Source organism: Acidipropionibacterium jensenii (genome assembly GCF_005890135.1).
Lineage (GTDB): Bacteria > Actinomycetota > Actinomycetes > Propionibacteriales > Propionibacteriaceae > Acidipropionibacterium > Acidipropionibacterium jensenii.
Genome location: NZ_CP040635.1, coordinates 1,837,538 through 1,893,579 on the forward strand (window position 1 = coordinate 1,837,538; position 56,042 = coordinate 1,893,579).

51 protein-coding genes and 1 pseudogene (2 of these 52 running past the window's edge) are annotated in these 56,042 nt (G+C 69.9%); 26 read left to right on the forward strand and 26 right to left on the reverse strand.

Annotation, left to right across the window (positions count from 1 at the left end):
• The 9 genes and pseudogenes from FEZ32_RS08150 to trmB all read right to left on the reverse strand — a co-directional run.
• Positions 1 to 352 carry the 5' portion of a glutamine amidotransferase gene (locus tag FEZ32_RS08150; RefSeq protein ID WP_138680380.1) on the reverse strand. 335 nt of this gene lie to the left of the window's left edge, so only the first 352 of its 687 coding nucleotides appear in the window; the start codon lies at positions 350 to 352; its stop codon lies off the left edge, out of view.
• A gap of 285 nt (positions 353 to 637) precedes the next feature.
• Positions 638 to 1,255, reverse strand: coding sequence for a superoxide dismutase (locus FEZ32_RS08155; protein WP_097798442.1), 618 nt, complete (start codon positions 1,253 to 1,255; stop codon positions 638 to 640).
• 96 nt (positions 1,256 to 1,351) lie between these two features.
• On the reverse strand, positions 1,352 to 2,269 hold the full coding sequence (locus FEZ32_RS08160; protein ID WP_138680895.1) for an ECF transporter S component: 918 nt from the start codon (positions 2,267 to 2,269) through the stop codon (positions 1,352 to 1,354).
• A gap of 146 nt (positions 2,270 to 2,415) precedes the next feature.
• Positions 2,416 to 4,059, reverse strand: a pseudogene (locus FEZ32_RS08165) (ABC transporter ATP-binding protein); the annotation flags it as partial.
• Positions 4,056 to 5,234, reverse strand: coding sequence for a CbiQ family ECF transporter T component (locus FEZ32_RS08170; protein WP_244937826.1), 1,179 nt, complete (start codon positions 5,232 to 5,234; stop codon positions 4,056 to 4,058). The gene FEZ32_RS08170 and the pseudogene FEZ32_RS08165, both read right to left, overlap by 4 nt.
• Before the next feature lie 4 nt (positions 5,235 to 5,238).
• Complete coding sequence (locus FEZ32_RS13950) at positions 5,239 to 5,952, reverse strand: hypothetical protein (protein WP_244937827.1); 714 nt, start codon at positions 5,950 to 5,952, stop codon at positions 5,239 to 5,241.
• A 446-nt stretch (positions 5,953 to 6,398) separates the two neighbouring features.
• Positions 6,399 to 6,989: a class I SAM-dependent methyltransferase gene (locus FEZ32_RS08175; protein ID WP_028702578.1), complete on the reverse strand. Its 591-nt coding sequence runs from the start codon at positions 6,987 to 6,989 to the stop codon at positions 6,399 to 6,401.
• Positions 6,989 to 7,912, reverse strand: coding sequence for a tRNA pseudouridine(38-40) synthase TruA (gene truA / locus FEZ32_RS08180; protein ID WP_138680383.1), 924 nt, complete (start codon positions 7,910 to 7,912; stop codon positions 6,989 to 6,991). Before truA ends, FEZ32_RS08175 begins: the two co-directional genes overlap by 1 nt.
• Positions 7,909 to 8,805: a tRNA (guanosine(46)-N7)-methyltransferase TrmB gene (trmB, locus tag FEZ32_RS08185; RefSeq protein WP_138680384.1), complete on the reverse strand. Its 897-nt coding sequence runs from the start codon at positions 8,803 to 8,805 to the stop codon at positions 7,909 to 7,911. Before trmB ends, truA begins: the two co-directional genes overlap by 4 nt.
• A 263-nt stretch (positions 8,806 to 9,068) precedes the next feature.
• On the opposite strand from trmB, the gene rplM reads away from it, so the two are divergent.
• The 4 genes from rplM (at position 9,069) to FEZ32_RS08205 (ending at position 12,551) form a co-directional block, all read left to right on the forward strand.
• Positions 9,069 to 9,521 (forward strand): 50S ribosomal protein L13, encoded by a 453-nt coding sequence (gene rplM / locus FEZ32_RS08190; protein WP_028702577.1) that lies wholly within the window; start codon positions 9,069 to 9,071, stop codon positions 9,519 to 9,521.
• A gap of 22 nt (positions 9,522 to 9,543) precedes the next feature.
• The gene (rpsI, locus tag FEZ32_RS08195) at positions 9,544 to 10,068 is read left to right on the forward strand and encodes a 30S ribosomal protein S9 (RefSeq protein WP_036981043.1); all 525 of its coding nucleotides are present in this window, start codon (positions 9,544 to 9,546) and stop codon (positions 10,066 to 10,068) included.
• A 210-nt stretch (positions 10,069 to 10,278) separates the two neighbouring features.
• Positions 10,279 to 11,631 carry a phosphoglucosamine mutase gene (gene glmM, locus FEZ32_RS08200; protein ID WP_028702575.1) on the forward strand — a complete coding sequence of 451 codons (1,353 nt, stop codon included), beginning with the start codon at positions 10,279 to 10,281 and terminating at the stop codon, positions 11,629 to 11,631.
• A gap of 95 nt (positions 11,632 to 11,726) precedes the next feature.
• Positions 11,727 to 12,551 (forward strand): hypothetical protein, encoded by an 825-nt coding sequence (locus FEZ32_RS08205; RefSeq protein WP_138680385.1) that lies wholly within the window; start codon positions 11,727 to 11,729, stop codon positions 12,549 to 12,551.
• A gap of 13 nt (positions 12,552 to 12,564) precedes the next feature.
• Here the strand turns inward: FEZ32_RS08205 and coaA are convergent, their stop codons facing one another.
• Both coaA and FEZ32_RS08215 read right to left on the reverse strand, forming a co-directional pair.
• The gene (gene coaA, locus FEZ32_RS08210; RefSeq protein WP_028702574.1) at positions 12,565 to 13,548 is read right to left on the reverse strand and encodes a type I pantothenate kinase; all 984 of its coding nucleotides are present in this window, start codon (positions 13,546 to 13,548) and stop codon (positions 12,565 to 12,567) included.
• Positions 13,549 to 13,746: 198 nt separating this feature from the next.
• Positions 13,747 to 14,571: a methyltransferase domain-containing protein gene (locus FEZ32_RS08215; RefSeq protein WP_138680386.1), complete on the reverse strand. Its 825-nt coding sequence runs from the start codon at positions 14,569 to 14,571 to the stop codon at positions 13,747 to 13,749.
• A 129-nt stretch (positions 14,572 to 14,700) separates the two neighbouring features.
• Here FEZ32_RS08215 and glmS point away from each other — a divergent pair, with 129 nt between their 5' ends.
• The 3 genes from glmS to FEZ32_RS08230 all read left to right on the forward strand — a co-directional run bounded on the left by glmS (position 14,701) and on the right by FEZ32_RS08230 (position 18,211).
• Positions 14,701 to 16,548 carry a glutamine--fructose-6-phosphate transaminase (isomerizing) gene (gene glmS / locus FEZ32_RS08220; RefSeq protein WP_028702572.1) on the forward strand — a complete coding sequence of 616 codons (1,848 nt, stop codon included), beginning with the start codon at positions 14,701 to 14,703 and terminating at the stop codon, positions 16,546 to 16,548.
• 150 nt (positions 16,549 to 16,698) lie between these two features.
• Positions 16,699 to 17,052 carry a holo-ACP synthase gene (locus FEZ32_RS08225; protein WP_138680387.1) on the forward strand — a complete coding sequence of 118 codons (354 nt, stop codon included), beginning with the start codon at positions 16,699 to 16,701 and terminating at the stop codon, positions 17,050 to 17,052.
• A 10-nt stretch (positions 17,053 to 17,062) separates the two neighbouring features.
• Entirely contained in the window at positions 17,063 to 18,211 is a 1,149-nt protein-coding gene (locus tag FEZ32_RS08230) for an ROK family protein (RefSeq protein WP_138680388.1), read from the forward strand.
• Positions 18,212 to 18,353: 142 nt separating this feature from the next.
• On the opposite strand, the gene FEZ32_RS08235 is transcribed toward FEZ32_RS08230, so the two are convergent.
• The 5 genes from FEZ32_RS08235 to FEZ32_RS08250 form a co-directional block, all read right to left on the reverse strand.
• On the reverse strand, positions 18,354 to 19,706 hold the full coding sequence (locus FEZ32_RS08235; RefSeq protein WP_138680389.1) for an ABC transporter substrate-binding protein: 1,353 nt from the start codon (positions 19,704 to 19,706) through the stop codon (positions 18,354 to 18,356).
• Positions 19,707 to 19,713: 7 nt separating this feature from the next.
• Positions 19,714 to 19,908, reverse strand: coding sequence for an ABC transporter permease family protein (locus tag FEZ32_RS13955; RefSeq protein ID WP_244937829.1), 195 nt, complete (start codon positions 19,906 to 19,908; stop codon positions 19,714 to 19,716).
• Entirely contained in the window at positions 19,908 to 20,660 is a 753-nt protein-coding gene (locus tag FEZ32_RS08240) for a carbohydrate ABC transporter permease (protein ID WP_244937830.1), read from the reverse strand. Before FEZ32_RS08240 ends, FEZ32_RS13955 begins: the two co-directional genes overlap by 1 nt.
• A gap of 10 nt (positions 20,661 to 20,670) precedes the next feature.
• Positions 20,671 to 21,510, reverse strand: a complete 840-nt coding sequence (locus FEZ32_RS08245; protein ID WP_232020922.1) for a carbohydrate ABC transporter permease — start codon at positions 21,508 to 21,510, stop codon at positions 20,671 to 20,673.
• Between the two features lie 124 nt (positions 21,511 to 21,634).
• Positions 21,635 to 23,800, reverse strand: coding sequence for an alpha-galactosidase (locus tag FEZ32_RS08250; protein ID WP_138680390.1), 2,166 nt, complete (start codon positions 23,798 to 23,800; stop codon positions 21,635 to 21,637).
• Positions 23,801 to 24,092: 292 nt separating this feature from the next.
• Between FEZ32_RS08250 and FEZ32_RS08255 the strand changes: the two genes are divergently transcribed.
• On the forward strand, positions 24,093 to 25,550 hold the full coding sequence (locus tag FEZ32_RS08255; protein ID WP_138680391.1) for a bifunctional ADP-dependent NAD(P)H-hydrate dehydratase/NAD(P)H-hydrate epimerase: 1,458 nt from the start codon (positions 24,093 to 24,095) through the stop codon (positions 25,548 to 25,550).
• Positions 25,551 to 25,584: 34 nt separating this feature from the next.
• Here FEZ32_RS08255 and FEZ32_RS08260 read toward each other — a convergent pair whose 3' ends face one another.
• Positions 25,585 to 26,736, reverse strand: a complete 1,152-nt coding sequence (locus FEZ32_RS08260; protein ID WP_138680392.1) for a glycosyltransferase family 4 protein — start codon at positions 26,734 to 26,736, stop codon at positions 25,585 to 25,587.
• A gap of 1,333 nt (positions 26,737 to 28,069) precedes the next feature.
• Here FEZ32_RS08260 and FEZ32_RS08265 point away from each other — a divergent pair.
• The 7 genes from FEZ32_RS08265 (at position 28,070) to FEZ32_RS08295 (ending at position 35,727) form a co-directional block, all read left to right on the forward strand.
• Positions 28,070 to 29,521, forward strand: a complete 1,452-nt coding sequence (locus FEZ32_RS08265; RefSeq protein ID WP_138680896.1) for a DEAD/DEAH box helicase — start codon at positions 28,070 to 28,072, stop codon at positions 29,519 to 29,521.
• 64 nt (positions 29,522 to 29,585) lie between these two features.
• The gene (tsaE, locus tag FEZ32_RS08270; protein ID WP_071161695.1) at positions 29,586 to 30,539 is read left to right on the forward strand and encodes a tRNA (adenosine(37)-N6)-threonylcarbamoyltransferase complex ATPase subunit type 1 TsaE; all 954 of its coding nucleotides are present in this window, start codon (positions 29,586 to 29,588) and stop codon (positions 30,537 to 30,539) included.
• Positions 30,539 to 31,270: a tRNA (adenosine(37)-N6)-threonylcarbamoyltransferase complex dimerization subunit type 1 TsaB gene (gene tsaB / locus FEZ32_RS08275; RefSeq protein WP_138680393.1), complete on the forward strand. Its 732-nt coding sequence runs from the start codon at positions 30,539 to 30,541 to the stop codon at positions 31,268 to 31,270. Before tsaE ends, tsaB begins: the two co-directional genes overlap by 1 nt.
• Positions 31,271 to 31,912 carry a GNAT family N-acetyltransferase gene (locus FEZ32_RS08280; RefSeq protein WP_138680394.1) on the forward strand — a complete coding sequence of 214 codons (642 nt, stop codon included), beginning with the start codon at positions 31,271 to 31,273 and terminating at the stop codon, positions 31,910 to 31,912.
• Positions 31,905 to 32,948, forward strand: coding sequence for a tRNA (adenosine(37)-N6)-threonylcarbamoyltransferase complex transferase subunit TsaD (gene tsaD / locus FEZ32_RS08285; protein WP_028702563.1), 1,044 nt, complete (start codon positions 31,905 to 31,907; stop codon positions 32,946 to 32,948). The genes FEZ32_RS08280 and tsaD overlap by 8 nt, the downstream gene beginning before the upstream one ends.
• A 206-nt stretch (positions 32,949 to 33,154) precedes the next feature.
• A complete protein-coding gene (locus FEZ32_RS08290; protein WP_138680395.1) occupies positions 33,155 to 34,273 on the forward strand; it encodes a hypothetical protein in 1,119 nt (372 codons plus the stop codon).
• A gap of 122 nt (positions 34,274 to 34,395) precedes the next feature.
• Positions 34,396 to 35,727, forward strand: a complete 1,332-nt coding sequence (locus tag FEZ32_RS08295) for a C1 family peptidase (protein WP_028702562.1) — start codon at positions 34,396 to 34,398, stop codon at positions 35,725 to 35,727.
• A gap of 521 nt (positions 35,728 to 36,248) precedes the next feature.
• On the opposite strand, the gene amrS is transcribed toward FEZ32_RS08295, so the two are convergent.
• From amrS to amrB, 3 genes are read right to left on the reverse strand one after another with little or no spacing between them, the layout of a single operon-like run.
• A complete protein-coding gene (gene amrS, locus FEZ32_RS08300) occupies positions 36,249 to 37,379 on the reverse strand; it encodes an AmmeMemoRadiSam system radical SAM enzyme (protein ID WP_138680396.1) in 1,131 nt (376 codons plus the stop codon).
• Positions 37,376 to 37,978, reverse strand: a complete 603-nt coding sequence (gene amrA / locus FEZ32_RS08305) for an AmmeMemoRadiSam system protein A (protein ID WP_028702850.1) — start codon at positions 37,976 to 37,978, stop codon at positions 37,376 to 37,378. The genes amrS and amrA overlap by 4 nt, the downstream gene beginning before the upstream one ends.
• Positions 37,975 to 38,817 (reverse strand): AmmeMemoRadiSam system protein B, encoded by an 843-nt coding sequence (gene amrB / locus FEZ32_RS08310; protein WP_097798463.1) that lies wholly within the window; start codon positions 38,815 to 38,817, stop codon positions 37,975 to 37,977. Before amrB ends, amrA begins: the two co-directional genes overlap by 4 nt.
• 335 nt (positions 38,818 to 39,152) lie before the next feature.
• On the opposite strand from amrB, the gene FEZ32_RS08315 reads away from it, so the two are divergent.
• Together FEZ32_RS08315 and FEZ32_RS08320 are read left to right on the forward strand one after the other, a co-directional pair.
• Positions 39,153 to 39,638: an NUDIX hydrolase gene (locus FEZ32_RS08315; RefSeq protein ID WP_097798464.1), complete on the forward strand. Its 486-nt coding sequence runs from the start codon at positions 39,153 to 39,155 to the stop codon at positions 39,636 to 39,638.
• Positions 39,639 to 39,660: 22 nt separating this feature from the next.
• Positions 39,661 to 40,860 (forward strand): THUMP-like domain-containing protein, encoded by a 1,200-nt coding sequence (locus tag FEZ32_RS08320; protein WP_028702853.1) that lies wholly within the window; start codon positions 39,661 to 39,663, stop codon positions 40,858 to 40,860.
• A 115-nt stretch (positions 40,861 to 40,975) separates the two neighbouring features.
• Here the strand turns inward: FEZ32_RS08320 and FEZ32_RS08325 are convergent, their stop codons facing one another.
• On the reverse strand, positions 40,976 to 41,626 hold the full coding sequence (locus FEZ32_RS08325; protein WP_028702854.1) for an SIMPL domain-containing protein: 651 nt from the start codon (positions 41,624 to 41,626) through the stop codon (positions 40,976 to 40,978).
• A gap of 264 nt (positions 41,627 to 41,890) precedes the next feature.
• Between FEZ32_RS08325 and groES the strand changes: the two genes are divergently transcribed.
• The 5 genes from groES (at position 41,891) to FEZ32_RS08350 (ending at position 48,225) form a co-directional block, all read left to right on the forward strand.
• Positions 41,891 to 42,187 carry a co-chaperone GroES gene (groES, locus tag FEZ32_RS08330; protein WP_028702855.1) on the forward strand — a complete coding sequence of 99 codons (297 nt, stop codon included), beginning with the start codon at positions 41,891 to 41,893 and terminating at the stop codon, positions 42,185 to 42,187.
• Between the two features lie 12 nt (positions 42,188 to 42,199).
• The gene (groL, locus tag FEZ32_RS08335) at positions 42,200 to 43,795 is read left to right on the forward strand and encodes a chaperonin GroEL (RefSeq protein ID WP_028702856.1); all 1,596 of its coding nucleotides are present in this window, start codon (positions 42,200 to 42,202) and stop codon (positions 43,793 to 43,795) included.
• 139 nt (positions 43,796 to 43,934) lie between these two features.
• Positions 43,935 to 45,449: a polyprenol phosphomannose-dependent alpha 1,6 mannosyltransferase MptB gene (mptB, locus tag FEZ32_RS08340; RefSeq protein ID WP_138680397.1), complete on the forward strand. Its 1,515-nt coding sequence runs from the start codon at positions 43,935 to 43,937 to the stop codon at positions 45,447 to 45,449.
• Between the two features lie 63 nt (positions 45,450 to 45,512).
• The gene (gene guaB / locus FEZ32_RS08345; protein WP_138680398.1) at positions 45,513 to 47,045 is read left to right on the forward strand and encodes an IMP dehydrogenase; all 1,533 of its coding nucleotides are present in this window, start codon (positions 45,513 to 45,515) and stop codon (positions 47,043 to 47,045) included.
• Between the two features lie 73 nt (positions 47,046 to 47,118).
• Positions 47,119 to 48,225, forward strand: coding sequence for a GuaB3 family IMP dehydrogenase-related protein (locus FEZ32_RS08350; protein WP_138680399.1), 1,107 nt, complete (start codon positions 47,119 to 47,121; stop codon positions 48,223 to 48,225).
• A gap of 143 nt (positions 48,226 to 48,368) precedes the next feature.
• Here the strand turns inward: FEZ32_RS08350 and FEZ32_RS08355 are convergent, their stop codons facing one another.
• Positions 48,369 to 49,385 carry a zinc-dependent alcohol dehydrogenase family protein gene (locus tag FEZ32_RS08355; protein ID WP_138680400.1) on the reverse strand — a complete coding sequence of 339 codons (1,017 nt, stop codon included), beginning with the start codon at positions 49,383 to 49,385 and terminating at the stop codon, positions 48,369 to 48,371.
• Between the two features lie 291 nt (positions 49,386 to 49,676).
• On the opposite strand from FEZ32_RS08355, the gene add reads away from it, so the two are divergent.
• Positions 49,677 to 50,711, forward strand: coding sequence for an adenosine deaminase (gene add, locus FEZ32_RS08360; protein WP_138680401.1), 1,035 nt, complete (start codon positions 49,677 to 49,679; stop codon positions 50,709 to 50,711).
• A 186-nt stretch (positions 50,712 to 50,897) separates the two neighbouring features.
• Positions 50,898 to 51,212 (forward strand): chorismate mutase, encoded by a 315-nt coding sequence (locus tag FEZ32_RS08365; RefSeq protein ID WP_028702861.1) that lies wholly within the window; start codon positions 50,898 to 50,900, stop codon positions 51,210 to 51,212.
• Positions 51,213 to 51,325: 113 nt separating this feature from the next.
• Here the strand turns inward: FEZ32_RS08365 and cysE are convergent, their stop codons facing one another.
• Positions 51,326 to 51,892 (reverse strand): serine O-acetyltransferase, encoded by a 567-nt coding sequence (gene cysE / locus FEZ32_RS08370; RefSeq protein ID WP_036981302.1) that lies wholly within the window; start codon positions 51,890 to 51,892, stop codon positions 51,326 to 51,328.
• A gap of 146 nt (positions 51,893 to 52,038) precedes the next feature.
• On the opposite strand from cysE, the gene guaA reads away from it, so the two are divergent.
• A complete protein-coding gene (gene guaA / locus FEZ32_RS08375) occupies positions 52,039 to 53,592 on the forward strand; it encodes a glutamine-hydrolyzing GMP synthase (protein WP_028702863.1) in 1,554 nt (517 codons plus the stop codon).
• Positions 53,593 to 53,721: 129 nt separating this feature from the next.
• Here guaA and FEZ32_RS08380 read toward each other — a convergent pair whose 3' ends face one another.
• The 3 genes from FEZ32_RS08380 to FEZ32_RS08390 are packed head-to-tail and all read right to left on the reverse strand — an operon-like array spanning position 53,722 to position 55,477.
• Positions 53,722 to 54,030, reverse strand: coding sequence for a PspC domain-containing protein (locus FEZ32_RS08380; protein WP_028702864.1), 309 nt, complete (start codon positions 54,028 to 54,030; stop codon positions 53,722 to 53,724).
• Complete coding sequence (locus FEZ32_RS08385; protein ID WP_028702865.1) at positions 54,027 to 54,257, reverse strand: hypothetical protein; 231 nt, start codon at positions 54,255 to 54,257, stop codon at positions 54,027 to 54,029. The genes FEZ32_RS08380 and FEZ32_RS08385 overlap by 4 nt, the downstream gene beginning before the upstream one ends.
• Complete coding sequence (locus FEZ32_RS08390) at positions 54,254 to 55,477, reverse strand: PspC domain-containing protein (RefSeq protein ID WP_028702866.1); 1,224 nt, start codon at positions 55,475 to 55,477, stop codon at positions 54,254 to 54,256. Before FEZ32_RS08390 ends, FEZ32_RS08385 begins: the two co-directional genes overlap by 4 nt.
• 115 nt (positions 55,478 to 55,592) lie before the next feature.
• On the opposite strand from FEZ32_RS08390, the gene FEZ32_RS08395 reads away from it, so the two are divergent.
• A protein-coding gene (locus tag FEZ32_RS08395; RefSeq protein WP_244937831.1) for an ATP-binding protein crosses the window boundary here: on the forward strand, positions 55,593 to 56,042 show its 5' portion. Its footprint extends 1,053 nt past the window's final position; the window shows 450 of its 1,503 coding nt (coding positions 1-450); its start codon is at positions 55,593 to 55,595; its stop codon lies off the right edge, out of view.

The following is a 56,042-nucleotide window of genomic DNA, read 5'->3' on the forward strand; positions in this document are numbered from 1 at the left end:
TGAGCTCGATCGGCGCGTAGCCGATCTCGGAGGCCTCCCCGCTGGTCAGAGCGCCTCCCGCGGCGACCGCCATCAGCTGCGCTCCCAGGCAGATTCCCAGGGTCGGCGCGTCGACCGCCAGCCGGTGACGCAGCAGCTCGCGCTCCTCGGCGAGCCAGGGATGGATGTCGTCGTCCAGGGCGCCGACCGGGGCTCCCAGCACGATGAGCAGGTCGGGGTCGAGGTCGGCGATCCGGCTGGGGTCGTCGGCCACGTCGAGGTACTCGACGCCGTAGCCCGCGGTGCCCAGCACCGGCTCGATGATCCCCAGATCCTCGAAGTGGACGTGACGCAGCGCAATGGCGGTGGGCATCTCAGCGGTCCCTGCTGGTGGTGTGCATGGAAGTCTCCTGATCGGGACACGGGGCCGATCGGCCCCCGCGGGAGGCCACGACATGGCACAGATCTGGCACGGTATGCCGCGGCATCCCCTCGACGCGCCACAGCTTAGCGGGCCCGCCGAGCGCCCCGGGGTGTCGCGCGGCAGGTGACAACGGACCGCTGAACGGGCTGGACAGACGGCGCGGCCCCCGTCGGGTGACGGGGGCCGCGGAGCGTCCTGGTCGATCGGCGGTTCAGGCGAACCTGAGCACGGGGATCAGATAAGGCCAGCGGTGCCCTTGGCACGGGCCAGCCGGGCCTCGACATCGGCCCAGTTGACGACATTCCACCACGCGGTGACGTAGTCGGCCTTCACGTTCTTGTACTGCAGGTAGTAGGCGTGCTCCCACATGTCCAGCTGCAGCACCGGGATCTGTCCGGTCGGCACATTGCCCTGCTGGTCGAACAGCTGCAGGACGTTGAGGCGCTGACCCAGGACGTCCCAGGCCAGGATCGCCCAGCCGGATCCCTGAAGACCCTTGGCGGTGTCGTTGAAGTGGTTCTGGAGGGCCTCGAAGGAGCCGAAGTACTCGTCGATCGCCGCCGCCAGGTCGTTGCCCTCGGGACGTCCGCCGCCATCGGGGGACATGTTCTTCCAGAACACCGAGTGGTTGATGTGGCCGCCCAGGTTGAAGGCCAGATCCTTCTCGAGCTTGTTGACGGCTCCGAGGTCGTTCTTCTCACGGGCCTCGGCCAGCTTCTCCAGAGCGGTGTTGGCTCCGGTGACGTAGGTCTGGTGGTGCTTGTCGTGGTGGAGCTGCATGATCTCGCCCGAGATGTACGGCTCAAGAGCGCCGTAGTCGTAGTCGAGGTCGGGAAGGGTGTAGACAGCCATGCTTCCTCCAGGTCGCGTTGTTGCGTCCCGCCGAGTGCTCTCCCGGCGGTTCCCATTGCGGGGCTTGCTCGCATTACAGCACATCGGCCACCGGGTTCATTCCCGATTCGGCAGGACTTCTCGCAGGGATGCCCGGGGCCCGTCGGCTCTCGGGATGCGGTGGGCGACACTGCGGTCGTGGTCCACGGAGGTCCCCGGCACCGGCTCGGGGACTGGCCCCGGCGTCGACCAGGAGGCTCTGCGGGCGGCCCTGCGCAGCACCCTCATCACCGGCTGGCCGACCAGCACGATGAGGACCACATTGGTGAGCGCCCGTCCGAGGTTCCAGGCCATCGAGGTGGCGAGGTTGTACAGCACGAAGTGCCACAGGTTCGTGCCGATCGAGGCGCTCGCCGAGTAGCTGATGGAGGTCGACAGACCCAGGGTGAAGGGCCAGAAGGCGAAGTCCATCAGCCATCCGTAGCCGAACGCGGTGAGAAACCCGTAGCCCGCCAGCATGGCGGTCTCGGCGAGGGCGCGACGGCGTTCGCCCAGTCGCGACAGCGAAGGCAGCAGGCCCGCTCCCAGCCCCACGAATCCGGCCGCCACCATCTGGTAGGGCAGCCAGGCGCCGAATCCGGCGGTGAGCAGGGCCGAGGTGAGGAAGGTGGTGGCTCCCAGCAGGAAGCCGAACCCGGCCCCGAACACCCGCCCACCCAGGATGATGAGCAGGAAGACGAACTCGATTCCCGCGGTTCCGGTCCCCAACGGGCGCAGTGCCGCCCCGCAGGCGGTGAGGACGCCGAGCATGGCCAGCGCCTTGGCGTCGATCCCGTTGGCCCCGAGCTGACTGACGACGATGGCGACGGCCAGCACCAGGATCCCCGCCAGCAGGAAGGGGGCGCGGGTCTCGTAGTCGGCCTGGGAGCCGGGACTGAGCAGCAGCGGCCAACCGAACGCCACCAGCCCGAGGACCGCCGTCAGCGCCAGGGTGATCCGGGCCGTCCGCGGGGTGGACACCGCGCTCTGCCTCATCGCCGTGAGCCCCTCGGCGCGGCTGACCATCCGCCGATCCCCTCATCGGGTACCGCCGGAACCGTGGCCGGGGCCGTCGGGGCCGTCAGGGCCGCCGGAGCTGTCGGGACCCCGGGCCGCTGCCTGCTGTCGGCCAGCGCCTCGGCGACCTCGGCGGGGGTGAGCAGGTCGGCGGGGTGGAAGACCTTCGCCATCTGCGGGGAGAAGGCCGGGGAGGAGGTGCAGACGGTGCGGGTGGTGCCGTCGGCGACGACCTGGCCGGCCGCCATCACGATGGTCCGCTGGGTGCAGGCGGCGGCGAACTCGACGTCGTGGGTGCTGATGAGCACCGCCGCGCCGCTGCCCGCCCCGTCCGGGTCGGCCAGCGCCGCGACGATCCCCGACAGCTTGGCCTTCATGGCGTAGTCGAGCCCCCGGGTGGGTTCGTCCAGGAGGATGACCCGGGGGCTGGCGGCGAGCTGGATGGCCAGCACCAGGGCGAGTCGCTGGCCCTCCGACAGGTCGTGGGGATCCCGGTCGGCCGGCAACTCGACGCCGAGCCGCGACAGGATGGCGACGGTGGTTCCGTCCGGCACCCTGGACTCGCGGTCGGCCTGGCGGCACTCGGCGCCGACGCTGGGCAGGTAGAGCAGATCGGCCGCCGACTGGGGCACCAGACAGACCAGTTCGCGGGCCCGGGAGGCGCTCACGGTGCGCGGGTCGGCCCAGGACTCGTCGCCGGGGCCCGACTCGCGCACCCGGACCTCACCGGAACTGCGGGTGGCTCCCTGGACGGCCCACATCAGCGAGGACTTGCCGGCCCCGTTGCGCCCCATCAGGGCGGTGACGGTGCCAGGCTGCAGTCCGAGGGTCACCGAGTCCACCGCTCGCAGGCCGCCGTAGCTCACCGTGAGGTCGGTGAGCCGCAGCACATCGGCGTCCGGGTCGTCGGGCCAGCTGATCGCCTCGGTCGGCTCGGCGGCGGTGCGGGTCGACAGCCGGATCCCGGCGTCCTGGACGCGGCGTCGGGCCTGGCGCACCGAGGTGGGCACGTCGGGCCAGCCCATCACCCGGGCCAGGTCGGCCAGCGGGGGAGTGACGTCGGAGACTCTGAGCACCTGGGAGGGTTCTCCCTGGACCGCCGAGCCGTCCCCGGGCAGCCAGATGACGGTGTCGGCGGCATGCATCACCCGTTCCAGCCGGTGCTCGGCGAGCACCACCGTCAGCCCGACGTCCTGAACCAGGGTGGTGATCGAGGCGAGGACGTCCTGGGCGGCATTGGGATCCAGCGCACTGGTCGGTTCGTCGAGGACCAGGATGCGCGGCTGGGCGGCCAGCACCGAGGCGATCGCGACCCGCTGCTGCTGGCCCCCGGACAGGTCCAGCAGGGCGCGCGAGCGCAGGTCGGCGATGTCGAGCAGGTCGAGGGTCTCCTCGACCCTCTTGCGCATGATCGACGGCGAGATCCCGAACTGCTCCATCCCGTAGGCGATCTCGTCCTCCACGGTATCGGTGACGAATCCGGCCAGCGGGTTCTGGCCGACCACCCCGATGACGTCGGCCAGGTCGCGGGGCCGGTTGTCACGGGTGTCTCGGCCGGCCACCGTGACGGTGCCGGTCAGCCGGCCGCCGGTGAAGTGGGGCACCAGACCGTTGAGGGTCCCCAGCAGGGTCGACTTGCCCGTGCCGGTCCGACCCACCACCAGCGCCAGATCACCCTCCTCGACGGTGAGGTCGAGGTGGTCCAGAACGGGGCCGGCGGCGTCCGGCAGGGTCACCGAGACGTCGTCGAGACGGATGGCGCAGGTCACGGCAGATCCTCCGGGGGAGTGTGGGTGGGTGCCGGAGCCTGACTGAGCAGGATCGGCGAGGCGACGATCACGGCCGCCAGCAGCATCAGCGGATCAAGTTGCGGCCAGGCCAGCGGGCTGGTCGGCGGGTTGAGCGCCAGCGGGGAGAGGCGTCCCAGCAGGGCCACCATCCCGGCCGCCAGCGGTCCGCAGGCGGCGACGGCCACCGATCGTCGGGTCCACCGGTCGGGTCGGTACCGGGTGACCCGCAGCCGGCGTCCGGCCGACCGCAGTCCGGCGACTCCACCGGCGATCCCGGCCAGCACCAGCAGGGCGCCGACCCCCTGGCCGTCGAGCCGGGGCAGGACGGTCCACTGCGGGTTGGACAGCACCAGGAAACAGCCGACGGTGAGCAGTCCCATCGAGACGATGAGCAGCGCTGTGGTGCCGGGGGGCACCCGGCGGTTGTCGCGGGTGCGGCCGAAGCCGCGCGACTCCATCGCCCGGGCCAGGCTCATCGATCCCTCGACGGCGTCCTCCAGTACCGGCACCGCGATGGTGCGCAGCGCGTGGCGACGTCCGGTGGTGTCTCCGCGCAGCCGCCGGGCGCGCCGGATCCGGGCCACCGATGCGATGAGCTGGGGGAACACCGACAGTGCAATGACCACCGCCACCGACATGTCGTGCAGGGCGGCGGGCACCGACTTGAGGGTCCGACGGGGATTGGCCAGGGTGTTCGCGGCGCCGAAGCAGCCCAGCATCACGGCCAGCCGCAGGGCGTCGTAGCCGGTGCCGACCAGCCCCTCGGCGGTCACCGGCCCGCCCACCGACACCCCGGCGGCCCAGGTCGGCAGCGGGAGGCGGGGCAGGGTGAACAGCACCGTCCCGGTGGAGTCGGATCCCAGCAGGATCTGGAAGACCATCCGGATGGCGATGACGCCGAGGCCCAGGGTGATGTACACCCGGGCGGAACGGGCCCACGGGTCGTCGGTGCGTCGGGCGGCCACCACCAGAACCAGGGCGGCCACCAGCAGGGTGACCAGCAGCGGGTTGGTGGTGATGCTGACCGCCGCCCCGGTGCCCAGCGCCCAGGCCCACCACGCCCACGGATGTGTCGGGACGCCCGGGGACGCGTCGGAGACGCCGTCGTCGGGTCCCACGACGGCGTCGACCGGGCGTTCCAGCAGACGTGCCACCGGGTCAGTGCCTGCGGCGACGGACCACGACGAAGGCGACCGCACCGATGACGATGATCGCGACGACGGCCACGATCTCCCACACGGTTCCGGTCCTGGCGCTCGACGAGGAGGCCGGTGCGGGGCTGGCGGCGGCGCTGTTCGCGGCGGCCGGGGTGCCGGCGGCGGAGGCCTCGGGCACATCAGCGGTCAGCGACAGGGTGGGCGGGGTGCAGGACTTCTCGGTCTTCTTGTTGTAGCACCAGGCCTCGATGGACCCCGGCTTCGGCTTGGAGGCGTTCGCGGCGGTCTGGTAGTAGCTGAACTTCTTGCCGTCGGTGGAGGAGTAGTAGTTCCAGTACTGACCGTTGAAGCTGGTGGGGCAGGGGCTGGGGTGCTCGTTCAGCGCGCAGATGAGCCCCTTGGAGTCCTTGTTGACCGCCACCCCGGCGGCCTTGAGCGCGGTCTCACCGGTGGCGTGCTCGGAGACGCACCGGTTGGCCAGCACCGAGCCGTCGGAGTAGGTGACGTAGACCCACACCTTCCCGGCGGACAGGCAGTCCTGAGGGGTGGCGGCGGGCAGCGCCCGGGCCGGCGAACCCTGCGGAACGGGGGCGGCGAGGGCGGCCGGGGCGATCCCCAGGACCCCCAGACCGGCGAGCAGCGCCACCAGGGCGGCGAGCAGACGATGACCGGTCCGGTGTCCCTGAGGGGTCCGGACGGTACGGGAATATGTCACGAGATGCCTTTCGTGATGGGCCGGGAACGGTCCGTCTCGTGTCGTGGACGCAGGGTCCGGGCACCTCACGGACCCATCCGCGACCTCGACGGAACTCGGTGACCGGACCGTCGACCGGATGTCCGATCTGCGGCGGGGCCCCGACGGGTCTTGTTCCACGGCCGCGGCGATGATGACGTCTGTCGACGCCTGTCACGCGGTGGCCGACGGGGGACACTCCGGCTCCGCCCGACTGGGCGTCACGGTTGCGGGTCAGCTCCGGATTCGCACCGGATTCCTCCCTCGGGAACGAGCAGCATCCTAGGCCTGTGACCGGCCCCGGCGGAAGTGTCGATGTCGGCCCCGGGTCCTCTCAAGGCTTCCGGGCCCGCCGCGGTGCGCCCGAGGGGAATCTGTCGACGGGCTCGTCGCTGCGCCCCGGATCCAGCTCGGGTGGGAGGTTCGGCTCAGCGGGTGACGTCGAGGACCCGGTAGCCCTTGGCCGAGGCGACCCTGGCGACCTGCCAGTGGTTGGCCTCCAGCCATCGGGCCAGTGAGTCCGCCCCCAGGTTCCTGCCCACCACCAGATGGGCGACGCCGTCCGGGCCGAGCCGGTCCAGCCAGTGCAGGAGCATCTCGTGGAGGATCTCCTTGCCGACCCGGATCGGTGGGTTCGACCAGATCTCGTCGAACCGGAGGTCGGCGGGAACCTGCTCGGGACGACAGGCCCGGACCCGATCGGCCACCCCCAGATCCAGGGCGTTGCGGGCGGTGAGGTCGACGGCCAGATCGTTGACGTCGACCCCGACGACCCGCGAGTCGGGGCAGGCCAGCGCCAGGGCGCAGCTGATCGGGCCGTAGCCGCAGCCCAGGTCAAGGAATGTCCCCGGGCCGGAGGGTGCAGGGACCGAGCGGAACAGCACCGAGGTGCCCAGGTCCAGCCGCGACCCGGAGAACACCCCGCCGGCGGTGGTGAAGGTGTGCTCGCGGCCCCAGATCCGCACGGTGATGCGGCGGGTGGAGACCGGGCCGGTCGGCGTCTCGAAGTAGTGGCTCATCAGCCCTCCTGGTCGCAACCGCAGTCGCCGGTGCCCCGGGGGTCGGGGTGGGGTCCGGCGGGATCCATGCTGCCAGAGCGCTCGGGAGGGGCGACCCGCACCGCCCTGGCCTGGCGGGCGCGGGCCGCGAGCTGATCGGCCGGCGGGTAGCCGACCTCCTCGAGGGTGAGGCCGGCGGCGGGCATCACGAGGACGCTGGAGGCCCGGCCGGTGGCAGCGGCGACCTCGTCGAGCCAGTCCTGATCCCTTCGCCCGGAGGCCACCGCGGTGAGCGCCCCGACCAGGGAGCGGACCATCGAGTGGCAGAAGGCGTCGGCGCGGACCGTCAGGCAGATCGTCGCGCAGTCGTCGTCGAGACGTCGGGCCCGGCAGTCGGTGAGGGTGCGGATCGTGGTGGCGCCCTCGCGGCGCTTGCAGAAGGGGGCGAAGTCGCGCAGCCCCAGCAGGGAGCTGCCGGCGGTGTTGAGACGGTCGAGGTCCAGGTGCTCACGGACCGCGACCACCTGCCGGCGGGCCAGCGGGTCGGGATCGGAGTCGGCGTCCCACAGCCGGTAGACGTAGCGGCGCCACAGGGCCGAGAAGCGGGCGTCGAAGGAGTCGGGCACCGGGGTGACCCGGTGCACCACAATGTCGGGATCCAGCACCCGGGAGAGTCGGCGCACCAGGTCGGGCCTCGGATCGAGGTCGGCCGGCAGGTCGATGTGGGCGACCTGCCCGCGGGCATGGACCCCGGCGTCGGTGCGTCCCGCCACGGTGAGCGGGATCGGGTCGGGGCTCCTCAGCACCCGGGGGAGCCAGCTCTCCAGCTCTCCCTGGACGGTGCGCCGGTCGGGCTGGCGGGCCCACCCGGAGAAGTCGGTCCCGTCATAGCCGAGGTCCAGGCGCCACCGGCGGGTCCGGCCGCGGGTGTGGGGACCGGTCATCGGTGCACGGCTTCCCCGGGAGTCTGCCGGGAGTCCTGCGCCGAGGCGCCGAGGCTGCGCCAGGTGAGATCGCGAACCGCCCGGCCGGCGGTCCTGCCCTTGCGCTCGTAGCGGGTGATCGGACGCTCGGACCACCGGGGGGAGAATCCGTCGAGGCCGGCGTCGACCGGTTCCAGCCCCGGCTCGGCGGCCAGCACGTCGAGCATCCACCAGGCGTAGTCGTCCCAGTCGGTGGCCAGTCTCCAGACCGCTCCCGGGCGCAGCCGGGAGGCGGCGAGCCGGGCCATGTCGGGATTGACGATCCGGCGCTTGTGGTGGCGCTTCTTGTGCCAGGGATCGGCGAAGAAGGTCCACAACTCGTCCAGTTCAGAAGGACCGATGAGATGCTCGAGGCCGGCGGCGGCATCGGCGACGATGATCCGGACGTTGTCGGCCCCGGCCCGCTCGAGGTTGGTGAGAGATGAGGCCACCGACGGCAGGTAGACCTCGAAACCGATGAAGTCGCGGTCGGGATGGGAGTGGGCGACCGCCGCCAGCACATCCCCCGATCCCGAGCCGATCTCCACCGTCAACGGTGCCCGGCGTCCGAAGATCGTCGTCAGGTCGAGATGGGATCCGGGTGCCACCGAGGTGGTCGTGGTGTCGTGGGGCACCTCGACCAGGTAGCGGTCGGAGAGCCGGGCCATCGCGTGCTCCTGGGAGGTGTTCATCCGGGGGGAGCGGCGCACGAAGGAGACCACCCCGCGACGGAACCGGTCGCCGCTGCGGTGGGCGCCGGCCGAACGGTCGGCCGCAGGGCCGGGCGTCGCATCGGCGGGTCCCGGTCGGTGGGAGGGTGTGGGCTGATCGGTCACGGTCGCCGATGGTAACCCGTCGGGCCCCGGACCCTCCATGTCCGGTTGGTCATCGGGGGCGGGCCCGGTGTATGGTGCCTTTGTTGCCCTCGAGCAAACGGAAGTGAGCCGCCGCGGCTCCTTCGCTGTCCGACACGTCGATGTCGCGATGCGGTGGCCGGATCTCCGGCGTCCACGTCCGACGCCGTCGAGGAAGCCAGGCCCGGGAGTCACTTTTGCACAAGATGCCTGCGCCATCCGGGCGTGGGTAGCGAGTTTGAGATCCCCCGAGCTGTTCGGGGGACTGAGTCGAGAAGGTACCTGTGACCACCTACAGCCCCAAGGCCGGCGAGGTCACGCGGAACTGGTACGTCATTGACGCCGAGGACATCGTCCTGGGTCGTCTGGCGACCACCACCGCGACCCTGCTGCGCGGAAAGCACAAGCCGCAGTACGCCCCCCACATCGACACCGGCGACTTCGTCGTCGTGGTCAACGCGTCCAAGATCGCCATCACCGGCAAGAAGGCGACCACCGAGCTGCGTCACGACCACTCCGGTCGCCCGGGTGGCCTGCGCACCACCACCATCGGCGAGCTGCTTGCCACCAACCCGCGTCGCGCCGTCGAGCGCGCCGTGTGGGGAATGATGCCGAAGAACAAGCTCTCGCGTCAGCAGATGAACAAGCTCAAGGTCTACGCAGGACCGGAGCACCCTCATGCTGCGCAGAAGCCGCAGCCGTACAAGATCACCAAGATCGCCCAGATCGCCCAGTGATCGTTAGCCAAGGATTCTGACAGTGACTGAAACCGCACATCACGAAGAGAACCTCGAGTCCGAGGTCACTCCGTTCACCGAGGGCGACCGCGAGATCGCCTTCCGTACCGACTCCAATCCGGCCGTCGCCGCCGGCGAGGCCGTCCGCCCCGCCGTCGTCGCCCCCGGACAGGCCACCGGCCGCCGCAAGGAGGCCATCGCCCGCGTCCGGATCTTCCCGGGGTCGGGCCAGTGGAAGATCAACGGCCGCACCCTTGAGGAGTACTTCCCCAACAAGGTGCACCAGCAGATCGTCACCGACCCCTTCACCACCGCCGGTGTCGAGGGCTCCTACGACGTCGTCGTGCGGATCACCGGTGGCGGGGTGACCGGCCAGGCCGGCGCGCTGCGCCTGGGGATCGCCCGCGCGCTCAACGCCGTGGACGCCGAGGCCTCCCGTGCCGCCCTCAAGAAGGCCGGCATGCTGACCCGCGACGCCCGAATCAAGGAGCGTAAGAAGGCCGGCCTCAAGAAGGCCCGCAAGGCTCCTCAGTACAGCAAGCGCTGATCCGGCAGGACAGCAGACGTCGACCCGGCTCGGCCGGGGTCGGCGGCCCTGCTGCTCCAGATCACTGGGGCGGTCTCCCTCGGGAGGCCGCCCCAGTGGCGTCATCGCCCGTTGTCGGACCCGCCCGGCAGCGGTCCGGGCGGATCCCGCGGGGTGTCGGATGTCACCGGAACGCTCATTTCCGGTGCTCATGACATAGAGTGTTCTCCCGTGGCAAGACTTTTCGGAACTGATGGTGTGCGCGGTGTGGCGAACAAGGACCTCACCGCCGAGTTGGCCCTCGACCTGTCTGTGGCGGCGGCCCATGTGCTGGGGGAGGCGGGCGCCTTCGGGCACCGCCAGCCCACTGCGCTGGTGGCCCGCGACCCCCGTGCCTCGGGAGAGTTTCTCGAGGCCGCGGTGTGCGCCGGTCTGGCCAGCGCGGGCGTCGACGTGATGCGGGTGGGCGTCATCCCCACCCCGGCCGCGGCCTATCTGGTCGGCGAGTTCCGCACCGATCTCGGCGTGATGCTGTCGGCCTCCCACAACCCGATGCCCGACAACGGCATCAAGTTCTTCCAGCGCGGCGGCGTCAAGCTCGCCGATGAGCTGGAGGACGCCATCGAGGCCCGGATGAAGGAGCCCTGGAGCCGTCCGATCGGCGAGCAGGTGGGGCGGATCCGCTACTCGGGCGATGCGGTGAACACCTACATCAACCACCTGGTGTCCAGCCTCCGTCAGGACAACACCCTGGCAGGGCTGAAGATCGTGCTGGACTGCGCCAACGGCGCCTCCTACAAGACCGGCCCGACCGCCTTCGCCGCCCAGGGCGCCGAGGTCACCGCGATCCATGCCTCTCCCGACGGCATCAACATCAATGACGGCTGCGGCTCGACCCACCCGGAGAAGCTGCAGGCCAAGGTGGTCGAGGTCGGCGCCGATCTGGGTCTGGCATTCGACGGTGACGCCGACCGCTGCCTGGCGGTCGACAACGAGGGCAACCTGATCGACGGGGACCACATCCTGGCGATCCTGGCCCTGGGGCTCCAGGAGGACCACCGGCTGGCCTCCAACACCGTGGTCGCCACGATCATGAGCAACCTGGGCCTCACCCTGGCGATGAAGGAGCACGACATCCACGTCGACCGCACCAAGGTCGGGGACCGGTACGTGCTGGAGTCGATGAACGCCAACGGGTTCTCGCTGGGCGGGGAGCAGTCCGGTCACGTCATCATGAGCGAGTTCGCCACCACCGGTGACGGCGTCCTCACCGGCCTGCACCTGGCCGCCAGGGTGGCCCGCACCGGCAAGTCCCTCAAGGAACTGGCCAGCGCGATGACCCGGCTGCCGCAGGCCCTCATCAACGTCAGCGGGGTCGACAAGCTGCGCGCCGGGATGGATCCGGAGGTGAGCCGCGCCGTCTCCGACGCCAACCACGAGCTCGGTGAGACCGGTCGCGTGGTGCTGCGCCCCTCGGGCACCGAGCCGCTGGTCCGCGTGATGGTCGAGGCCGCCACCCAGGAGCAGGCCGACAAGATCTGCAAGTCTCTGGCGGCGACCGTGAAGCAGCGGCTCGCCAAGTGACTCTGCGGGCGGTGACTCTGCGGGCGGTGACTCCGCGTGCGGCCTCCCGTTCGGGGGGCCGTCTTCAGGCTCACGCGGTCTGACAGGGTCGTCTGATGGCCCTGTTCAGACGCCGGCGTCCCGACCCCGACCTTCCCGAGCTGGACGCCGCCTCCGCCGACCGGATCCGCGCACTGGCCCGGCAGTCCCTTCAGGCTCTCGGGATCAGCGCGACCGTGGACGGCGCGCGGGTCGAGTCCACGCTGGGGGAGTTCACCCTGGAGCCGGTGGCTCGCGAGTGCGCCGATCAGGACCCGCGGAGCTGGCCCTTCCTGGTCGACGAGGTCGTCAAGCGGATGGTTCGCGCGCTGGCCGACGGCGCACGCCAGCTGTCGGACGCCACGATCGGCCGGCACGTCGTGTGGCGGCTGCTGCCCGACCGGGAACGGATGGGCCGCTCCTTCCGCCGCGCCCGGGCACTGTCCTCGGTGGTCCCCGACGGCGGCCGCACAGGGTCCGGCATGGCCGATGAGGGAGGGGCCGGGAAAACCGACGTCGTGGTGGCCCTGGCCTGGGACGGCGAGGAGTCACTGGACCTGCTCAATGACGCGGCCCTCTCTCAGGTCGTCGACCTGGATGCCGCCTTCGCGGCCGGACGGGCGAACCTGACCGCCGATCTGGCGGCGACTCCCGCCGAGGTCGCGCAGATCGCCGATGGCGTCGTGGAGGTGTCCTCCCCCTCCTGGTTGACCGCCTCCTGGGCGCTGCTGCCCGCCGAGCTCGCCACCCGGTTCGCACCGGGGACGACCGGGCAGATTCTGGTGGCCGCTCCCGACCACCGTCATCTGCTGGTCGGGCCGGTCGACGACCGGGCGAGGGCGACGGTCACGCACAGACTGCCCGAGGTCCCGGTGCTGGCGCCGACCGTCCTCCCGTTCTGAGGCTCCCGGGGCCTCAGACCTTGCGGATCCAGACGCTGCGCACCTCGTGGTCGCGGCCCTTGCGCAGGATCACGGTGGCCCTGCCGCGGGTCGGCAGCACATTGTGTCGCAGGTTCGGGCTGTTGACCTTCTTCCAGATCTCCAGGGCCACCTGGACGGCCTGCTGGTCGCTGAGATCGGCGAATGCCGTGAAGTAGGACTGGGGATCGGTGAAGGCCGTCTCGCGCAGCGCCAGGAAGCGGCTGGTGTACCAGTCGATGATGTCGGACTCGTCGGCGTCGACATAGATCGAGAAGTCGAAGAAGTCGCTCAGTGCCAGGCCCATCGTGCCGTTGGTGCGCGACCGCGGCGGCTGGAGCACGTTGAGACCCTCGACGATGAGGATGTCGGGGTGACGGACGACGATCTGCTCGTGGGGGAGGATGTCGTAGTTGATGTGGGAGTACATCGGGGCGCGCACCTCGGGCATCCCCGACTTCACGTCCACCACGAACTTGAGCAGCGCCTTGCGGTCGTAGGACTCCGGGAACCCCTTGCGGTCGAACAGTCCCAGCTCGGTGAGCTTCTCGTTGGGGTACAGGAATCCGTCGGTGGTGATGAGATCGACCTTGGGCCGGCGCGGGGAGCGGGCCAGCAGCTCCTTGAGCAGTCTGGCGACGGTGGACTTGCCGACCGCCGGGCTGCCGGCGATCCCGATGACGAAGGGGGTGCGCGTCATCTCGTGGTGGTCCAGTCTCAGGAAGGCGTTGGAGGCCTCGAAGAGGGCACCGGTGTGCATGCAGTACAGGTGGATCAACTGGGTGAGGGGCCGGTAGACCTCCACCACGTCGCGCTGGCTGGTGGGGTCCCCGAGGCCGCGGATGTCGACCAGTGTCTCGTCATCGATGTGGATGTCGGTCCGCTGCGCCAGGTCGGCGAAGGCCCGGCGGCTGAGTTCGATGAAGGGGCCGACCTCGGTGTTGTCGTCGTCGACGGGCGGTGTCGGGGTGAGATCCATGGGTACCTCGGGTGTGTCGTCGATCCGGCCGCGGTGAGGAGGACAGGGCGCGGCCGAATGCGCTGCGTCGTCCCGATCGTCCCCGCCGGTGCGACTCGTGCAGTGACACCGAGACGATACCCAATCCGGCCCCGGCTGTGCACCGGGGCGGCCGCGCAGTCGCAGTGACGACGGCCGGTCCGGCGAGGCGGCGCGGGATCAGACCCTGGCGAGCAGCTCGGTGTGCGTCATGGTGAAGTAGGCGTCCGGGCTGTCTCCCCAGTCGATCCAGGCCTGGACCATCTCCTCGACCTCGGCGGCGCTCCGGCCGGCCTCGATGGCCTCGCTGGTGAAGGCCTGGCCGTGCACCCGCTCGGCCTGGGAGTGCGACCACCAGTGCACCGAGTCCGGATCGGCGTAGCACCACGCGGAGACCGTGACGGTCGTATCGGCCAGCCCGGCGGCGTGCGCCCAGGCCTTGAGGTACCGCCCGGCGTCGGGCTCGGCATCATTGGCCCGGGCGATCTGGCGGTAGGCGTCCAGCCACATCTGGAGCCCCGGCAGATCCGGGAAGAAGCTCATGGTCCGGTACTCCACGTCGCGTACCGCCACCAGTGAGCCGGCCACTCGCGCCATCTCGCGCAGGGCCGCCACCGGGTCGGCCAGGTGCTGGAGCACCTGGTGGGCGTGCACGACGTCGAAGGACCCGTCGGCGCAGGGCAGCGAGTAGGCGTCGGCCTGCTCGAAGGAGGTGGTCGAGTCCCCGCGGCGCGCCGCCTCGGCCCGGGCGGCGGCCAGGGCCTGAGCGGAGGTGTCCACCCCGAGGACTCTGCCCGGGCGCAGTCTCTGCGCCAGATCCAGGGTGATGGATGCCGGGCCGCAGCCGACGTCGAGCAGACTCATTCCGGGGCGCAGGTGCGGCAACAGGTACCCGGCCGAGGTCTGTGCGGTGCGGGTGGCATGGGCGGCCAGCACCGGCCGCTCGTAGCCGTGGGTGTACCTGTCCGAGTGCTCGTGACTCGGGGTCTGAGACGCAGTTCTCACATCACAGGACGATAGTTGATGGAACCGGCCGCCCCGATCCGGGTAGCGTCGAGTGCGGTCGGTGTCGATGTGACCGTTCGGTGTGTCCCGGCTGGCCAGAACGCTCAGCTCTGCTGTACGTTTCTTGCCATGTGCGGAATTGTAGGTTATTGCGGCCCCAGACAGGCTCGCGACATCATCATTGAGGGGCTCACACGGCTTGAGTACCGCGGCTACGACTCCGCGGGCCTTGCGGTGGTCGCCGACAACACACTCTACTGGGACAAGAAGTCGGGCAAGTTGGCCAATCTCTGCGCTGACCTCGAGGCCCATCCCCTGCCCCCCTCCACCCAGGGCATCGGGCACACCCGGTGGGCCACCCACGGTGCACCCACCGACGCCAATGCTCACCCCCACGTCTCCTCCGACGGCAGGGTCGCCGTCGTCCACAACGGCATCATCGAGAACTTCGCCAGCCTGCGCGCCGAACTGATCGCCGAGGGTGTGACCTTCACCTCCGACACCGACACCGAGGTTGCGGCCCACCTGCTGGGCCAGGAGGTCGCCGCGGGTGCCAGCCTCGCCGTGGCGATGCAGCACGTCGCCTCCCGGCTGACCGGTGCGTTCACCCTGGTCGCGGTCAACGCCGGGGAGCCCGACGTGGTCGTCGCCGCCCGCCGCAACTCTCCGCTGGTGGTCGGCCTGGGCAAGGGGGAGAACTTCCTCGCCTCCGACGTCGCGGCCTTCATCGAGCACACCCGCGACGCCCTCGAGCTCGGTCAGGACCAGGTCGTCACCATCACCTCCGACTCGGTCACCATCACCGATTTCGACGGCAACCCCTCCGAGGGGCGCCCCTACCACGTCGACTGGGACCTCTCGGCAGCCGAGAAGCAGGGCTACGACTGGTTCATGCGCAAGGAGATCTTCGAGCAGCCCAAGGCCGTCGCCGACACCCTGCTGGGCCGGTGGACCGACCGCGGCGACCTCGTGCTGGACGAGGTGCGGATCTCCCCGGAGGAGCTGCGCAGGATCAACAAGATCGTCATCGTGGCCTGCGGTTCGGCCTTCTACGCCGGGATGGTCGCCAAGTACGCCATCGAGCACTGGACCAGGGTGGCCTGCGAGGTGGAGCTGGCCAGCGAGTTCCGCTACCGCGACCCGATCATCGACCCGATGACCCTGGTCATCACCATCTCCCAGTCCGGTGAGACCGCCGACACCCTGATGGCCATCCGGCACGCCCGCGAGCAGGGCGCCCGGGTCATCGCGATCTGCAACACCAACGGCGCCACCATTCCCCGCGAGTCCGACGCGGCCATCTACACCCACGCCGGCCCGGAGATCGGGGTGGCCTCCACCAAGGGATTCCTCACCCAGGTGGTCGCCTGCTACCTGCTGGGCCTCTACCTGGCCCAGGTGCGGGGGATGAAGTACGGCGACGAGATCCGGTCCCTGCTCGACGAGTTGGAAACCATGCCCGACAAGATCCAGAAGGTGCTGGACGGAATCGAGCCGGTCTACGAGCTGGCTCGCGAGATGGCCAAGGACGAGGACGCGGTGTTCTTCCTCGGCCGCCACGTCGGCTACCCGGTGGCCCTCGAGGGGGCGCTGAAGCTCAAGGAGATCGCCTACCTGCATGCCGAGGGATTCGCCGCCGGCGAGCTCAAGCACGGGGCGATCGCCGTCATCGAGGAGGGCACCCCGGTCTTCGTCGTGGTGCCCCCGCAGGGCCGCGACCAGCTGCACGACAAGGTGGTCTCCAACATCGAGGAGATCAGGGCGCGCGGTGCCCGCACCATCGTGCTGGCCGAGGAGGGGGACACCGCCGTCGAGGCCTTCGCCGACACCCTCTTCACCCTGCCGAGGTGCTCGACCCTGCTCCAGCCGTTGGTGGCCGCCGTGCCGCTCCAAGCCTTCGCCTGCGAGCTGGCCACCGCCAAGGGCCACGATGTCGACCAGCCCCGCAACCTGGCGAAGTCCGTCACCGTGGAGTGACCCCGGGCCGGGGGCAGGACGGAGCATCCTGCCCTGCCCCCGGTGCTCTCCGGCCCTTGTTGCGTTCCTTTCCCGGTTCAGCCCCGCCCTGGTCCACCTGCCCCGCCCGGGTGACAGAGTCCCTCCCACTGACCGCGTAGATTTGGAACCGTGATTCTCGGCATCGGGGTGGACGTCTGCGAGGTGTCCAGGTGGCAGGCTGCCCTGGCTCGTCATCCCGGGCTGGCCCGACGCGTCCTGAGCGCCCAGGAGGCCGGCCGTCCGGCGCAGTCCCAGGCCGCTCGTTTCGCCGCCAAGGAGGCCCTCCACAAGGCTCTCGGTGGGCCGCGGGGACTCAGCTGGGCCGATGCCGAGGTGACGGTTGGCCAGACCGGTGCACCCTCCTTCGCGCTGCGCGGCCGGGTCGCCGAGGTGGCTCGTGAGCGTGGCATCGCGGCGGTGCACCTGTCGCTCAGCCACGACGCAGGTCTGGCCGTCGCCCTCGTGGTGTGCGAGGGGCGCTGACCGCAGACCCATGTTCATCGATCCACGCTCCCCGGACTCTCCCTGGCACCGAGTTCTCGGGACCCAGGGGAACGTCGCCCGGCGGGTGCTCGACGTTCTGCTCACCGACGGTCCGACCGCGCGCACCAGGCTGGCCGACCGACTGGGGGTGACCACCAGTTCGGTGACCAAGGCGGTGCGCACCCTGACCACCGAGGGGCTGGCCGAGATCGGGCCGGCCGTCGTCTCGGGGACGGTGGGAAGGCCCCTCCAGCCGGTCTCCGCGCGGGCCGACGAGCTCAATGTCATCGGCTGCAAGGTGGTTCCAGGCTGGGTGCTGGGCTGCCGGGCGAATCTGATGGGCGATGTGCTCGCCCGTGGCGAGACCCGGATCCCGGCGACCACCGCTCAGTGGATTGCCACCGGCTGCCTGGAGATGGCGCGGCGTCTGGACGCCGACCGGCCGGTCGTCGGTCTGGGGCTGGGTGTCGGTGGGACGATCGCCCGCGACCGCCGGACCTTGGTCCTCTCATCGGCTCTGGAGGCCACCCCGGGCCAGGATCTGGTTGCCGACATAGAGCGGGAGCTCGGCATCCCGGTGCACGTCGAGAACGACCTTCGCAGCTTGGTCGAGATGGAGCGACGCATCGGGGTAGGCCGTCATGTCGGATCCTTCATCATGGTCACACTGGGGGAGGGGGTCGGGGCGTGCATTGTCGACCACGGTCATGCGGTGACCGGGGCCACCGGCGAGGCCGGGCTGAGCCAGTGGATGACGACCCTGGACGAGGACGGCCGTCTCCAGCCGGGGGGCAGGCTTCTCAACACTCTGGCGATCCTCGAGCAGTGCGCGGCCCGCGATCTGCCCGCCGATCTGGACGCCTTGATCCGGTCGGCCGAGTCGGGGGACCCTCAGGCCCTGGAGGTGGCCGACTGGGTGGTCGCCCGACTGGTGCCGCTGTTGGCCTCCCTGGTGAGTTTCACCGACCCGCAGCTGATTCTGCTGGGAGGGGAGCTCAGCCCCCTGCTCACCCCGGTGACCGATCACCTAGCGGCCCGGATGGCGGGCCTGGTCGCCCCCCTGCAGCGCACCATCCCGATCCACATCGCCGACTGGGAGCTGGGCGACTGGGCCCGAGGAGCCGCGGTCATCGCGGTGGAGGAACTGCTGCGGGTCTGAGGGCAGCCGAGCTCTCGGTGCCGCAGCAGATCCGCTGCACACAGGTGCTACGGGATCTGCGGGGCCGGTGGTCTCCCAGCACCGGCCCCGCAGGAGTGTCCTCCGGGGCCGTGCTTGTGGGGCGTGCTTCCATGCCGAGACGCTACTTCCCGGCCAGGATCGCGTTGACCTTCGTGTTCACCCCGGTGAGGGCGGAGACCGGCGTGCTGCCGATCCACACCGAGTCCAGGGTCGGCTGCATCAGCGAGGAGATCTCCGAACCGTGGTACACGAGTGGGTACAGGGCCGTCTGACCCTTCTTCACCCGGTCGGTGAAGGGGGTGACGTCCAGGCCCTTCTGCCGGTAGGTCTCGATGGCCTTTGCGGTGCCGGCGGGTCGGGCCGGGAACACCACCGCGTCGGTCCCGACGATGTTCTGGCAGTCGTCCGAGCCCAGGAAGGCGACCAGTTTCGCGGCCTCCGTCTTGTGCTTGGAGAACTTCGAGATCGAGTCGCCCAGGCCGTTGTACAGCGAGACCGGGTGCCCAACGGGGCCGCTGGGCAGCGGCGAGATGCCGAGCTTGACGGTCGTGAGGTTGGCGTAGATGCGCAGCATCCAGGAGCCGTTGAGTGACAGCGCCACCTGCCCGGAGGCCAACTGCTGGTCTGTCGTCACGCTCTGGCCGAACTGTCCGTACCTGGGCATGTAGCCCTTCTTGGACAGTCCCACGTACCAGCCCAGGGAGTTCTGGAACTGCTGGTTGTCGTAGTTGAACTCCGTTCCCCAGGTCGGCTTGTTGGTGTAGTACCAGCCGGTCGACAGAGCGAAGGGGGACCAGTTCGTCTGGCCGGTGTAGTCGAAGTTCTTGTCGACACCCAGCCCGTACTGTTTGACGTTGGTCTTGTCAAACCCCTTCTGGTCGCCGCGCTTGCCGTTCTTGTCGACGGTGAGCTTGGCGAGGATCTTCTCGAAGGAGCCACCGTCAGTGGGGTTCCAGGTGGCACTGGCGAGCTCGGCGTCGGTGATCCCGGCCGCCTGCAGCTTGGTCTTGTCGTACATGATCGAGACGGTGTCGTAGTCCTTCGGGACGCCGTAGCGGTGTCCGTCCGAACCCGTCCACAGCTTCGCCAGCCCCGGCTCGTAGTCGGTGTCCTTGATCGACTTGAGCTCCGGCAGCTCGTCGAGGGGCTGCAGGACGCCGAGCTTCACCAGCTCGGGGTAGCGCCCGAGGTGGTTGGTGAAGACGTCGGGGGCGGAGTCGGCGACGAAGCTGGCGGTGAGCTTGGTCCAGTAGTCGCTCCATCCGAGCTGGTTGATCCGGACATTGATGTCGGGGTTCTTGTCCTCGAACTTGGCGATGCACTTGGCGTAGCTCGGCAGCTGGTTGGCGTCCCACAGCCAGTAGTCGATGGAGGTCTTGCCGCCCGCCTGGGAGGAGCAGCCGGTGACTCCGATCATGCAGGCGGCCAGGGTCGCGGTGAGAGCGCGTCGGATCGATGGTCTTCTCAGAGACATGGCAACCTCACTTGATCCCGGTGAAACCGATGGAGTTGACGATTCGCTTGGCGAAGCAGGCGAACAGGATGAGCATCGGCAGGGCCGACACCAGGGTCGCCGCCATCAGACCCGACCAGTCGACGCCCGACTGGGGGGACTGGGCACGGAACACGCCCAGGGCGACGTTGAGCACCCTCGAGGAGTCCGTGTAGGAGACCATCAACGGCCAGAAGTAGTCGTTCCAGGCGGTGATGTAGGTAGCAGCCCCAGGGTGAACATCGGTGCGCTGGCCATCGGCAGGATGAGCTTCCAGAACACCACGGTCTTGGAGGCGCCGTCGATGAGGGCGGCCTCCTCCACCTCGCGGGAGATGTTCATGAAGAACTGCCGCAGGAAGAACACCGCGAAGGGGGAGATCAGCATGGTGGGGAGCATGATGCCCAGCAGGGTGTCGATGAGGTGGAGCTGCTTCATCAGGATGAAGTTCGGCAGGAAGGTGAAGATGCTCGGGATCATCATCGCCGCCAGGAAGATGCTGAAGACGAGGTTGCGACCCTTCCAGCGCAGCCGTGCGAAGGCGTAGGAGGCCATCGCGCAGCTCAGCGTCTGGACCAGGGTGATGACCGTCGCCACGATCAGGGAGTTGATCAGGTAGCGCCAGAAGTTGATGCTGGCACCCGACCCTCCCTGGGAGACGGCGGTGGCGACGTCCTGGGCGCCGAAGACGCGGGCGAAGCCGCCCATATTGGTGCCCACCGGCCCGAAGAAGCCGGGGCGGGTGGCCAGCAGGGCATTGCTGGACAGGGCGGTGCGCAGGATCCAGTAGAAGGGGAACAGGGTGATGAACAGGATGATCACCATGAACACCCAGCCGACCACCTTGCCGGGGGTCACGGTCCGCTTGTGATGGACCTTCTGGGTGATGGGGGCGGTGGTGGCGCTCGCAGCGCCGGTCAGAGAGACGGTAGCCATGGTGATCTCCTCAGTCCAGGTCGGTCTCGCCGGCGCGAGTGACCTTGTACTGGATGGCGGTGATGATGACGAGAATGATCATGAGGGCCACCGACAGCGCGGAGGCGTAGCCGAAGTCGAACTCCCCGAAGGCCTTCTGGTAGATGTACATCTGCAGCACGTTCGAGGCGTCCGCGGGACCTCCGGAGGTGGCCACCGCCACCGTGTCGAAGACCTGGAAGGAGCCGATGATCGTCATGATGAGCACCAGAGCCAGGATCGGCCGCAGCAGCGGCAGGGTGATCCGGAAAAACATCTGAGACTCGGTGGCCCCATCGGTGCGGCCCGCCTCGTAGAGGTTCTCCGGGATGCCCTGGAGACCGGCGAAGATCAGCAGGGCGGTGTATCCCATGTTCCGCCACACGTTGACCAGGGCGACGGTGGGGATCACGGTAGACTCGGTGGTCCAGAATCCGACCGCACTTCCACCCAGTGAGGTGATGACGTGGTTGACGATGCCGAGCTGGGTGTCGAGCATCCACAGGAACACCAGGGCGGTGACGACATTGGAGACCAGGTAGGGGGTCAGCACGAAGGAGCGCACCCAGGTGGACTTCGTGAGCCGGTGCATCAGGGCCGCGATGAGCACGGCCAGGATGGTCTGGGCCCCGATGTTGATGATGACGTACTCGACGGTGACGCTCAGGGAGTTCCAGAACCGGTCATCGGCGAACAGCTCCGCGTAGTTCTTCAGGCCGGCCCAGTGTGGCGGGGTGAGGACGTTGAAGTTGGTGAAGCTGTAGTAGATGCCCATGATGAGCGGACGGATGAGGAAGACGATCAGTCCGACCGCGGCGGGCGCGATGAACACCAGCGCCAGCGGCAGGTCGGACGTGGATGTGAGGTGCGGTCTGTGACCCGGCCGCACCTTTGAAGCCGTTGTCGACATCATTGCTCTTTCTGTCGTGGATGGATGGGATGCCAGCAGGTGACGATCAGTCGATCGCGGTGAGCTGGAGTACGACGGCCTGCTCGGGGTACAGGCAGGGGCTGTGCAGACCCGACGCCATCAGGGCCGAACCGGGCAGCTCGATCCCGCGGTCCTGGTCGCCGAACCACGGGGGCCGGATCAGTCCGCCGGGCTCCTCCCCGATGATCACCGGGACGACCCGGTAGGTCCGGTCGGCGTCCAGTCCGGACAGTCGCACCATGCCCCGCGGGGAGAGTGGGGAGCGGCGCATCGAGACGATGCTGAACAGCGCCTCGGAGCGGTCTTTGGCGACCACACCGCAGATCTGCAGGCTGTCCTCGGCGCGGTCGACGCTGGTCAGGTCTCCGCTGAACAGCAGGTCCCGGTGCTTCTTGTAGAAGTCGATCCAGCCGGCCAGCTCGCGGCGCTCCTCCTCGGTGGTCTCGGTGATGTCCCACTCGATGCCCAGGTGGCCGAACACGGCGGTGGCCGCGCGGAAGCCGAGGCTGTGACGACGTCCGGTGGTCTGGGAGGGGCTGGAGGCGATGTGGCTGCCGAGGAACTCCAGGGGGAGCAGCTGGGCCGTCCAGCGCATCATCGTCTGGCGCTCCAGGGAGTCGATGCAGTCCGAGACCCAGATCCGCGAGCAGCGCTTGATGACCCCCAGGTCCACCCGGCCGCCGCCCGAGGAGCAGGACTCGATCTCCACATCGGGGAACCGCTCATTGAGGACGTCGAACATCCGGTAGACGGCGAGGGTCTGGGCATGGGTGGCGGCGGCGCCGTTGGCCCGGGTGGCGGACTCGATGAGGTCGCGGTTGTGGTCCCACTTGATGTAGTCGAGGTGGTACTCCGCGATGACCTTGGAGATGGCCTCGAGGGTGTGCTCCCAGGCCTCGGGGATCGACAGGTTGAGCACCTGCTGGTTGCGCCAGGTGAGCGGCATCCGCTTGCCGGGGGCCATGATCCAGTCGGGATGGGCGCGGGCCAGGTCGGAGTCCTCGTTGATCATCTCGGGCTCGAACCACAGACCGAACTGCATCCCCAGGGAGCGCACCCGGTCGACCAGCGGGTCGAGGCCCTGGGGCCAGGCGTCGGGGGAGACCGTCCAGTCCCCGAGTCCCGAGGTGTCGTCGCGCCGGGAGCCGAACCAGCCGTCGTCCAGGACGTACCGCTCGACGCCGATCGAGGCGGCGATCTCGGCCAGCTCCAGGAGCTTGCCGATCCGGTGGTCGAACTCGACGGCCTCCCAGACGTTGATGGTGACCGGTCGGTCGGTCGACAGCGGATGCAGGTCCTCGCGGACGAAGTGGTGGAACCGGTGGGCGATGCCGTCCAGGCCGTGCGCGTGGTTCGCGTAGAGGTCGGGGCTGGTGTAGGACTCGCCGGGGGCGATGCGGGCCTCACCGGGCAGCAGCAGTTCCCCGGCGCCGATCACGCCGAACCCGTTGGCCTGCCGTTCCACGTAGTGGCGGTGGTTGCCGGACCAGGCCAGGTGGGCGGCCCAGACCTCTCCCTGCTGGAAGGAGAATCCGGGGGTGCCGGCCTGCATGACATAGGCGGAGTCGGATCCGGTGCGGCCACGGCGGTTCTCCCGCAGGTGGGTGCCGGTGCCGATCGGGGTGCGTTGGGGGAATCTCTCCAGGCCCCAGTGACCCGCGAAGTCCAGCATCTCGTCGGCGTCGACGGGGATCGGCAGGCAGTGCTGAAGGCCTTCCAGGACAAATGCCTCGGAGCCGGTGTTGGTGAGGGTGGTGGCGATCCGCACCAGCCCCTGGGCGGTCATCTCGATGGTCGTCTCGGTGCGCAGCCCGGCCTCGGTGTCCTCGGCGAGGGCCACGACGGTGGCCGCCCCGGCCTCGTGGAAGCCGCTCACCGCGGAGTCGTCGAGGCTCATCCCGGTGGTGCGGAAGCGGGGGGTGAAGTCCGATCCGTCGGGGCGGGATCCCTCGATGCCCGGACGTCCCAGCCAGCCGTCGGCCAGCTGGGGGAGCAGGGCACGGTGGATCGGCACGTCCACGGCATTGCCGCCGAGCGGCTCGACGACGCTGGTGGCCACTGCCGCCGCGCCATCCGCGGTGAGCGGGCCCAGATCGGTGCCCCAGTGGACGATGCCCACGGCCTGGTCGGCCGGGGTGCTCAGGAGAAGGGATACCCCCGCCGCGCGGAGGTGGATGAGTGCATCGGTCATTGCTGATCCTTGGGGGCGTTCCGGTGGCCCGGGTCGGCTGGCGACATGCGGGTCAGAAGGTGAGGAACCGGGACCGCGTTGCCCCGGATCCGCAATTCTCTTCCATAGAAGAAAATTACGGATCAAGATTAACCCAGATCCGTGGTCCTGGGAACCCTTTGGCTCCGATTGCCACCCGCGGTCCCCCGACGCGGGGACACACGGGCCTCCGGCGCGCCCGAGTGGGCCGGAGAGACCGCGGAACGGGGCCGGGAAATTAGGCTGGGGGAGCCCGCCCCGGAGAGGAAGCCCGATGACCACCGTGTGCACCGCCGAACAGATGCGAACCGCCGAACGCGCCTTTTTCGACGCCCATCCGGGAGCCGACCTGATGGCGGTGGCCGCCCACGCCGTGGCGACCACCGCGGTCACGATGCTGCTGGGGGACGAGCCCCTCGAGGAGTCCGCCGAGTGGATCGCCCAGCAGCGGGTGCTGGTGATGGCGGGGACGGGCAACAACGGCGCCGACGGCCTCTTCGCGGCCGCCGAGCTGTGCCGCGACGGCTGGGTGGTCGACGTCTGCCCGGTCCTCGGATCCCTCCACGAGGCGGGGGCGGCCGCCGCCCAGGAGGCCGGATGCGGGGAGGTGAGCCCCGTCGATGCCCTGGACCGGCACTACGACCTGGCCATCGACGCGGTCCTGGGGATCGGGGGGCGGCCCTCGATACCGGACTGCCTGGCCCGGCTGGACGAGGCCCTGGCCGGGGCCGACACCCCGGTGCTGGCGGTCGATCTGCCCTCGGGCCTGTCCGCCGACTCGGGAGAGGTGGTGCGCTGCGTGCACGCCCGCACCACCGTCACCTTCGCATCCCGGAAGTGGTGCCATCTGGCCCGGCCGGCGGCCGCCTGCTGCGGACGGGTGATCCTCGCCGACATCGGCGTCACCGTCCCCGACGCCGACCAGATCACCTCGGTGACCGACCTCGCCGACCTGTGGCCGGTTCCGGGTCCGGCCAATGACAAGTACTCGCGGGGGGTCGTCGGGTGCGACACCGGGTCGGCGCAGTACCCGGGGGCCGGGGTCCTCGGCGTGCTGGGGGCACTGCGCTCCGGAGCCGGAATGGTGCGCTGCGTCGGCCCCGACGCCGTCCGACAGCACGTGATGGACCGGACGCCCAGCGTGGTGTGCGCGGCCGGACGGGTCCAGGCCTGGGTGGTCGGGTCGGGATGGGGGGACGACGCCGGCAATGCCGCGCGGCTGGACCGGCGGCTGGCCGACGGCGTCCCGGTCGTGGTGGACGCCGACGCCCTGGCCGTGCTGCCGCGTCGGATCCCGGAGGGATGTCTGCTCACCCCGCACGCCGGCGAGTTGGCGAGGATGCTCGGGATCGACAGGGCCGAGGTGGAGGCCGACCGGCGTGGTTCCTGTCTGGCGGGGGCCCGGATGTTCGGGGCGACCGTCCTGCTCAAGGGTGCGATCCAGTGGGTGGCCACCCCCGATCAGCAGATCAGCGCTGCCCTGCCCGGACCGGCATGGACCGCCCAGGCCGGTTCGGGGGACACCCTTGCCGGGATCTGCGGCACCCTGCTGGCCGCCGGGCTGTCGGCCAGGGATGCCGGTCTGGCCGGTGCCGGGCTGCAGGCCCTGGCCGCGATCCTCAGTCCCGGGCCGTGGTCCCCCGATCAGCTCGCCGACCGGTTCCCCGAGGTGATCGGCCGGCTGGGCGCACCGGGGCCCGTCGGGGCGGTGGAGCGGAGCTTCTCGGCCTGATCCGGCGCGGGCGGATCAGCCGCTACGGGCAGGATCAGGCGTTGCTTCGGTCGTCGCTGCGCGCGGCGGCGAGGCTGCCCAGCCGGATCGCCTCGCGGTAGTGGTCCATCAGCTCGGCGCACAGGTGGTCCCAGGTGCGGTCCTCGATCGAGGCCCGGGCGGCGCGCCCCATCGCCTCCCGCTTGAAGGGGTCGCCGACCAGATCGGTCACCCGCTCCCGGAACTCGGTCATGTTCCCCGGCTCGTACAGCCAGCCGGTCCGCGAGGGGTCGATGAGATCGATCGGGCCGCCGCGGCGCGGGCTCACCACCGGCAGACCGCTGGCCTTGGCCTCCTGGACCGCCTGGCAGAAGGTCTCCAGCTCGCCGGTGGAGCAGAAGACGTCCATCGAGGCCAGCGCACGGGGCAGGTCCTCGCCGTAGAGCCCGCCGCAGAAGACGGCGTCGGGCATCTCCTTCTCCAGGGACTCGCGCTGCGGGCCGTGCCCGACGATGACGATCCTGGTGCCCGGGATGCCGACCAGATGGATCATGTCCTCGACCCGCTTCTCGGAGGCGAGCCGGCCCATGTAGCCGATCACCGTCTCCCCCCGGGGGGCCCACTGGTCGTGCAGCGCCCGGGACCGTTTCGCCGGGTTGAACCTCACCTTGTCCACCCCTCGGCCCCAGATGCCGACCCGCGGCACGCCGTGGGCGACGAGCTGGTCACGGGAGTAGGTCGAGGGGGCGTAGGTGGCGACCATCAGGGAGTGGATCTGGCGGACCCGGTACCAGCCGTAGAACTCGAGGTGCCCGATCCCGTACCGGGCCGCGTAGCTGGGGATGTCGGTCTGGTAGATCGCGATCGCCGGGATGCCCAGGGTGGCCGCGGCCAGCGCCCCCTTGTAGCCGATCATGAAGGGGCTGGCCAGGTGGACGACGTCGGGGGAGAACTCGTTGAGGTAGCGCTCCAGGGTCCACTGCGGGGTGGTCGAGACCCGGACGTCCTGGTACCCCGGCCAGGTCACCGATGACAGGGTGAGGACGGGGAACCCGGCGTACTCCTTGGGGGCCACCGCGGGGTCGCCCGGTGCCAGCACCACCGCCTGGTGGCCGTGGGCGCGCAGGTACTCCAGGACACGCAGAATGGAGTTCGTCACCCCATTGACCTGGGGGAGGAACGACTCACTGATGATCGCTACCCGCACACCCTGGATGGTAATGGGCCCTCGGTGGCGAATCGAGTACTGGCGGTGGCCGCCCGGGGCGACATCGGTGAACAGTGCGGGTCGGGGTGCGCGGGATTTGGTCCAAAGTGCCCGGTGCCGTATATTTGGGCGAGTTGACCACGGCTCGCCGTGTCGTCCGCACACCGATGCGGGCGCTGCGCACGACGAGCCCATGATGCGTTCAGTTGCTCGATGCGTCCCGAACCCGGGGCCTGGGCGGACGACACAGATCGTCCGCGACTCTCCCAATTACTGGCAGCTCTTCGCGATGGAGATCCACAGGGATCTCCATATGAGTCCGTGCCATCGCGGGATCTCGGGTCGACGTTATCGAATCGCACTGCTGCCGGGCTCGTCGCCCTGCGCTGTGCCGCGTCATGAGGTGACACACGTGAGTTCACAGAATCGCAAGCCGAAGTCCTACAAGGCCGACGGCACCCCCAAGAAGCGCTGGACATCGGCCGAGCGCGCCGCCAAGGGGCACAAGCCGCACACCCGCGGCGGGAAGTCGTACAACTCGGGCAAGTCCTACGGGAAGTCCCACGAGGGCGGCCACACCGACCGTGAGGGTCGCACCTTCCAGTCCTGGTCCCCGCGCTCCGATGACCAGCCCGATCACCGCGAGTCCCGGTTCGCAGACCGCGATGACCGTCAGGGTCGCAGCGGTGGCCGCTATGACCGCGACGGCCGGTCCGGCGGCCGTTCCTTCGACCGTCGCGGCGGGTCGCGGCGCTACGACTCCCGACGCGAGGACTCCTGGGACCGTGACGACAACGGTCGCGGCTCCGAGGATCGCCGCGGTGGTCGTCCCTACGACAGGGATCGTCGCGGTTCCGAGGGATATCGCAAGGGCGGCTTCCACACTGACCGTTACGGCCGGGACGGGTTCTCCAAGGGCGGTTACCGCAAGGGCGGATTCAACAAGGACCGTCGTGGCGGTTGGAACGACGACGACCGTGGCGGCGACCGCTCCTACGACCGTCGTGGCTCCAGGTCCTCGGGCCGTGACTCGTGGAACCGGGACGGCGATGACCGCCGGTCCGGCGGACGCGACTTCCGCGACGGAGGACGTCGCGACTACGGCGACCGCGGCCACGACCGGTACGGCGACCGTGACGAGCGTCGCGGCGGCTACCGCGGGGACCACGGCTCCCAGGAGCACGGCTTCAAGCGGAGCTTCGATGACCACGGATCGCGCGACCACGGTTTCAAGGAGCACGGCTACAACAAGGACCGCGGCTTCAGCAAGGACCGCGGCGGGTTCCGCGACCACGACGGCGCCGACCAGTCCGCTGCCGGCAATGAGGACCAGATGGAGTGGTCGGCCGCCGAGCTGACCGATCTGGACACCTCCACCATCGACCACGAGGGCGGCTTCTCCGCCCTCGGCGTCCCGGACCGGATCGTCGCCGCCCTCAAGGCCACCGGCATCGACGCCCCGTTCCGGATCCAGATCGCCGCCATCCCCGACGCCATCGCCGGGCGCGACCTGCTGGGCCGGGCCTCCACCGGCTCGGGCAAGACCCTGGCCTTCGGGGTGCCGGTGCTGACCCGCCTGGCCGCCGCCGAGCGTCCCGACAAGCGGCCGCGCGCCCTCATCCTCTCGCCCACCCGCGAGCTGGCCATGCAGATCGCCGACGTGCTGTCCCCGCTGGCCTCCGCGATGAACATGTCGACCATCCTGATCGCCGGTGGCATGGGCTACGGCCCGCAGACCCGCGCCTTCCGCAAGGGGGTCGACCTCGTCGTCGCCACCCCCGGCCGGCTGGTCGACCTGCTGGAGACCGGTGACGCCGATCTGTCCGGTGTCGAGGTCGTCGTCCTGGACGAGGCCGACCACATGGCCGATCTCGGCTTCATGCCGGCCGTCTCGGCCATCCTGGACGCGGTTCCCGGCGAGGCCCAGCACCTGCTGTTCTCGGCCACCCTCGATGAGGCGGTCGGCAAGCTCGTCAAGCGCTACCTGCACGACCCCGTGACCCACGAGATCGACCCGGAGAAGGGGGCGGTCTCGACGGCCGTCCACTACAGCCTCCAGGTCAAGCCCCATGAGAAGGTCTCGGTGATGTGCGAGATCGCCAACCGGCCCGGCCACACCATCGTCTTCGCCCGCACCCAGCGCGGCGCATCCCGGATGGCCGAGCAGATGCGCGACGCCGGCGTGATGGCCGGTGCGCTGCACGGCGGACTCACCCAGGGCGCCCGGGCCCGGGTGCTCAAGGCCTTCAAGGACGGCTCCCTGCCGGTCCTGGTGGCCACCGACGTGGCGGCCCGCGGGATCGACGTCGACGACGTCACCCTGGTCCTCCAGGTCGACCCGCCGATGAACTCCAAGGACTACCTGCACCGCTCCGGGCGGACCGCCCGGGCCGGCCACAAGGGCGTCGTCCTCTCGATGGTGCTGCCGCACCAGCGCAGGGCGATGTCGCGGCTGTTCCGCGGCGCCGGCGTCAAGCCGGTGGAGGCCGAGGTGAGGCTCGGTGGGGAGAATCTCGCCGAGATCGCCGACTGCCAGCCGGTCAGCGGCGAGCCGATCGCCCAGGAGGCCTTCGACGCGCTGGTGGCTCCTCGCCAGCAGCACTCCCGCAAGGGACGTCGCAAGGACTCCTACGGCGGTGGCCGTGGTGGCCGTGACCGCGGTGGCCGTGGGGACCGCGGTGGACGCGGCTCTTACGACGACCGTCGTGGACCGCGTCGCGACCGCAACGCGTCGCGCGACGACCGCGAGCGTCGCTACGGGCGCTCCGGCTCCGAGACCTGGTGAGACCGCTACCTCGAGGAGTCAACGGCCTGCAGGGCCGTGACCTGAAGGGTTAGGCTGGCAGATCGTGGAGACCACTGAGACCGAGTCACGACAGTTGCGGGTCGGGGACCCCTCCGACGCCCCCGCGCTGGCGCAGGCACTGGGCGAGCAGCAGCTCACCGACCAGGTGGCCCGCTGGCTCGACGAGGACCTCTGTGTCCTTGCCGAGGCCGGCGGCCGGCCCGTCGGGCTGCTGCGCCTGGTCGATGAGGGCGGTCGCGCCGCGGTGCACGCCATCCTGGTGGCACCCGGTGCGCAGCGCCTCGACGTCGAGCGCGACCTCCTCGAGGGGGCCGCCCAGCTGGCCACCGATCTCGGCTCGCACGATCTGCGGGTCAAGAGCTGGAGCGACCACCCGATGGACCGCGCCGCACTGCGCGCCGACCTGCTGGAGCACGGCTACCGCGCCGACGGGGCCGACCTGGTGCGCACCCTGCCGATCCGGCTGGAGGCCGCCACCACCGAGGAGATGCGTTCCCTCGGCGTCGCGCTGGCGCAGATTCTTCACGCCGGCGACCTGATTCTCACCTCCGGTGATCTGGGCGCCGGCAAGACCACCCTCACCCAGGGAATCGGCGCCGGACTCGGCGTCCAGGGGCCGGTGATCTCACCGACCTTCGTCCTGGTCCGACGCCACGCCGGAACCGAGGGACGGCCGGGCCTGGTCCACGTCGACGCCTACCGGCTGGGATCCCTGGCCGAGCTGGTCGATCTGGATCTCGACGAGACGATGGACGAGTCGGTCACCGTCGTCGAGTGGGGGGCTGGGATCGCCGAGGAGCTCGAGGGTTCCTACCTGGAGATCGACATCGAGCGTTCCGGGGACCCCGCCGATGACACCCGGATCCTCTACATCCAACCCGTGGGCCCGCGCTGGCAGGGGGTCGACCTCGGCGTCCTGCGCCAGGCCGCCCGGCCCGCGGACGCCCCGGACCACCAGGGCCCCGACACGCCGGCCCGCAGCGAGGAAGCACAGTGATGACTGCATCTCAGGCCGAATCAGATCTCGGCACCGACCGGGCCGGATCCGGCTGGACCCTGGCGGTGGACACCTCCACGGCGGTGTGCGTCGGCCTGGCCCGCGGCGACCAGGTGATCAGCCTGCGCGACGACAACCCGCGCGCCCACGCCGAGCAGCTCATGCCGCTGGTCGAGCAGGCCTGCGGGCAGGCCGGAATCGCCGTCGGCCAGATCGACCAGATCGCGGTCGGGGTGGGCCCCGGCCCCTACACCGGCCTGCGGGTCGGTATCGTCACCGGCCGTGTACTGGCCCACCTGGGCGGTACCCAGCCCCACCCGGTCTGCTCCCTCGACGTCCTGGCCCTCCAGTGGGTCGAGTTCGGTTCGGCCCCGGCCGACGGCTTCGTGGTCGCCACCGACGCCCGACGCCACGAGCTCTACTGGGCCCGCTACGACGGACAGGGCGCCCGTCTGGAGGGTCCCGAGGTCGGCGCCCCCGACACTCTGCCTGCCGGCGTCCCGGTGGGCGGACCGGGATGCGCCGCCCGCGGACTCGAGGCCGCTGCCGGGGCTCCCGAGGTCCTGGACGCCGGTGTGCTGGCCGCCCACTGGACCAAGCTGCCCGATGTCGGCATCGAGCCCCTCTACCTGCGCGACCCCGACGCCGTCGTCCCCACCACCCGCAAGGCCACCCTCACCCCCACCCGGCTGAGGCTGCCCGCCGCGATGAAGAACCGTCAGGCACGCTGAATGACCCTGCGACAGGCTGGTCCCGAGGACCTGGACCAGGTGATGGCCGTCGAGCGCGCCTGCTTCGGGACCAGGGAGGCCGGGGACCGGCAGGCCTGGAGCCGCGCCGCCTGGCGCTCCGAGCTCCAGAGCAATGACCGGGTCCATCACCGGGTGGCAGTTGACACCGATCCGGAGGCTTCCGGCACCGTCTCGGGGCCGTCCGGCACCGATTCGGGGGCAGTCGGCACCGATTCGGCCCGGCAGGAGGCGGCTACCCCCACGACCGGGCGTCTGGTGCTCATCGAGGAGGATCGCACGGGTCCCCGTGCGGTCGCCGACTTCAGCCACGTCATCGACTCCTGCGACCTGGACCGCATCATGGTGGTCCCCGCCGCCCGGGGAGCCGGGATGGCCGGCCGGCTGCTGAGGCACGGCATGGGCTGGGCCGCCCGCCGCGGCGCACGCCAGATCCTGCTGGAGGTCCGCCCCGACAATCTCGCGGCCCTGGCTCTCTACCGGTCCCACGGATTCGACCAGATCGCGCGTCGCAACCACTACTACGGAACCGGCGAGGACGCCCTGGTGATGTCGGCATCACTGGAGTCCTGCGCCGACGACACCACCAGCACCGCTGGCAGCAACGAGGAGAGACATGTCTGAACCGCTCATCCTGGGCATCGAGTCGTCCTGCGACGAGACCGGCATCGGCATCGTGCGCGGCAACGACCTGCTCGCCAACGAGGTCGCCTCCTCGATGGAGCAGCACATCCGCTTCGGAGGCGTGGTTCCCGAGGTGGCCTCCAGAGCCCACCTGGAGGCCGTCGTCCCGGTGCTGGAGGCGGCGGTCGCCAAGGCCGACATCGACCTGAGCCAGGTCGACGGCATCGCGGTGACCGCCGGCCCCGGACTGATGGGAGCCCTGGTGGTCGGCCTGTCGGCGGCCAAGGCCCTGGCCGGCTGGCTCAACAAGCCCCTCTACGGCGTCAACCACCTGGCCGGCCATGTCGCCGTCGACCTGCTCGAGCACGGCGACCTGCCGATGCCCTGCGGGGCGCTGCTGGTCTCAGGGGGCCACACCTCCCTGCTGTCGGTCACCTCGATCGCCGACGGTATCACCGAGGTCGGGTCCACCATCGACGACGCCGCGGGCGAGGCCTACGACAAGGTGGCACGGCTGCTCGGCCTGCCCTACCCCGGTGGCCCGGTGATCGATCGGGCCGCCGCCGAGGGCGACCCCACCGCCATCCACTTCCCGCGCGGCCTCACCGCCCGCCACGACATGGCCAAGCACCGCTTCGACTACTCCTTCTCCGGGCTCAAGACCTCGGTGTCGCGGTGGGTCGAGACCGAGCAGCAGGCCGGCCGAGAGGTGCCGATCAACGACGTCGCCGCCAGTTTCCAGGAGGCGGTCGCCGATGTGCTCACCGCCAAGGCCGTCGATCTGTGCGGCCACTACGGGTTGAAGCACTTCCTCATCGGCGGTGGAGTGGCGGCCAACAGTCGGCTGCGCACACTCCTCGCCGAACGGATGGCCGACGCCGGGGTGGAGCTGCGGCGTCCCCGACCCGGGCTGTGCACCGACAACGGGGCGATGATCGCCGCTCTCGGCGTCCAGGTCGTCAAGGCCGGGCTGAGGCCCTCGGCGATGGACATCAGCGCCGACTCCGGACTGCCGGTCACCAGGGTTCTGGTCTGAGGCCCGGCGGGGGCCGGAGCCGGGGAGGATGCCGTCCGGAGGGATGCTGTCCGAGGGGTTTGCAGTCCGAGGGATTTGAAGTCCGGGATGAATGCAGTTGAGGAGGCCGGCGCGACCCGCTGGTCCTTTACTGGGCTTTCGGCGCTGACCCCTACCCTGAAAGAATCGCCGAACGAGTCCTTGCGCTGCGAGACGATGGAGCCACCATGACCGAGAATCCGGGTCGTCCCGACGGGTCGGGCCGGAACTGGTGGCCGGCCAACGGTCCGCGGGATCAGTCGGGGCCACCGCCCGACCGTCCCTCCTTCCAGCAGCCCGGTTCCCACCCGACGCCGTCCCAGTACGGACACGGCACCTCCGGACAGCCGGGCCAGTACGGACAGGGGTCGTCCGGGTATCCCGGCCAGTACCCGTCCGGCACCTCCGCTCAGTCGGGTCAGCCTGGCGACTACGCCCCCTACGGACAACCGGGCCAGTACGGCCAGCCCGCTCAGTCTGGCCAGTACGTCCAGCCTGGCCAACCCGGCCAGTACGGACCTCCAGGAGGGTACGGGCCGCCCCACCAGCCGCCATCCTCGGGCGGGTCGAGGAGATCCCGGCTTCCACTGGTCTTCGGGATCATCGCCGCGGTGCTGGTCCTGGTCGTGGTGGGCGGAGCCCTGCTCTTCAATGCCTACCGTGACCGGCCCGCCGCCGGTCCCGCCGCCTCCCCGAGCACCTCGGCCTCATCCCGTTCGCAGACTCCGGGAACCGACCCCTCCGACGTCTTCCCGACCGGGGCGGACCCCACCCAGAGCGACCCCGGGGAGTCCGATCCGGGCGGCGATGACACGGTGGCCAACGACCCCACCGACGGCCGCGGTCCGCGCACCGGCCCCTCCGGCCGGACCGGTGCGACCCCCGAGCCGGGCCCCACCATCGGCCAGCGGCCCTCCGGCATCACCTCCGGATCCGGCCGGATCAAGCGGACCTCGTCGTTCAGCCCGGTGGTGAACCTGCTGATCCTGGACTCCAGAGCCACTCAGGTCACCCGGCGCGGCGACGACGCCTCGGTGAGTCTCACGTACCGCGGCGTCGGCACCCAGGCCAGCCGCACCGTGACGGTCGCGGCGCGCGAGGGGGTCCGGGACGCCAGCCCGTTGTTCCCGTCCAACCGGTCGATGTACTACTACCGGGACGCGGTCTGCTACATCCAGTCCCAGACCTCCCTGGAGTGCCTGTTCTTCCGCAACGCGGCCGCGGTGAGAGTGACGATGACCGACGACCGCGATGTCGTGGGGCTCAACTACAGCTATGCGACCGCCTTCGCCGACCAGTTCATCTGATCCGTCCGGCTGCGGGTCGCAGATGTCGCGGGGGTCCCGCTGTCGATCCGTGCGCGGGCGTGGCACAGTGAGGAAGCGCCTGTGAGTGGGTCACGGGCGAGCAACCGCCTGGAGATGCATCGATGACCTCAATCCTCGAACCGTCCTTCGCCGCCGAGTGCGGGCAGAGTTTCGACGACGACCCGACTGCCCGGATTGTCCAGAATGCCGTGACCGGTACCGGTGCCGACACCGTCAGCCTCGACCGGCGGATCGTCAACCAGACCGATGACTCGGTGTGCGAGCGACTGGACGCCTGGACGGTCACCAATCAGAAGCACTCGGGACGGTGCTGGGAGTTCGCCGGTCTCAACGTGCTGCGGGCCAGGATGATCAAGGACCTCAACCTCGAGAACTTCGAGTTCTCGCAGAACTTCATCGCCTTCCACGACAAGCTGGAGAAGGCCAACCACACCCTGGTGCGGGCGATCGCCACCGCTGATCACGACCCTGCCGAGGAGGAGGTTCGGGACATCCTGGAGGATGTCTCCGGCGACGGCGGGTACTGGCCGCAGTTCCTGGACCTGGTGCGCAAGTACGGTCTGGTGCCGGTCTGGGCGATGCCCGACACCGAGTCGGCCGGCAACACCGACCAGCTCAACCGGGCGCTGGCTCAGGTGCTGCGCCGCGCCGTGCTGCGGATCCGGGTCGAGATCACCGACTCCGACGGCCGGGAGCGCGCCGAGCGCATTCAGCAGGAGCACCGCCAGGCGCTCGCCGATGTCTACCGGGTGCTGGCGATCCACCTCGGTACCCCGCCCACCAGTTTCACCTGGCAGTACCGGGACAAGGACAAGAAGTTCCACTCCGAGGGTCGACTGACGCCGTTGGAGTTCGCGGCCAGGTACGCACCCGAGTCGCTGGACGGGTACCTCACGGTCGGACACGACCCCCGCACGGAGAACCCGGTCGGTCGCAAGTACGTCATCGACCACACCCCGCTGATGGAGGGGGGAACCCCCTACGCCCACGTCACCGCGGACATCAAGGACCTCAAAGAGGCAGCCATCGCCGCCATCCGCGACGGTGAGCCGGTCTGGTTCACCTGTGACGTGAAGCAGCAGTTCGACCGGACCGGTGGCATCTGGGATGCCAACCTCCACGACTACAACGGCCTCTACGGGATCGACATGTCGATGACCAAGGCCGATCGGATGCGCGGCCGTGAGACCGGGCCGACCCACGCGATGACCCTGGTCGGGGTGGATCTGGTCGATGGGGAGCCTCGGCGCTGGCGGGTCGAGAACTCCTGGGGAGATGAGGTCGGCAAGAAGGGGTTCTTCACGATGAACGACTCCTGGTTCGACGAGTACGTCTTCCAGGTCGTGGTCGCCCCGGAGCGGGTCAGCGAGGAGATCCGGCAGCAGTGGCAGACCGAGCCGATCGTGCTGCCCGAGTGGGATGCCCTGGCCTGATCCCGCCGGCCCCGGGTCCGGGTACGGATGCCTGGCGCGCCGGGTACTGATGAGATCTGCCACCACAGGGTCGGCGACTGGATAGTCCAGCTGCTGGCTCCGTGGTGGCAGATCTCATACCAGCCCCGGGCGGCCCCCTGAACGAGTTCTGCCAGAAATTGGGTCGGCATGTGGATTATCCGCGTGGTGGCTCCTCTGTGGCAGATCTCATCGCGGCGGGCGCTCCCAGCAGACTCGGCCCCAGTGAAGTGGGACTTCCGAGCACCTGGATCAACGGATGGCGGGGACAGGTTGGCAACTCCCAAGTCTGACGCACACATGACAGCCGAGAAGGAAGCTGTCGACGACGCGTGAGAACCAGGCCATGGCGACGGACGAGAAGGAGGCCACCCGGAGCAGATTGGGTGAGTGTGGTCCTCTGGGGAGGTTCCTGGATGTCGGTCGGTCCTCTGGGGAGGTTCCTGGGGGTCGGTCCTCTGGAGGACAGGGCCCCGAACCCCCTCGAAGGAGGGGGCGGGAGCTCAGATCCGGACAGGGATCCGCTGCCTGCCGAAGTCCCCGGGGCTCTCCTCCCAGCGCCCCGGGATCGGAGTTCCGCAGTCGGGGCAACGGCCGTCCGGGCCCAGCCGGTAGGACAGGATCTGGTACCAGTCGCGCACGATGAGGGCGGTCCCGCAACCCGGGCACCAGGTGGTGTCCCCATCGGTGTCGTGGACATTGCCGACGTACACGTGGTGCAGCCCGGCCGCCCGCGCCAGCTCTCGTGCTCTGCGCAGGGTCGAGACCGGGGTGCGGGCCACATCGCGCATCCTGTTGTCGGGATGGAAGGCCGAGAAGTGGAGAGGCACATCGGGGCCCAGCTCCCCGGCCACCCACTGCGAGAGCCGGGTCAGCTCCTCGTCGGAGTCGTTGAACCCCGGGATCACCAGGGTGGTGATCTCGGTCCACACATCGGTCTCGTGGACCACATAGCGCAGAGTGTCCAGAACGGTCTCCAGTCGTGCACCGGTCACCCGGCGGTAGAACTGCTCGGTGAATCCCTTGAGGTCGATGTTGGCCGCCGCCATCGGTGCGAAGAAGGCCGGCCGGGCCTCTTCAGAGATGTAGCCGGCCGTCACCGCGATCGGCTGAACCCCTGCCTGGCGGCACGCCCAGGCGGTGTCGATGGCGTACTCGGCGAAGATCACCGGGTCGTTGTAGGTGAAGGCCACGCTGGTCGCCGCCAGGTCCCGGGCGGTCTCGGCGATGGTTCGGGGAGAGGCCTCGGCAGCCAGGGTGTCCCACTGGCGCGACGTTGAGATCTCCCAGTTCTGACAGAACTTGCAGGCCAGGTTGCACCCGGCCGTCCCGAACGACAGCACCGAGGTGCCCGGGTGGAAGTGGGCCAGAGGCTTCTTCTCCACCGGGTCGAGGCAGAATCCGGAGGACCGCCCGTAGGTGTCCAGCACCAGCCGGTCGTCGTGCCTCACCCTCACGAAGCAGAATCCGCGCTGCCCCTCCCGCAACCGGCAGTGCCGCGGACACAGCTCGCACTCCACCCTGCCGTCCTCGGTGGTGTGCCACCAGTGCGCCGGGTCGCCGCCCAGCGGGGCGGGCGCGTCCGGCCGGTCGGCGCCGGCGGCGGGAGACCGGGAGGTCGATGGGATGGTCATGGTTCCTCCTGCCAGGCGGTGACGGTGTACCGCCTCACGGTGGCGTCCCGGGACCACCACGAGGGGGCCAGACCCGCCTTCTGCTTGAGTCGGTTCAGGAATTCGGTGGGGTCCGGTATCTGGTCCCAGACCTGTGGGAGGAAGGTGCCGCGATAGCCGTCCCACTCCAGGATCAGGCCGTCGATTCCCGGCCGCAGCCTGGAGACCAGCTGATGCTGGCTGGCGAACCGGATCGGGGCGCTTGCCGAGAGCACCGAGACCTCGACGCGCAGCCCCGCAAGCTCCGCGCTGGTGACAGCTGGGAATCGGGGGTCGTGGGTGGCCGCGGCCACCGCATTGGCACAGACATCCTCGGCCAGTGGTCGCCATGCCGCCAGCGTCCCGATGCATCCGCGCAGAGCGGGGTGACTGCTGCCGCCGGTGGTGAGGGTGACGAAGCAGGCCGCCGGCCGACGGGCCCAGGCCGGTGTCTCCGGAGTCTCGACCGGCTCGCCGAGGTGTGCCGCGATGGCGGCTCGGGCCGCCGGCAGCAGCCAGCCTCCGGCGTCGTCGGGCAGACCGGAGGAGTTCTCGGAGGCTCCCGCGACGGGGGTGTTCATCGGTCCTCCTCGGTGAAGGCGAAGGAGGCGTAACCGACCACCCGCGACCGGTCCCCGGCGGTGTCGCCGGAGGTGCACGCCGCCAGCAGGTGGGCGCTCCAGCCCAGTCCGGGCGCGGCGTGGAGCAGACCGTCCAGGGGGCGGCAGCCGCAGGCCCGGTCGGGCTCGATGGAGTCGTCGCCGGCGAGCACCCGGGCGATCGTCTGGTCGTCGAGCCGTCTGGCGACGTCGTGGGGGTGATAGTGGGACAGGTCGGAACTGATGACGATGAGTGTCTGCGGATCGGCTACCAGGGACTCGATCACCTCGGCCACCTCCTGCGGTTCGGCCTGCCCGACGGCCAGCGGGACGATCGGCAGATCGCCCAGGATCCGCTGGATGAAGGGCACCTGCACCTCGATCGAGTGTTCCTCTGCGTGGGTGGCCGCGTTGATCCGCACCTGCGCCAACTCCTCCAGACCCGCTGGATCGATCGGGCAGCTGCCCAGCGGCGTCGCCATGAAGTCTGCCCGGGGCAGTGCCAGGCCGCGGATCCCCACCCGGTGGGTCGGCCCCAGGACCGCGACCCGACGGGGCCGGCGGTCCGGTTCACGTCGTCTCAGCAGGTCGTATCCGCGGGCGGCCGTCTGCCCCGAGTAGACGTACCCGGCGTGCGGGACGACCAGTGCCCGGACCCGACCGGGGTCGACCCCCTCGGGCACCGGCATCGCCGCGGCCCGGTTCAGGGCGCCGTCGATCCAGGCTGCCAGCTCCCCGGGATCGGCGGGGTAGAACATCCCGGCCACCGCGGGCGGGCGGGTGACAGGTCCTGGTCGGTCGGTCCACAGTGCTCGACTCATCGGTCCTCCTCGTGCGGGTCGGGTCTGCGGCGGACGTCGGCGGTGACGCGGTCGGTGCTGCTCGCGCGGGCGACCACCTGTGCCGGTGGCAGCGCGGTCGACACCGTGCCTGTCCGACACCGTGCGTATCCGACTGTGTGCGGGGAGGACGCGGTGTGCGAACCACGCGGTGTGCGGTGTGTCGCGCAGGACTCGAATCCCTTGATCCCAGAGTAGGCACCCTCCCAGCGCGTCCAACCTGCACCCGGCCCCTTGAGCTCACGGCCCTGTCCCGGACGCCGCCCGCATCGCTGCCCGCACCAGCCACCCTCGACCCCGGGGGCAGACTGGGGACCATGATGACTCCGGTGCTGACCACCCTCGGATTCGTGCTCCACCCCGACGGGCAACGGGTGCTAATGGTGCACCGGGTCGCCCGTTCCTACGACGACCAGCTCGGCAAGTACAACGGGCTGGGCGGCAAGGTCGAGCCCGGGGAGGACGTCGCCGCCGGGATGCGCCGGGAACTGCGCGAGGAGGCGTCCATCGAGGTCGACGCCATGAGGCTGCGCGGCACGGTCTCCTGGCCAGGCTTCGGCAAGGACGGCTCGGACCACTTCGGTCTGGTCTTCGTCATCGACTCCTGGCACGGCCAGATCCCAGACGCCAACGCCGAGGGGCCGTTGAGCTGGCAGCGGATCGACCAGCTGTCCGAGCTGCCGATGTGGGAGGGGGACCGGTACTTCCTGCCACTGGTCTTCGACCCGCAGGTCAACCAGTTCCACGGCTGCATCCCCTACCACGACGGGCGACCGACCGGGTGGAGCTACTCGTTGCTGTGACCCCGCCCGTAGATTGAGGACCATGGATCCTGCGGTGGCGCGTCGACTGGTGTCTGCGGAGGGGGCCGAGGCGCTGGCCGCGGCCCGGGCCGAACGCGACCCCGATGCCCTGTCGGCGGCCGAACGGCTCCGCTCATGGATGCCTCCCGAGCTGGCGGCCGCAGCCCTGGACCAGGCATCGCTGAGGCCCACTGCACTGGCCAAGATCGGCCAGGACGCCGACTCGATGCTGTGGACCCGCGACGGGCTGGAGCAGGCCACCCGTGGACCGGTCTCCCGGTGGCGGGCCGGGCAGCTGGCCGACGCCGGAGTCCGCCGGGTGATCGATCTGGGCTGCGCCTGCGGGGCCGATGCCAGGGCCTGCCTGGATCTGGGCCTCGAGGTGACTGCCGTGGAGATCGACCCCGCCCTGGCGGTGCTCGCCCGCCACAACCTTCCCGGGGCGAGGGTCCTCGAGGGGGACGCCGAGGAGCTGGCCGCCGATCTGCTGGCCGGCGCCGGCCCGGACACCGCGATCCTTCTCGACCCGGCGAGGCGGACCGGACGGGGGCGCAGCTGGCGGGTCGAGGACATCCGACCCGCCTGGGACTTCGTGATGGACATGACCGCGGTGGGGCGGGGGGTCTCCACCGTCGTCAAGCTGGGTCCGGGGGTGCCCAGGGAGATCCTTCCCGAGGCCGTCGCGGTCACCTGGGTGGGGCACCGTCACGATCTGGTGGAGGCCACCCTGTGGGCCGGTCCGGCAGCGCCCGGGCGGACGCGGCCCGGCCACACCGCGATTCTGGTGGGGGAGACTCCCGAACCGGCGATCGCCCTGCCCGGCGGGGAGACCGAGCTCGGCACCGGGCCCGTCGGCGAGTTCCTCGCCGAGCCGCATCCGGCGGTGATCCGCGCCAGGGCGATGCGCGCCGCCGCCGGTGGTCGGCCGGTGCACCTGCCCGCTCCCGGGGTGGCCTATCTGCTGGCCGCGACGCCGACGCCCTCCCCCTGGCTCACCTGTTTCAGAGTGATCGAGGAACTCCCGCTCCAGGAGCGGGCCCTGAGGACCTGGGTGCGTCAGCACCGGGTGGGCAGGCTGGAGATCAAGAAGCGCGGCGTCGACGTCGACCCGGCCGCGCTGCGACGACGACTGCGTCCCTCCGGTCGGGGCGCGGCAACCCTCATCCTCACCCCGACGGGGCACGGAGCCCGCGCACTGGTGGCCGAGCGGATCACCGGCTGATCCCCGGCCACCGCGTCGCACCACGGCCCAGTGGCCGAGAGGGTGATGGACCGGGGCCCGGCAATCGCGTCGAACCTTCCCGGTCACCGGGTCGAGGCGCTCCGGAGTGGGCGGCTCAGACCTGGAACCGGACGTGTACCGTCGAGGACACGGTGATGTCGGCGGGGGACAGCTCAACCGAGCCGCCTCCGGCGGCTCCCCGAAGGGCCAGGGCAGCGACCGGGCCCGGCTGGTCGGATCCCGCCGAGACGCGGTCCAGGAGGCCGGGATCGGCGATCGCGATGACCTGTGGATCCGCCTGTCCGGCGGCGGATGCGAGCACCTCGGCGCGGTGAACCGCATCGTGCAGGGCCCCGGTGAGCACCTCGTCGCGGACCCGGTCGCGGGTCGCGGTGGTCAGCGCCCAGTCCACCCGGTCGATCGACAGTCCGGCGGTCTCGGCCCACCGGGCGCAGCTGTCCGACAGTGCCGCGAAGTCGCTGAACTTCACCGCGACCGGCGTACTGGCCCGGTGGTGCAGCGGCAGCACGGTCCCGTCGTTGTGGTGCGGGCGCCACGACGCGGTGGTCTGCGCATCCACCGAGTACCAGGTCGCCACTCCTGAGTCACGGAGCTGGACGAGCTGGCGGCGCAGCGCCTCGGTGATGTCGGTCGCCTGCTGGGCGACGGCCTGTCGGTCGCTGCCCTCGGCGCCGGCGGTGAGATGGACGATGCCTCGTTCGGCGGGCAGGCTGATCTCGAAGGATCCGGCCAGGGTGATCATCATGGCTGCATTCTGCCGGTGCCGGGGCGCCGCGTCACCAGACACGGCGAACCACCTCGCCACGACAGCGCCCCGGCCCCCGTCGTCTGGCACTCGGGTTGAAGGAGTGCTAACGCCGGTGTATTTTTCTTGTTGGCACTCCCCAAGGGGGTGTGCCAGCGGACCGATGACTCCCGCGACGTCGACGGCCCGGTTCACAGCTCGGGGCTCGCAACCCCTGGTGAGTGGCATTCAACGATTCGTCTTCATCATGAAAGGGGTATTGACGTGGCAACCACGATCAAGCCGCTCGAGGACCGTGTCCTCGTCCAGCCTCTCGAGGCCGAGCAGACCACTGCTTCCGGACTGGTTATTCCGGACACTGCCAAGGAGAAGCCGCAGGAGGGCCGTGTCGTCGCCGCCGGTCCCGGTCGGGTAGATGACAAGGGCACCCGGGTGCCGATGGACGTCAAGGAGAATGACATCGTCATCTTCTCCAAGTACGGCGGCACCGAGGTCAAGTACGACGGCGAGGAGTACCTGCTCCTCAACGCTCGTGACATTCTTGCTGTTGTCGAGAAGTGAGGCACTGAGTACATGGCAGCCAAGCAGCTTCAGTTTGACGAGGAGGCCCGTCGCTCTCTTGAGCGCGGCGTCGACACCCTCGCCGACACCGTCAAGGTGACCCTCGGCCCCAAGGGCCGCTACGTGGTCCTTGACAAGCAGTGGGGTGCACCGACCATCACCAACGACGGCGTCACCGTCGCCAAGGAGGTCGACCTCGCCGATCCGTACGAGAACCTCGGCGCACAGCTCGCCAAGGAGGTCGCCACCAAGACCAACGACGTCGCCGGTGATGGCACCACCACCGCGACCGTGCTGGCCCAGGCGCTGGTCCACGAGGGCCTGCGCGCAGTGGCCTCGGGTTCCAACCCGGTGGGTCTCAAGCGCGGCATCGACAAGGCCGTGGAGGCCGTCACCGCCGAGCTCAAGTCGATCTCGCGGGCCGTGGAGACCACCGACGACATGGCCAATGTCGCCACCATCTCCAGCCGTGACCAGGAGATCGGCAAGCTCATCGCCGAGGCCTTCGACAAGGTCGGCAAGGACGGTGTCATCACCGTCGACGAGTCCCAGACCTTCGGCACCGAGCTCGAGTTCACCGAGGGCATGCAGTTCGACAAGGGCTACCTGTCCCCGTACATGGTGACCGACTCCGATCGCATGGAGGCCGTCCTCGAGGATCCCTACATCCTCATCAACTCCGGCAAGATCTCGTCGATGAACGACCTCCTGCCGCTGCTGGAGAAGGTCATCGCCGCCAAGGGCACGCTGTTCATCGTGGCCGAGGACGTCGACGGGGAGGCGCTGTCCACCTTGGTCGTCAACAAGATCCGTGGCACCTTCAACTCGGTTGCCGTCAAGGCCCCAGCCTTCGGCGACCGCCGCAAGGCCATGCTCCAGGACATCGCCACCCTCACCGGTGGCCAGGTCATCGCCCCCGAGGTCGGGCTCAAGCTCGACCAGGTCGGCCTCGAGGTTCTGGGCCGCGCCAAGAAGATCGTGGTGTCCAAGGACAACACGACCATCGTCGACGGTGCCGGCGCCAAGGAGGATGTCGCCGGTCGCGTGGCTCAGTTGCGCGCCGAGTACGACGCCTCCGACTCCGACTGGGATCGCGAGAAGCTCCAGGAGCGGATCGCGAAGCTGGCCGGCGGGGTGTGCGTCATCCGCGTGGGTGCCGCCACCGAGGTGGAGCTCAACGAGAAGAAGCACCGCATCGAGGACGCCGTCTCGGCCACCCGCGCAGCGATCGAGGAGGGGATTGTCGCCGGTGGCGGCTCCTCCCTCATCCACGCCGCCCGGGTGCTGTCCGACGGACTGGACCTGACCGGCGACGAGCTGGTCGGCGTCAAGATCGTCGAGAAGGCCGTCCGCGAGCCCCTGCGCTGGATCGCCGAGAACGGCGGAGAGCCCGGATACGTCATCGTCTCGAAGGTCTCCGAGATGGAGCCCGGACACGGCTACAACGGCAAGACCGGCGAGTACGTCGATCTGGTCTCCGACGGCGTCATCGACCCGGTGAAGGTCACCCGCTCCGCGCTGGCCAATGCCGCATCGATCGCCTCCCTGCTGCTCACCACCGAGACCCTCGTGGTGGACAAGCCGGAGGACGAGGACGACAAGAAGTGATCTCAGTCCCCGCTCGACAGAGCGCATGAGCTGAGCGCCTCAGGCGCACGTTCGGCCCCGGCACCCCAGGGTGCCGGGGCCGAACTGCGTCCGGGCAGGACCCGGATATGGTGGTGCCACCGTGACCGAGAGGACCCCGATGACCGTTACCTCACGCCGACTGCGGCTCGGCGAGGTGCTGGTCGTCGGCCTGCTCGGGTCGGCACTGATCTCCTGGTGGGCGTGGACCGATGCCGCGCCGGGCCATCCCGCCGATCCGGCCGGAATGGAGATCGGCCCCTGGCTGGCCGGTCTGCTCGGCCTGGTGCTGCTGCTGGCAGCATGGTTGCGCTCGGCGGTGCTGCGCTCCCACCGACTGCTGTCGGCGGCGGTCTGGTCGGTGCCGCTGCTGCCCACCCGCCCGGTGCTCAGTCTGGACGGCTGGGCCTACGCCGCCCAGGGCTGGCTGCTGCGGCACGGACACAATCCGTACCTGGTCGCCCAGTCCCAGGCCGGACAGCTCGCCGCGCGTGTGGACGACCACTGGAGCGGCACCACCGCGGTCTACCCGCCGGGCTCGCTGTGGATCCAGGCGGCGATGACGGCGCTGGCCCGCGACCACACGTACTGGGCGGCGGTCGCGATGCGGATCCCGGCGATGCTGGCGATGGTGCTCCTCGCCGCGGCCGTCATCGGGCTGGCCCGGTCCCTGGGGGCCGACCCACAGTCGGCCCTGTGGCTCACCGTGGCCAACCCCTTCGTGCTGCTCAACATCGTCGGCGGCATGCACAACGACGGTCTGGAACTGGCGGTGGCGCTGTGCGCCCTGTGGGCCGGCCTGGCTCTGGCCCGGGCCTCCCGACCCTGGCTCGGGCTGGTCGTCGGGGGAGTGCTGGTCGGCCTCGCCGGGACCCTCAAGCAGCCCGGGGTGCTGGCAGGCATCGGGCTGGTCGCTCTGGTGCACCGGCAGGCCGTCAAGGACGGCGCGAGGGACGGCTGGGGTCCGCTGGCCGGGCGCATTCTGGTGGGTGCGGTGCCGGCGGTGGCCGCCTTCGCGGCGATCTCCTCGATCGGCGGGCTGGGGCTGGGCTGGCTGAACTCCACCGCCGGCAGTCCCGCCTCGGTGACCAGTGACTCCCCGATCGCGCTGCTGGTCCAGATGATCGGCTGGGGCGGGGTGCCGATCGCCGCGATGGTGCCGATCGCCACCGCCGTCAGCCTGGTGCTCACCGCGGTGGCGATCGTGTGGTGCTGGTTCCGGTGGGGTCCGGTGCCGGGGCGTCGGGGCGGGTCCGGACCGCTCGGCCGGCCGATCGTCCTGCAGGCCGCGGTGATGACCGCCTTCGCGCTGTGCGGGGCCGGGCTCCAGCCCTGGTACCTCATTCCGCCGCTGGTCCTGGTGGCCCTGATCCCGCTGCGCCGCCGCTGGCTGGCCGCGCTGACCGCCGCCGGACTGATCGGCTCGGGCCTGTGCTTCCTGCAGTGGTTCTCCTCCCCCTTCCTGGCCCTGCCGGTGGCCGCCCTGGCGGCGGCGGCCTGCCGGTGGTGGACCCCGGTCCGGTCCCGCCTGAACCTGGTCGCCCACCAGCTGCGCGGGTCCACTCCCGGGACGGCGCGCAGCGGCACCGCGACCGGGCCGTCCGGTGCGGCCGGACCCTCCGTGACGGGCATGTGAGCGGCCCGTCGGCCCCCGGCCGGCTCGGACTAGGATGTCGACCACCCTGGTGAAAGGCTGCCCATGAGCGACGCCGTCGGTCCCAACGATCCCGAACGCACTCCCACCCTTGATGAGATCGCGCCACTGGCGTTGACATTCGACGATGTGCTGCTGCAACCGGTGGAGAGCAACGTCATCCCCTCCGAGGTCGACACCGCCACCCAGGTGTCGCGCTCGATCCGGCTGGCGATGCCCCTCATCAGCGCCGCGATGGACACCGTCACCGAGACCCGGATGGCGGTCGCGATGGCCCGCGAGGGCGGCCTGGGGATTCTGCACCGCAACGCCCCGATCGACCAGCAGGCGGTGATGGTCGACCAGGTGAAGCGCTCGGAGGCCGGGATGGTCGACGAGCCCATCACAATCGGCGCCGAGGCCACCCTGGCCGACGCCGAGACGCTGTGCCACACCTACCGGATCTCCGGCGTCCCGGTGGTCGACGAGACCCGGCACCTGGTCGGCATCATCACCAACCGCGACATGCGCTTCGAGGAGAACCCGCTCCGCCCGATCAGCGAGGTGATGACCCGCACCCCGCTGGTCACCGCCCCGGTCGGCACCCACCCCTCCGACGCGCTGAAGCTGCTGGCCGCCCACAAGATCGAGAAGCTGCCGCTGGTCGACTCCGACGGCCGGCTCAAGGGGCTGTTCACCCTCAAGGACTTCGTGAAGGCCGATCAGTACCCGCACGCCACCAAGGATCCCCAGGGCAGGCTCCGGGTGGGCGCGGCGATCGGGTTTTTCGGCAGTTCCTGGGACCGGGCGATGGCCCTGGTCGAGGAGGGGGTCGACCTCATCGTCGTCGACACCGCCCACGGCCACACCCAGGGCGTGCTGGACATGATCCACCGGCTCAAGCACGAGAAGGCCGCCGCCGGGGTCGACATCGTCGGCGGCAACATCGCCACCTACAAGGCCGCCAAGGCGCTGTGCGAGGCCGGCGCCGACGGCGTCAAGGTGGGCATCGGACCCGGTTCGATCTGCACCACCCGGGTGGTGGCCGGGGTCGGCGTCCCGCAGGTCACCGCGATCCTCGACGCCAGTCGGGCCGCCCGCGAGTACGGGGTGCCGGTGATCGGCGACGGTGGGCTGCAGTACTCCGGGGACATCGCCAAGGCGATCGTCGCAGGGGCCTCCTCGGTGATGCTGGGCTCCCTGCTGGCGGGCTGCGAGGAGTCCCCCGGGGAGCTGGTCTTCATCAACGGCAAGCAGTTCAAGAGCTACCGCGGGATGGGGTCGCTGGGGGCCATGTCGGCCCGCGGGGAGAAGCTGTCCTACTCCAAGGACCGCTACTTCCAGGGCGACGTCACCTCCAACGACAAGATCGTCCCGGAGGGCATCGAGGGCCAGGTGTCCTACCGCGGTCCGCTCGGCGCGGTCGCCTACCAGCTGGTCGGAGGGCTGCGTCAGGCGATGTTCTACACCGGGGCGCACACCATCGACGAGCTGCACTCGCGGGGTCACTTCGTGCGGATCACCTCCGCGGGACTGCGCGAGTCCCACCCCCACGACATCCAGATGACCGTCGAGGCGCCGAACTACTCGGGACGCTGATCCACCGGCCGCACGGACATCCCGGGCGGCCGTCCGGCAACTCCGGCGCAGTCTGCGCCGACAGGAAGGAACCATGTACGACATCGGACGCAGCAAGCGTGCGACCAGGGCCTACGGGCTCGACGACATCGCGATCGTGCCCTCGCGGCGCACCCGTGGTACCGAGAAGGTGAACCTCGACTGGAAGATCGACGCCCTCACCTTCGACTTCCCGATCATGGCCGCGCCGATGGACTCGGTGATGAGCCCGCAGACCGCCATCGAGTTCGGACAGCTCGGCGGTCTGGGAGTGCTCAACCTCGAGGGCCTGTGGACCCGTTACGAGGATCCGAGCGCACTGATCGAGGAGCTCGACCAGATCGAGGACCAGGTCACCGCCACCCGTCGGATGCAGGAGATCTACGCCGAGCCGATCAAGGAGGAGCTCATCACCGAGCGGATGAACCAGATCCGCGCGGCCGATGTGCCGGTGGCCGGCTCGCTGTCGCCCAAAAACGCCTCTCAGTTCTCCGGGGTCGTGGAGAAGGCCGGGGTCGATTTCTTCGTCATCCGCGGCACCACGGTGTCGGCCGAGCACGTCTCCGACCGCGACGACGTGCTGGACCTGCGCAGGTTCATCTACGACCTGGACGTTCCGGTGATCGTCGGCGGCTGCGCCACCTATCAGACCGCCCTTCACCTGATGCGCACCGGCGCCGCCGGCGTGCTGGTGGGATTCGGCGGCGGGGCCGCCCACACCACCCGTCAGGTGCTGGGCATCGAGGTGCCGATGGCCTCGGCCATCGCCGACGTCGCCGAGGCGCGCCGCGACTACATGGACGAGTCCGGCGGACGGTACGTCCATGTCATCGCCGACGGCGCGGTGGGCCGGTCCGGAGACATCGCCAAGGCGATCGCCTGCGGGGCGGACGCCGTGATGGTCGGCTCGCCGCTGGCCCGCGCCAAGGAGGCCCCCGGGAAGGGGTGGCACTGGGGGGCCGAGGCCTGGCACGGCACCCTGCCGCGCGGCGAGCGGGTCCGGTTCGACCCGGTGGGCACCCTCGCCGAGGTTGTCAACGGGCCCTCCCGGGTGCCCGACGGCACCATGAACCTGGTCGGTGGACTGCGCCAGGCGATGGCCACCACCGGCTACTCCGACGTGAAGTCCTTCCAGCGGATCGAGCTGATCCTGCACAACTGATCCCGAACCGGTCGCGGCTCCCCGGACCCCGGTCCGGGGAGCCGCGTCGTCCCCGGGGCCCCGGGCTCCCTGCCCGGGGGGCCAGACCCAGGGAGATGGGTTCAGAGGATGGGCTCAGATGATGGGTTCAGGGAGATCGGGGTTCAGGGGATGAGCATCGTCTTGACGGTCCGGCGCTCGTCCATCGCGGCGTACCCCTCGGCGACCTGGGACAGCGGCAGGGTGAGGGTGAACACCCGGCCGGGGTCGATCCGGCCATCCATCACCCGGGCGAGCAGGTCGTCGAGATAGGCCCGCACCGGTGCGATGCCGCCGCGCAGCCCGGTATTGCGCCGGAACATCCTCCCCAGCGGAAGACCCTCGACATGGGGGACGCCGACCCAGCCGACCTGGCCTCCGGGGCGGACGCTGCGCAGCGCCTGGTCCACCGAGTCGGCGGTGCCCACGCACTCCAGGACGGCGTCGGCGCCGATCCCGTCGGTGAGGTCCCTCACCCGGGCGACCCCCTCGTCACCCCGCTCGGGGATGATGTGGGTGGCCCCGAACTGGCGGGCGATGGCCTGCCGATCGGCGTGCCGCGACATCGCGATGACCTTCTCGGCGCCGAGCTGTTGGGCGGCCAGGACCGCGCACAGGCCGACCGCCCCGTCCCCGACCACCACGGCCGTGCACCCTGGCTCCACCCCGGCGCTGACCGCGGCGTGCCAGCCGGTGCACATCACATCGGAGAGGGCCAGCAGGCTCGGCATCAGGGCGGTGTCGGGGGTGTCGGGGATGGTCACCAGGGTGCCGGAGGCATTCATCACCCGGATGTACTGGGCCTGGCAGCCGTCGTAGTCGGCGGCGTGCAGGCAGGCGGACTGCATCCCCTTGCGGCAGACCGGACAGGTGTTGTCGCTGGTGGTGAACCCGCCGACCACCAGGTCGCCCGGTCGCACCCCGGTCACCTGCGAGCCGATCTCCTCGACGACCCCGACGTACTCGTGGCCGATCGGTGTGGGGGAGTCCACCGGCGCGATCCCGCGGTAGCGCCACAGGTCGGATCCGCACACGCAGGTCGCCACGGTGCGCACCACGGCATCCGTCGGCTCCTCGATGACGGGGTCGGGACGCTCCTCGAACCGCACGTCGTGCTCGCCGTGAATCATTGCTCCGTACATGGGGAGCCTCTCTGTCGACGGGGCGCCGTCTATCGGCGGATGGTGCCAGAAGCCGGTGGTGCCGGCTGGAATGCACCCTACGCACTTCCCCGGTGCGCACGCCTGTGCCCGCCGATCCGGTCGCTCTAGAGTGGGCCCGTGGCCGCAGCCGGGCCGACCTCCTCCCAGGCGGCACCTCCGGTTGTCCGGCACGGCCCGGGCCGAGCGTCCGGTACCCGCCGCGGGCCATCTGCTGCGATCCACCTGTCCCAGCCCTCCTCTCAAGTCATCCGTGACGGAAGCGAGCACCCGATGTCTACTGACCGCGAGTTCATCACGGGCCTGCCGAAGGCCGAACTGCATCTTCACCTGGAGGGCACCCTGGAGCCCGAGCTCAAGCTCGAGCTCGCCCGGCGCAACGCCGTCGACATCGGGCAGACGCAGATCGACGAGATCCGGGCCAGCTACACCTTCACCGACCTCACGAGCTTCCTGGCCGTCTACTACCCGGCCATGCAGGTGCTGGTCACCGAGCAGGACTTCCACGACCTGGCGATCGGCTACCTGAGGAGGGCCGCCGCCGACGGCGTCGTCCACGCGGAGATGTTCTTCGACCCGCAGGCCCACACCGATCGGGGAGTCGCCTTCTCCACCGTCATCGACGGCCTGTGGTCGGCCGTCCAGGAGGCCCCCGATCTGGGTGTGGACGCCTCCCTCATCATGTGCTTCCTGCGCGATCTCAGCGCGGAGTCGGCGATGGAGACGCTGGAGGCCTCGCTGCCCTACCGCGACCGGATCGTCGGCGTCGGGCTGGACTCCGACGAGCGCGACAACCCGCCCGAGAAGTTCGCCGAGGTCTTCGCCCGGGCCCGCGAGGCCGGCTACCGGCTCACCATGCACTGCGACATCGACCAGGCGGACTCGATCGGTCACATCGGCACCGTGGTGCACCAGATCGGGGTCTCCCGGATCGACCACGGGACCAATATCGTCGAGGACCCGCAGCTGGTCGATGAGGTGCGGCGCCGGGGCATCGGCCTCACCTGCTGCCCGATCTCCAACTCCTTCGTCACCCTTAACTCGACCCCCACCAGCTCGGAGCCCATGATGAAGGGCCGGGAGATCGTGGACCTGCTCCGCGACGGCGTGAAGGTCAGCCTGGCCTCCGACGACCCCGCCTACTTCGGCGGCTACCTCGTCGACAACTTCCTCGCGTTGTCCGAGGAGATGGACCTCAGCCGCGAGGACCTGGTCCAGCTGGCCCGCAACTCCCTGGAGATCAGCTGGCTGGAAGAATCCCGCAAGGCCGAGCTGCTGGGCCGACTCGACGAGTACGCCGCCCGCTGAGCAGCCCTCGGGCCCCGCCCGGGCCCGCCGCAGGCGGACTCGGGGAGAGGGCGGGGAGAGACCTGGGGAGGGAGCCGGGGGCGTGGGACACCGGTGCGGTGCGGTGCGGGGCCGCCCGCAGGAGTCGGCAGGGTGCGGGAATGACATGGGCGTGGCCGTCCGGGGGATCTGGCCTACGCTGAAGCCATGAGTGACGTGCCACCGGAACTCGCTGAGCTGCGAGACAGTATCGACAACATGGATGCCGCACTGATCCACCTGCTGGCCGAGCGGTTCAAGATCACCCAGCGGGTCGGGGTGCTCAAGGCGACGGTGGGGCTGCCGCCGGCCGATCCGGCCCGGGAGAAGGAGCAGATCATCCGGCTGCGCCGTCTTGCCGTGGTCTCCCACCTGGATCCGGAGTTCGCCGAGAAGTTCATCAACTTCATCGTCGCCGAGGTGGTCCGCCACCACGAGGACATCGTGGAGGCGCAGCAGCGCAGCGACCCGCCGAGGTCCTGACGCCTCAGCTCCCGCGGAGAACTCCAGAATCCTGGCCCTGGCGCCGCGGTCCCCGATGATCGATCGGGGCCGCCGGTCGGCGTCGTCCCGGCACAGCGCCGGGGCGCACACCGTCAGGCGATGACATCCCCGGAGTGCACCACGCTGGGGACCCCGACGATGACCGCCCCGGGCTTGACGTCCTTGACCACCAGGGCGTTGGCGCCGATCTTGGCGTCGTCGCCGATCGTGATGTCGCCGATGACCTTGGCTCCGGCGCCGATCAGCACCCGGTCGCCCACCGTGGGGTGGCGCTTGAAACGGCCGCGTGCCCGACCTCCCAGGGTCACCTGGTGGTACATCAGTACGTCGTCGCCGACGATCGCCGTCTCGCCGATCACCACCCCCATGCCGTGGTCGATGAAGAACCGACGGCCGATGGTGGCGCCGGGATGGATCTCGATGCCAGTGTGGTGGCGCGAGGCCTGGGACAGCAGCCGGGCGACCGGTCGCAGCACGGGCCAGCGGGTCCACAGGTAGTGGGCGATCCGGTGGGACCAGATGGCGTGAACCCCCTGGTAGGAGATCGCGACCAGGAACCGGGAGGTGGCCGCTGGATCCTCGCGCATCGCGGCGTCGAGATCCTCAGACATTCGCTCACGGATCATCTGAAGATGCTCGCGCAACGATCGGGCTGCCATTGATCCACCTCATCGTGTCGGGATGACTCGCAGAGCATGCGCTCCGTGACCGAGACAATAGCGCGACCGGTCCCGTACGTCGCCCGGAACCGGCAATAGCGGCGCCGAGTCGATCATCCTCGCCGCTGGCCCTAGACTTGCCAGCCATGGAACAACTCCATGACGTCGTCCTGGTCGTTGACTACGGCGCTCAGTACGCCCAGCTGATTGCCCGCCGAGTGCGAGAGGCGTCGGTCTACTCCGAGATCGTCCCGCACACGATGTCCGTCGAGGACATGCTCGCGAAGGATCCGGCCGCCATCATCCTGTCCGGGGGCCCCAAGTCGGTCTATGCCGACGGTGCACCGCAGGTCGATCCTGCGCTGTTCTCGGCGGGTGTCCCGGTGATGGGCATCTGCTACGGGTTCCAGGCGATGGCCGAGGCCCTCGGTGGGACGGTGGCCCGCACCGGGGCCAGCGAGTACGGCCGCACCAGCCTGTGCATCACCTCGCCGGGTCATCTCCTCTCCCACATCCCGCACACCATCAGCGTGTGGATGAGTCACGGCGACTCCGTCGAGAGGGCACCCGAGGGGTTCACCACCCTGGCCCGCACCGCCGGAGCACCGGTGGCCGCCTTCGAGGACGTCGAGCGTCAGCTCGTCGGGGTCCAGTGGCATCCGGAGGTGGCCCACTCCGAGTCCGGGCAGGCGGTGATGGAGCACTTCCTGTTCGACGTCGCCGGCTGCCGGCCGGACTGGACGGCCTCCAGCATCGTCAGCGACCAGATCAGCCGGATCCGCGCGGAGGTCGGCGATCGCCGGGTCATCTGCGGGCTGTCCGGCGGAGTCGACTCGGCGGTCGCCGCCGCCCTCGTCCAGCGCGCCGTCGGCGACCAGCTCACCTGCGTCTTCGTCGACCACGGTCTGCTGCGCAAGGGCGAGGCCGAGCAGGTCAAGAAGGACTTCGTCGAGGCCACCGGCGCCGATCTGGTGGTCACCGACGAGTCCCAGCGATTCCTCGGGGCCCTGGAGGGGGTCAGCGATCCCGAGACCAAGCGCAAGATCATCGGACGCGAGTTCATCCGCGCCTTCGAGGACGTCGCCCGCGGCCTCAACGACGGCCAGCCGATCGACTTCCTGGTCCAGGGCACCCTCTACCCCGACGTCGTGGAGTCCGGTGGGGGTGACGGCGCCGCCAACATCAAGAGCCACCACAATGTCGGCGGGCTTCCCAAGGACCTGAAGTTCACCCTGGTCGAGCCGTTGCGCGCACTGTTCAAGGATGAGGTCCGGGCGGTCGGCAGCGAGCTCAACCTTCCCGACGAGATGGTCTGGCGTCAGCCCTTCCCCGGCCCCGGCCTGGCGATCCGAATCATCGGCGAGGTCACCGGTGAGCGGCTGGAACTGCTGCGCGAGGCCGATGCGATCGTCCGCGAGGAGATTCGCGCGGCGGGTCTCAACCGCAAGATCTGGCAGTGCCCGGTGGTGCTGCTGGCCAATGTCCACTCGGTGGGCGTTCAGGGTGACGGGCGGACCTACGGGTCGCCGATCATGCTGCGCCCGGTGACCAGTGAGGACGCCATGACCGCCGACTGGGCCCGGGTGCCCTTCGACGTCCTGGAGAAGATCTCGACCCGGATCACCAACGCGCTGCCCCAGATCAACCGGGTGGCGCTGGACATCACCAGCAAGCCGCCGGCCACCATCGAGTGGGAGTGATCCCTCCGGCACACCCCGGAGAGACACGGCAGGCGGGCCCCGGAATCATTCCGGGGCCCGCCTGCCGTGTCCTGTGACGCTGATCCGTTCCGCGGGCCATTGCCGCGGATCGACCGGATCAGTCTGGGATCAGTGCTCCGAGTAGGGGTCGAAGGTCTCCGAGGACTGCTCCTCGGTGCGCTGGGGACGGTGGCTCTTGCGGCTCTGCCACGAGGTGCGCGCCTGCTCGGCAGCCTCGGAGGCGAAACTCGAGCCGTCCTCCTCATTGGGGATGATGGCCCAGGCGACCAGGTAGATCAGTGGGCCGGCTCCGGCGAAGAGGATCAGAGCCGCGGCGACGATCCTCACCAGGGTGACGTCGACGTCGATGTTGCGGGCGATCCCGGCGCAGACGCCGCCGAGAAGACGACCCTCCTTGGGACGGGTGAGCTTGGTCATGATCGGTGTCCTTTCGTGATGAGTGTCAGTACGATTCCGAGAGTTCCCAGGCAGATGAGGACGAGCGGGCCCATCCTCGTCAGGTCGCGCCAGATGAGATGGACGTCCAGGGCCAGTGCGACTCCCAGCCCTGAGACGATGGTCAGCAGCAGCCCCCAGATGAGGGCGCCGATGTCGAGGCGGTCCAGCCGTGAGGGGGACCGGGAGTTGGATCGACGTGCGGTCATGAGGTCACGACCTTCACATTCGCCCCGATCACCCTCAGGTTCAGCGTCCAGGTGGCCGCTCCCGGTTCCCGGGGGCCGGTCCAGTAGTCGGAGCCCCCGCTGAGCAGCTCCGTCCCGTCGGGTCGGGAGACGGTTCCTCCGGTGGTCTCGGTGAGCAGGTTGAGTGTGGTCTGGCGCGGCATGACGATCGTCATGTCGGACCCGACCACCGCCACGGTGGTGGTGCGGTCCCGCGACAGGGTCAGGTCGGAGGCGTCGATGGTGCTCTCGGCGGCCACCACGGTGACGCCGTCGGCCGGCAGGTCCGCAGCGTCGGTCCAGACCATCGAGGCGGCCGTTCCGGAGGCCACCCGGGAGGGCAGCCCGGCTTGGGAGACGGCCACCGTCCCGGTGAGGGCGAGGGTGGCGGCAAGGCCGAGAGTCACCCCAAGATGGGGCCGGCGGGTCCAGACTCCGAGCACCTGGAAACCGGCCATCACGGCCACCGCCAGAGCCAGGCCGAGGATCAGCGGGTGGGGGACCGGGGAGTGGATGCCGACGGCCATCGCGATCCCCGACAGCACCACCATCGCCAGCAGCAGCAACCAGCTGCGGCGGAACCGATCTGGTCTCGCAGGGGTCTCGACGGTGGGGCGGTAGGGGTCGAAGGTGGCCAGGGGGCCGGTGCCGATCTGCCCCTGGGTCTGGTCCTCGGGCTGATGGGCCAGGGTCTGGCGGCCCTCGGCGTCATCGGCGTCGGGGATGAGCGGCGTCGGGGAGGCGGGGGATGCGACTGCAGCCCTCCGGCGGGCCCTGCACACCAGCCAGTAGCCGATCGCCAGGACGACCGCCGGTCCCACTCCGAACGGGGTGAGGTGGCCCAGAACCGGCATCGCGAGGGCCCACACCGCGATGAGCAGGACGGTCATCTGCCAGCCCTTGAGGCGAGTCAGCCGGGGGGTGCGCTGGTCGGCGATCGAGCGGCCCTGTGTGGTCGGCATGAGCACCCAGGCGGCTGCGTAGAGCACCACTCCGATCCCGGCGCTGAGTGCCAGCAGCGCCGCCAGCACGCGGATGAGCAGGGGATCGACGTCCCAGTGCCGGGCCAGGCCCCGGCACACCCCGCCGGCCACCCGCTGGTCGGACCGCTGCACCTGCTGCCAGATCCGGGTCTGCGCCCCGATGTCGAGGGAGTCAGACCCGGAGCGGCCAGTCGTCGGTGGAGCGGTCCGGGAAGTCATGCCCTCCATGCTGCATCGATCGGAGCGTCGGCAACACCGTCTCGCACCCTGATCCAGCACCCATTCCACGGTGCGGAGGTGGATCCGGGACGGTTGGGGTGTCAGTGTGGGAGGCATGGCTGAGCAGGACAGGGGATCGATGCGCCCGGATCGGGTGCCGGTCCCCACCGAGCTCGCACGCAGCGACTCCACGAGGGGCGACTCCGCGAGGGGCGACTCCACCAGGCACGAGAGCGCACCCGGTGAGGTGAGGGCCCGGGGGGCCGGGGCTCCCGATCCGGAGGACGCCGACGGGCCCCTTCGCACGGCCTGCCGGCGCCCCGACCAGGGGTGGATCGTCGGGGTCGCCGCTGGTCTGGCCGACCATCTCGGGATCCCGGTGTGGATCGTGCGCCTCGGGTTCGTGGCCCTGGCCGCCTTCGACCTGGTCGGCGTCCTGATCTACGGGGCGCTGTGGATTCTCATGCCCAGGGCCGAGGAGTCGGCGTCCAGCCCGGGGCTGGTCTCGGCCGATCGCCTCGGCCTGCGGACCCGCGCACCCCTGGCGGTCCGCAGCCCCAGCGAT

Excerpts from the sequence above, each read along its gene's own strand:
- FEZ32_RS08155 (WP_097798442.1), bottom strand. The coding sequence starts at position 1,255 with ATGGCTGTCTACACCCTTCCCGACCTCGACTACGACTACGGCGCTCTT.
- FEZ32_RS08160 (WP_138680895.1), bottom strand. The coding sequence starts at position 2,269 with ATGAGGCAGAGCGCGGTGTCCACCCCGCGGACGGCCCGGATCACCCTG.
- FEZ32_RS08175 (WP_028702578.1), bottom strand. The coding sequence starts at position 6,989 with ATGAGCCACTACTTCGAGACGCCGACCGGCCCGGTCTCCACCCGCCGC.
- truA (WP_138680383.1), bottom strand. The coding sequence starts at position 7,912 with ATGACCGGTCCCCACACCCGCGGCCGGACCCGCCGGTGGCGCCTGGAC.
- trmB (WP_138680384.1), bottom strand. The coding sequence starts at position 8,805 with ATGGAGGGTCCGGGGCCCGACGGGTTACCATCGGCGACCGTGACCGAT.
- FEZ32_RS08205 (WP_138680385.1), top strand. The coding sequence starts at position 11,727 with ATGGCCCTGTTCAGACGCCGGCGTCCCGACCCCGACCTTCCCGAGCTG.
- coaA (WP_028702574.1), bottom strand. The coding sequence starts at position 13,548 with ATGGATCTCACCCCGACACCGCCCGTCGACGACGACAACACCGAGGTC.
- glmS (WP_028702572.1), top strand. The coding sequence starts at position 14,701 with ATGTGCGGAATTGTAGGTTATTGCGGCCCCAGACAGGCTCGCGACATC.
- FEZ32_RS08230 (WP_138680388.1), top strand. The coding sequence starts at position 17,063 with ATGTTCATCGATCCACGCTCCCCGGACTCTCCCTGGCACCGAGTTCTC.
- FEZ32_RS08235 (WP_138680389.1), bottom strand. The coding sequence starts at position 19,706 with ATGTCTCTGAGAAGACCATCGATCCGACGCGCTCTCACCGCGACCCTG.
- FEZ32_RS13955 (WP_244937829.1), bottom strand. The coding sequence starts at position 19,908 with ATGGTCTCCTACACGGACTCCTCGAGGGTGCTCAACGTCGCCCTGGGC.
- FEZ32_RS08240 (WP_244937830.1), bottom strand. The coding sequence starts at position 20,660 with ATGGCTACCGTCTCTCTGACCGGCGCTGCGAGCGCCACCACCGCCCCC.
- FEZ32_RS08250 (WP_138680390.1), bottom strand. The coding sequence starts at position 23,800 with ATGACCGATGCACTCATCCACCTCCGCGCGGCGGGGGTATCCCTTCTC.
- FEZ32_RS08255 (WP_138680391.1), top strand. The coding sequence starts at position 24,093 with ATGACCACCGTGTGCACCGCCGAACAGATGCGAACCGCCGAACGCGCC.
- FEZ32_RS08265 (WP_138680896.1), top strand. The coding sequence starts at position 28,070 with ATGGAGTGGTCGGCCGCCGAGCTGACCGATCTGGACACCTCCACCATC.
- tsaB (WP_138680393.1), top strand. The coding sequence starts at position 30,539 with ATGACTGCATCTCAGGCCGAATCAGATCTCGGCACCGACCGGGCCGGA.
- FEZ32_RS08280 (WP_138680394.1), top strand. The coding sequence starts at position 31,271 with ATGACCCTGCGACAGGCTGGTCCCGAGGACCTGGACCAGGTGATGGCC.
- tsaD (WP_028702563.1), top strand. The coding sequence starts at position 31,905 with ATGTCTGAACCGCTCATCCTGGGCATCGAGTCGTCCTGCGACGAGACC.
- FEZ32_RS08290 (WP_138680395.1), top strand. The coding sequence starts at position 33,155 with ATGACCGAGAATCCGGGTCGTCCCGACGGGTCGGGCCGGAACTGGTGG.
- FEZ32_RS08295 (WP_028702562.1), top strand. The coding sequence starts at position 34,396 with ATGACCTCAATCCTCGAACCGTCCTTCGCCGCCGAGTGCGGGCAGAGT.
- amrS (WP_138680396.1), bottom strand. The coding sequence starts at position 37,379 with ATGACCATCCCATCGACCTCCCGGTCTCCCGCCGCCGGCGCCGACCGG.
- amrA (WP_028702850.1), bottom strand. The coding sequence starts at position 37,978 with ATGAACACCCCCGTCGCGGGAGCCTCCGAGAACTCCTCCGGTCTGCCC.
- amrB (WP_097798463.1), bottom strand. The coding sequence starts at position 38,817 with ATGAGTCGAGCACTGTGGACCGACCGACCAGGACCTGTCACCCGCCCG.
- FEZ32_RS08315 (WP_097798464.1), top strand. The coding sequence starts at position 39,153 with ATGATGACTCCGGTGCTGACCACCCTCGGATTCGTGCTCCACCCCGAC.
- FEZ32_RS08320 (WP_028702853.1), top strand. The coding sequence starts at position 39,661 with ATGGATCCTGCGGTGGCGCGTCGACTGGTGTCTGCGGAGGGGGCCGAG.
- FEZ32_RS08325 (WP_028702854.1), bottom strand. The coding sequence starts at position 41,626 with ATGATGATCACCCTGGCCGGATCCTTCGAGATCAGCCTGCCCGCCGAA.
- groL (WP_028702856.1), top strand. The coding sequence starts at position 42,200 with ATGGCAGCCAAGCAGCTTCAGTTTGACGAGGAGGCCCGTCGCTCTCTT.
- mptB (WP_138680397.1), top strand. The coding sequence starts at position 43,935 with ATGACCGTTACCTCACGCCGACTGCGGCTCGGCGAGGTGCTGGTCGTC.
- guaB (WP_138680398.1), top strand. The coding sequence starts at position 45,513 with ATGAGCGACGCCGTCGGTCCCAACGATCCCGAACGCACTCCCACCCTT.
- FEZ32_RS08350 (WP_138680399.1), top strand. The coding sequence starts at position 47,119 with ATGTACGACATCGGACGCAGCAAGCGTGCGACCAGGGCCTACGGGCTC.
- FEZ32_RS08355 (WP_138680400.1), bottom strand. The coding sequence starts at position 49,385 with ATGTACGGAGCAATGATTCACGGCGAGCACGACGTGCGGTTCGAGGAG.
- add (WP_138680401.1), top strand. The coding sequence starts at position 49,677 with ATGTCTACTGACCGCGAGTTCATCACGGGCCTGCCGAAGGCCGAACTG.
- FEZ32_RS08365 (WP_028702861.1), top strand. The coding sequence starts at position 50,898 with ATGAGTGACGTGCCACCGGAACTCGCTGAGCTGCGAGACAGTATCGAC.
- cysE (WP_036981302.1), bottom strand. The coding sequence starts at position 51,892 with ATGGCAGCCCGATCGTTGCGCGAGCATCTTCAGATGATCCGTGAGCGA.
- guaA (WP_028702863.1), top strand. The coding sequence starts at position 52,039 with ATGGAACAACTCCATGACGTCGTCCTGGTCGTTGACTACGGCGCTCAG.
- FEZ32_RS08380 (WP_028702864.1), bottom strand. The coding sequence starts at position 54,030 with ATGACCAAGCTCACCCGTCCCAAGGAGGGTCGTCTTCTCGGCGGCGTC.
- FEZ32_RS08385 (WP_028702865.1), bottom strand. The coding sequence starts at position 54,257 with ATGACCGCACGTCGATCCAACTCCCGGTCCCCCTCACGGCTGGACCGC.
- FEZ32_RS08390 (WP_028702866.1), bottom strand. The coding sequence starts at position 55,477 with ATGACTTCCCGGACCGCTCCACCGACGACTGGCCGCTCCGGGTCTGAC.